Raw genomic sequence first — 57,671 nt, 5'->3', positions numbered from 1 at the left:
TATATGCTTCGGAAGCCACCACCGTTCCGGAGCCTTTGGTGCGGATAGAACAAGTTGTGCCGCCGGAGATACCAATAATACTACTACCTCCTGCCGTCCATGTGCTCCCGCTATCTAGGCTATATTCCATTGAAGCTGTAATCCCCGCTATGCTACCCGTGCCACCGATGGTACTTGGCTGGGTTAAGGTGAAAGTTGAAATTACCGGTGTTGCTGCCTGGGTCACAGTGATGGACTGGACATCAGAATTGAGGGTCGTTGTCCCGTTTCCAGGCATATATACCTTGATGTCATCCGCTGTTGTAACGTATGCGATAACAACGCTTGTTGTGGTAATGTCTAGCCAGTTCGTTCCGCCGTCAACGCTGTACTTCATACCATTTGCTACATTTGACAGTGTCATGGTGGAAGCCTCGAAAATCGCTACGGGCTTCGTTTCCTTTGTCGGAATAAAAGCATTTATTGTGATCGTATATGCTTCGGAAGCCAACACAGCTCCGGAAGCTTTGGTGCGGATAGAATAGGTTGTGCCGCCGGAGATACCAGTAATCGTACTACCTCCTGCCGTCCATGTACTGCCGTTATCCACGCTATATTCCATGGAAGATTGAACTCCTGCTATGCTACCCGTGCCATTGATTGTACTTGGCTGGGTTACGGTGAAAGTTGAAATTACCGGTGTTGCTGCCTTGGTCACAGTTATAGTCTGGACATCAGAATCTCTAGTCGTTGTACCGTTGCCAGGCATATATACTTTGATGCCATTGGCAGCTGTAGCGTCTGCGATAACAACGCTTGTTGTGGTAATGTCTATCCAGTTCGATCCGCCGTTAACGCTGTACTTCATCCCATTCTCTACATTTGTCAGTGTCATGGTGGAAGCCTCGAAAATTGCCGTAGGCATGGATGCCGGTGGCGGAGCTGAGCTAAGCTTTAAGCCTCCGCTGACATCTAAGCTAAGTTCCATCGAAGGATCATCTGAGAAGAACGGCGCAGGCAGAATATTGGTGCCCTTTTTGCTGTCGTATTCAGGGACAACCGTCATACTATTGCCGCCTGATACTGTGATGCCAATGGTGTCCTTTGCCTCGGTGAGTATCCCGTCTATACTCAGGATACTTGATCCAAGGACCTGATTATACGTCAAGAAAACATTGTTAGGTGTTGATGCACCCTTTATATTGCCGTTTATTGTTGGATTCCCTTTTAGCTTTAGTGTCACACCAGTGCCTACTTTGACTCCTGCACCGTAGCCGTCTTCGCTTGTCTTATTGCCGGTAATCGTTCCCCCGTTCATAGTAAGGCTGCCGTTTAGATTTACACCAGCACCAATCTTAGCTATATTACCCGAAATGGTCCCACCATTCATGGTGAATGTACCCGAACTATTCACTGCGCCACCAGCAGAATTGGAGCTACATCCGGTAATTCTAGCCGTATCCCACATGGTAAAAGTTGCCGAACCTCCAACATCAACGGCTCCTCTGTCATACACACTCGTATGCCTCATATTTTTTATTTCTCCACCATACATGTTGAAAGTAGTACGGGTACCTAGGTAAACAGCTGAGACTTTGCCGGAATCAGGACCATCATTGTTTTGCAGGGTAACCCCTTCATACATATTGAAGGTGCTGTTGTAGCCGTTAAGACTAACAATCTCCCATCCTCGAATACCACTGTTGGTTGTACCGCGGTTAAGGGTGCTGTCCACATCCCCCGTCCAAACCGCACCTCCGTCAATGGTAAGGGTATTGCCCTGACCCATTCCACCATCTCTGCCAAGTGTTAAAGTATAGGTATTATCTATACGGAACATGACACTGCTCGTGGCATCAGGTCCACGCTGAATTTTACGCGCACCATTACCACTGATGATAGTAATATTCTTTCTAATCTGCTCATCACCATAAGTTTTTGGATTCCAGGTTACGTCAGTAAGCAGCTTGATAGTACCGCCATTGGTACTGTTATTCAAAGCGGCAAAAGCGTCTTTGAAGGTACTATCCGTCCAATTAATACCTCCATCCGTGCTGTATTGTGCCTCCGAACTTGCCCACGCAGTGGACGGCATCATAAAAAATAGTGCTAACGTACAAACTACAAATAATACCTTCATACTTTCTTTTAGTTTACGCAATCGTCAACTCTCCTCTATTAAATTTCTCAAATTCAAGACTTCTTTTTTGCTGTTTCTCTTCCTTATTAAATTAATGCCTTGCTACCAAGGAAAAGAGAGCCAATTACTGCAAAAAGGATTGCTAAAACAAAATATACCGTTGCCATTGTAATAGAAAGGGTATAGTTATATGTTGTTATATGTTCTGGAACCGCGTTCCTAATGACCAACTTTTTAAAATATCCCATCCCATAAAATAAAAAGGTAAAAAAATAACAAATAGCAGTTACCTTTTGCATATTACCCCCCATATGCAAAGACTCCGTCCATTTTCATTCTCCTCCTGTGATGTTTGTCTTCATTTCATGATCTTACTGGGCCAATAGCAGATGCCTACCTCCAGCGCCCTAGGTTTATCCAAATGAAAGTCCGCATAGCGGCAGTACCAGCATTGGCACAGACCAGCTGCAGAGCCTTCCCTGGGTTCAAAAGCTGGGCAGCATTGCTTGGGCCAGACGTTTCCTTCCGCGTTGGGCGCATTCAGGGGCGCGTCTTTATCCCGTCTGTTTTTTAGCTCTACCATAACCGTTCACGACCTTTCTAGCTCTAAGCTTTCCAGTGAGAACGTACCATATAAAAACAAAAATCGAGCCTCTTTTCTCAAAAGACTCGTTTTTATGCTTAAAAAGCTATTAAGAAACTATCTTATTTTCCAAAAATGATTGACAAACAGAAAGACAGTTGTATGACTCGGCTGTGGCAACTCTTTTCTTGCTATATAAGATTGGCCTGGCTATATAAGGTGGGAGTCTAACGGCTGGTAGTCATCGGATAAAGGGTTAACCCTTTGAGTTATGCATCAGCGCATTAATTCCTCCTGTATTCGTCTTGGACTTTAAAAACATCTTCACTTATATATTGACTAAAACCACACATTAAACTATGCTTCATTTAAGAGTGTCGTATTTCTACGTTGTGAAAGGACGTAATAAAATGCATGATTTTGATCCTCTAGAGCATATTATGGGAGTTGACGAAGCTTCCGAAATGTGGGGCCTCAGTCCCACCTATATTAAAAAACTGTGTTATGAGCAAAAGCTTATGGCAAAAAAGATTAGCAACACTTGGATATTAAGCAAATTTCAGTCTAACCCCTCCGCATTGAGTGTTAAAGCCATCGAACCCTCAGCTTTATTATCGCCAATTATAAAAGCGCTTCCCTCTGGGACGACCTTCGAACTCAACGAATTAGTGATACCGGGGAATTGGAAATCACTTAGTCTTTCTGAAAAAAGATCTGTGGGAAAGATGTTTCACAAAGAAGTTCTAAGTGGCGACTGGGAGAACATCGAATATGTGGGAAGGAGACCGAATAACCATGCTGAATATCGTATTAAGAAAACGACCGAATAACTATGCTCAATATCTCAAAAATCTTGGTAATTGTCCTTGGGGGCTAGTAGCAGATGCCGTACCCTATGAAAACAAAAAACGAGCCTCTTTTCTCAAAAGGCTCTTCTTCATGCTTAAAAGCGCTTAATAAACCATATTATTTTTAATAATTGGACAAACCCAAAGACCGCTGTGTTATACCAGCATACGGACCCGGAAAATATCGTCGGCAATCTGATACAGGATCTCCCCATCATATTTCTCGATAAAGGCAAGCACGCTTTTGGTGCCTGCGCCGTGGCCGTTCTTTGTAGCGATCGGGTGTCCCTTTTCGTCAAGAACGGCAGAACCGTCGCAGGGGTTGCTGATCTCCAGGGCGAGCCTGCCTACCTGGCGGCAGATGAACCGGATCTTCCTCTCTCTGTCTTTTCCTACGCCTTCACAGGCTTGAATGGCATTTTCTATCAGATTGGAAATCACCATGGCCAACTCCAGCGAATCCACCGACAGGGCGTTGGGGATATCCAGACTCATCTCAGTGGTGATTCCTTTGTCCTCCGCTAGCCCCGCATAATAGCACACAGCAGCATTTACCGCCGTATTTTCGCAGTAACTTATCACTTTGGCTGATGCCTTACTGGACTGCTGCTTGAGAAAGGCAATAGCGTCCTCGGTTTTGTGCTGCTCCAACAGCTCCAGTAGGGTGTTGTTGAAATGGCGGCGGTCATGGTCGGCAATACAGCTTTGCTGACGGGACGCATCCAACAGCTTGATCCGATCTGCCATAGCGGAAGCCGACACGTGCAACAGCTCCTGACTGTTTTGCATCCTCAGGTTTTCCTCCCGCAGAGCATACTCGCGAGAAAGGGTTTTAAGGGAAAAGCCGATAGATACATAGACCGCCACTGTAACCAGAACAAGAAGATGGATCGGCACCGCCTGTTCGGTGAGAGTACGGACGACATCCTCTCCGCTGACAAAATAATAGGATAGGGCAGCTGTAAGAGCTACCGCCACGTAAAAAAACACGTTCCAAGACTCCACTATTTGCCGATACAAGGGGCGGACATACCAGTGTAGCAAGAGTAATATCCCGGCATACAGCACCAGCCGCAACAGTGTATTGGCATACATGGGATAGGGCATCAACCGAGAAAGAGAGAAACTAAGCACCATAACGGACATGCTTAGGTTCCACACGGTGAGGATGCTAAACAACCACTGCATAAAGCTGTCCCGGAACAAGGGACGTGCACCAAAGCAAATGGCCACCCATAAAATAAAGTCTAGCTTGGCCAGCAACGTGAGGTTCCCGGTAAGGTAACCGAATCCGTTCACTAGCAAATTGACGGTCAAAAAGCCTGCCATCCCAAGACCTGTTACTTTTTTACCATACTTTGGCTGAAGTAGCGTGAGCATCAACAGGATGTTCATGATGTCAGTTACCGTACCGCGTAAAAAATCGGGAAGCAAAGCGCTCATTTACACCCCTCCCTGGCGAGCAGGTAGTCCATATAGATGTCTCTCACCGCTGGGTATTGCTTGGCAGGAATAGGGATTACCGTTCCGTCTCGCATCACGAATCCATCCTTTGAAAACCCTTCTACCCGGCTCATGTTCAACACAAAGGAACTATGGGGCTGAAGAAAGCGCCCATCAGAAAGGAGAGGACGAACATGCTCGGAAAAGCTTTCCGAGATGGTGCGGGTGGCTAGCCTCTCTCCACCTATCAGCGAATAGAGAACGGTATGCTTGACATATTCGCAGAAAATAATGGACGATAACTTCACCACGCGAAGGCCGTCCTTGGTTTTGATAGTAATGATGTTCTCCTCAGCGGTATTCACCTTGGAAATGGCGAGATCCAGAGTTTGAAATAGCCGCTCTTTATCTATAGGCTTTAGAAGGTAATTAATAGGATTTGAAGAAAATGATTCAAACGCAAAGGATGGCTCTGTGGTAGCATAGATAATTTGCCCTTCCCGATCTAGTCGGCGAATCTCCTTGCCCAGCTCAATCCCATTAATCATCGGCATCACAATATCCAGGATATAAATATGGAACCGCTCCGTTTCGCAAGCCGTCAGCAATCCATCAGGATGATCAAACTGGCGAACCCCGGCATCAAGAGCGTTAATTTCTATGTAATCGTTGATATATTCGGCGATGATTGCGAGTTGATCGAGCAGGTCATCACAAACTGCTATGCGAAGCACAGCTACACCTCCTTCTCATAACAGCAGAAAATTCCTCTATTATGACCAACGGCCGGCTAGATTGAATTTTCTGGTTGCGGACAAAAACAACCCTAAATTTGTACCTTCTTTAATATAAGCTCTCGAGTTCACCCTATGTCAAGTCTTTGGGGCAAGAATTCCGACGATTTGTTTCTTCCAATGTATCGCGAGCTAAACGACTCTACTTTTCTTTTACTTTTATGTTCCATAATACTATATTTTAATAATAAATAGGGTACTGCCTCTTAACACTTAGAGATAGTACCCTATTATTATTCTACACTAAAACCATCAAACCCTTTATGCACAAGGCTTTACTGCTTCTGATCTGGCTCTATTAAGCTTACTTCGATTGGTCTTTGTTGTTAACCGCAGCCTGAGCGGTAGCTATCAAAATAGACCAATCTCAATTTTTCACCATTATGGAACACTTTTTGTAAACTATATTTTATAGTCTTTTTGACTAACTGCACAAAATTACAATAAACGAATAAACTTAATCACCTATTATGCTCATTTTACAAGGGTGCAGATATTATATAATTCCACTAAGCTTGTAACCGTGTATGTACTTTGAATTTCTGCAGAGCATTTTTGTAACTTTTTGTTAATCCAGCAGGTATCAATCCCTGATAGAAGGCCGCCTTTTATATCGGTATTTAATGAATCCCCGATAATAAGTGCTTCCTTTATATTAAAATCTTTAATATGACTCATCACGTAACCAAAAAACTCTTTTGATGGTTTTTGAAATCCAATGCTTTGGGAATCAAAAATGTCTTCAAAAAATTCGTATAAGCCCGACTGTTTTAATCGCTTTATCTGAGTTTGAGTTATACCATTAGTGATAACAAACAGCCTATGGGATACAGATAAGCTTTGGCACACTTCCAAAGCTCCTTCCATATGCTGACATCCATTGCCCAAAAGTTCTCTATATTGATTTTCCCATTCAACGCCATCCACAACTTTTCCTAGTCTTAACATAGTTTCTGAAAATCTTGAGTTCAGCACATCGTCCAATACAATATTTCCATTTTCATAATCAGCCCATAATTGTTTGTTGACGGAATTATATACTTGAAACAACTCATCCGAAAAGGTATATCCGTGTAGCTGAAACAATTTGTTTAATGAATCAATTTCATTAGCACTGAAATCTAACAATGTATCATCCAAATCAAATAGAAGTACTTTATAACTCATTTTTCCTCCCTAAAATATAATAAGCTTCTTTGCCTCATCCCTATTAATGTTCATTATAGCACATTTTTTACCACTGCCCATATTTCGGCATATTCCGTACAACCATATTCAATAATTTATGAACAATTGAAGCAAATACTTTTTATATTTTAAAAAGCAGGGTACTGCCTCTAAGAATCGCTAAGAGACAATACCCTTGCTTTATTATATACATCGCATTTCAAAGCTTTGGTATAAATGCTATTGGAATTTAACCTTAGTTTAAGCTTACTTCGATTGGTATTTGTTGTTAACCGCAGCCTGTGCTGCGGCTAACCGAGCAATGGGTACTCGGAACGGAGAACAGGACACATAATTCAATCCAATCATATGACAGAACTCAATCGACGAAGGATCTCCACCATGCTCGCCACAGATTCCGACCTTTAAGTCTGAGTTAGCAGTGCGTCCAAGCTGAACTCCCAGCTTCATAAGCTTGCCCACCCCATTGCGGTCGAGGACAGCAAAGGGATTATTCTCTAAGATATTTTGTTCAAGATATGCCGGGAGGAATTTACCTTCTGCGTCATCACGAGAGAAGCCTAAAGTGGTCTGAGTCAAATCATTTGTACCAAAGGAAAAGAAATCTGCTGCAGTGGCCACTTCGTCAGCAGTCAGAGCCGCTCTAGGAACTTCGATCATGGTTCCTACCTTATAGGCGAAGGTGACGCCTTGCTCTTCCATAACTGCTTGAGCATTTTCCTCGGTAAGCTTGCGAAGCTTCTCTAGTTCCTTCACGTGGATAACGAGAGGAATCATAACCTCTGGATGGATCTCATAGCCTTCCTTGACGAGACGAGCAGAGGCTTGGAAAATCGCCCGCGCTTGCATAGCATAGATTTCCGGGAAGGTGATTCCTAAGCGACAGCCTCGATGACCTAGCATCGGATTCAGTTCGGAAAGAGCTCGAACCTTTCTCAAAAGGACTTCCTTGTTACGGAGCTCTTCTTCATCCTCTCCGCTCAGTTTAAGTTTGGTGATCTCCACCACAAGCTCTTCAACATTCGGGAGGAACTCATGAAGCGGAGGATCTAGGAGACGGATGGTGACAGGGAATCCTTGCATCACTTTGAGAATGCCATAGAAATCCTCTTCCTGCACAGGTAGAAGCTTCGCCAAGGCCTCTTCTCTTTCCTGAAGACTCTGCGCAAGGATCATTTCTTGAACAATCGGAATCCGTGCCGGATCCATGAACATGTGCTCTGTCCGACATAGGCCTATGCCTTGTGCTCCAAAGTCCCGCGCTTTTTGGGCGTCCCGAGGGTTATCCGCATTGGCGAGTACCTTGAGAGCCCGGATCTCATCGGACCATCCCAGCAACTCCTTGAACTCTTCGCTGAGCTCAGGGTCAATCATGGGAACCTCTCCCTTGATGACGCGACCTGTTGCTCCATCAATAGAAAAGAGAGTACCCTCAGGATACGTTATACCATCGATGGTTAAGGTGTTATTGGTATAATCAATTTTCAAAGCGTCACAGCCGCATACCGCAGGTTTCCCCATATGACGAGCCACTACAGCAGCATGGCTGGTCATCCCGCCTCGACTGGTTAAAATCCCCTGGGAAGCGAGGATACCATGAATATCATCCGGTGTGGTCTCCGTACGAACCAAAAGAACCTTCTCGCCGGCATGACCCAAACGTTCAGCATCATCCGCATCAAAGACAATTTTACCGGAAGCTGCACCTGGCGAAGCAGGCAGACCTTTTGCTAAGATGTCCAGCTTGGCTTCACTATCCATGCGACGATGAAGTAGTTGCCCCAGTTGGCCGGGTTCGATACGTACTATAGCTTCTTCTTTGGAGATTACCCCTTCACGGCATAGTTCTACCGCAACGCGAATAGCAGCTGGGGCAGTCCGTTTACCGTTACGAGTCTGCAGGATATAGAGGCGACCGCGTTCGATGGTAAATTCGATATCCTGCATATCCCGGTAATGCTCTTCTAGGCGATTAGATATCTCGACAAATTGAGCGTAGATATCCTTATTTTCATTCTCAAGGCTCTTAATCGGTTGGGGAGTACGAATTCCCGCAACCACATCCTCTCCTTGGGCATTCATTAAGTATTCTCCATAAAGCGCTCGCTCTCCGGTCGAAGGATTACGGGTGAAGGCAACACCAGTTCCTGAATCATTGCCCATATTCCCAAAGACCATAGACTGAACATTCACTGCCGTTCCGATATTATCCGGTATTTCATTGATTTTACGATAGACAATCGCTCGATCATTATTCCAAGAACGAAATACCGCCAAGATCGCTTGTTCAAGCTGCTGCATGGGGTCTAAGGGGAAGGGGCTACCCGTACGCCGTTGAATAAGCTTTTTATAGCCTACGACGATTTCTTTTAAGCTCTCGGCAGAAAGCTCAGAGTCATAGGATACGCCTTGCTTTTCTTTAGCGTCCTCGAGAATTCTTTCAAACTCGTGATGCTCAACCTCGAGAACCACATCTCCAAACATTTGAATAAAACGACGATAGCTATCATAGGCAAAACGCTGGTTCTGGGTAGAAGCGGCAAGCCCTTCAACCGTATCATCATTGAGCCCTAAGTTAAGAATTGTATCCATCATCCCGGGCATTGAAAATTTTGCCCCCGAACGTACAGAAACCAATAAAGGATTTACCTTATCACCAAATTTCTTCCCGGTGGCCTCTTCTATATTAGCCAAAGCCGGTACGATCTGTTCCCAAATTCCCTCAGGAAGGTTGCGGCCATTGGCGTAATAATCATTACACGCTTCTGTCGTAATAGTAAACCCGGGAGGTACGGGCAAGTCGATATTCGTCATCTCGGCGAGATTGGCCCCTTTTCCCCCTAATAAATCCTTCATAGAAGCCTTGCCTTCACGGAATAAGTATACAAATTTTTTAGTCATTGCGATCCCCCTTATATAAGATTTCTAATATCCTAGAAGCTGTCTCCTCAATCGCTTTACCAGTAGCATCAATGACTGGGCAACCTACTTTTCGCATAATACCTCGAGCATATTCCAATTCTTCAACAATCCGCTGATAGTTAGCATAATCAGCACTTGCGCCTAAGCCTAAAGTTCTTAGACGTTCGGTTCTGATCTGGTTCAATAAGTCAGGCTTTAAGGTGAGCCCTATTACTTTTTGTCCCGGGATTTGAAAAAGCTCCTGAGGAGGAGATACTTCCGGAACCAGCGGAATATTAGCAGCCTTGATTCCTTTATGAGCCAGATACATGCTTAGTGGGGTCTTGGAAGTCCGCGATACACCAATGAGCACAACATCGGCTAACAGCACACCCCGTGGATCCTTACCGTCATCGTATTTAACCGCGAATTCCACAGCTTCCACCTTACGGAAATACTGTTCATCTAAGAGGTGAGTCACATTAGGGGTATAACTGGGCTCATGTCCGGTCTTATCCGCTAAAATATTAATCAGTGGTCCCAAGATATCGACGGTCCTTAGGCCAAGTTCTCGCGCTTTTTCCTCTAAATAAATACGCAGTCTTTTGACAACGAGGGTATAAACAATAATAGCTTGTTCCCTGAGCGCTTCTTCAAGGATTTCGTCAATGTGTACCTCATCCTGCACATAAGGGACTTTACGAATTTTAGTTCGAATACCAGAAAATTGAGCAGCCGCCGCTCGGCTTACGTATTCAGCAGTCTCTCCCAAAGCATCTGAAATAATATATATGACAGGCATTTCCGCTATGTCCTTTGTCACACTACACCTCCAAAATAAATGTGCTCGAGCCCGAAAGAATCCTATTGTTTCCCTAGAGTCCCGATCTGAACAAAAATCCTTGCGACATTCGTCTTAGTAAATCGACCGATAACCTCATAGCGCTCTTCACCCTTTTCGTCAATGAACGCTTCGACAACCGGCAGGGAATCGATCTGATGCAATGTCAACTTACGAGCAGCGTCAAGGATGGGTTCATCCGCTGTCGTCATGATTATATTCGGCATCCGAGTCATAATAATGCTTACTGGTACCTGTTGAAGATCTGTCTTTCCTAAAGCGGACTTGAGAAGATCCTTTCGAGAAACCATACCTTTCAGGTTCTGGTTTTCTCCTACGACCGTTAACGTCCCTACATTCTGGGTAAACATTGTGACGATGGCATCATAGATGCTTATGCTTTCTCTGACCGAAATAGGAAGGGACTTGAAATCTCCAACCCTCAGCAGACGCAGCTGCTCCATGATGGGCGAGCTTTCCTTCTGCTCTTTTAAAAAATAGCCAACTCGCGGCCGGGCATCTAAGACACCCGCCATTGTTAAAATCGTTAGGTCAGGTCGCAAGGTTGCGCGAGTTAAATCAAGCTTGGCTGCAATTTGTTCCCCAGTAATTGGGCTTGAATTCTTGACGATCTCGACAATTCTTGCTTGACGTTCCGAAAACTCCAACCCGTTTTCACCTCATTCATCGTTCACTTGTGTATACATTTATTCGTTTAACAACCCAAATGTGACATACTAATTAACATAATACCGATAATTATTCCACACAATTTCTCATTTTCCTTTAATTTATATTGCCCAATTGAAAAAAAATAATGGCAGTTGTAAAAAGGGAACCTGTCCTCAGTTTTTAGGCAGGTTCCCTTTTTAAATCCTTAGGCGAGGAGACTCAAATCCCCTATACAGCCTAAAATGGTCACACATTCGCCGAGGAGAGCTAAACGAGCTTGCTTGAGAGCTTCATCTTCGACCATAATCATGACAGCGTTAAATAAGTCTTCAATCAGAGGGATAAACTCAGCGGCCACATTGTAAGCTTGCGCATACTCACCTTGATCAAGCAATTTGGCCAAGGTTTCTTTTCTTGCGACAAGAGCAGCAGCAAGGGCAATTTCAGTAGAATCGACAAGAACTTCGGTGTCTAAGGGCTGAGCTTGAGCTTTTTTGCTAAGGTTTGCACAGCGAATATAAGCTTGGGAATAAGGTACAAATTCCGGAGTCTCCCGTTTGTCGGCCAGAACCAGAGCTTTCTTGGCTGCCCGGGTCATCTGATCACTGCCTTGAGCAAGGATTGCGTCAATGGTATCATAGCGCAGCCCTTGTTCTTGTAATACGAACCGTAGGCGCTGTTGGAAGAAATCCTGGAGCGCCACGGAAATATCTTCTAAGGGTAGTAGATTTATTCCTTGGTTAGTGAAGTTGACATAGGCAGCTTTAAGAAGTTGATCCAAGGAGAGATTCCAGCCTGCTTCCAAGAGGATTCCAACAATACCTTGAGCTTGGCGCCTTAAGGCGTATGGATCTTGCGAGCCGGTGGGTTGAATTCCAATCCCAAAGGCACCCACAATGGCATCCAGCTTATCGGCAATGCTGACTACTCGGCCTGCAAGAGATTCTGGCAAGGCATCACCGGCAAAACGAGGTTGGTAATGTTCAAGAATCCCTGTGCAGACTTCTGCTTTTTCACCATTAATTCTTGCATAATCGGCACCCATGATTCCTTGGAGTTCAGGAAAATCATAGACCATCAACGTGACCAAATCTGCTTTGGCTAATAGAGCCGCCCGTTCAACTAGGGCCTTCTGCCCTTCTACCACCCCTAATTGCTCAGCGATGGCTCCCGCTAGGGCACCCATCCGCTCGACACGTTGCCGGACACTGCCGAGTTTTTCATGATACGTGACTTTCTCCAGCTTTTCGACCAGATCAACAAGGGGTATTTTTTGGTCTTCGCGATAATAGAAGGCCGCATCTTCAAGACGTGCCTTGAGGACTTTTTCATTCCCTGCTTGCACTTTCTCTAAAGCATAATCATCTCCGTTGCGAACCGTCACAAAATAAGGCAGCAACTTCCCTTCTTTATTGCGCACCGGGAAATAGCGTTGGTGTTCTTTCATAGGCGTAGTTATTACCGGTTCAGGGAGGTGCATATAGTTTTTCGCTACTTCACCTAAGAGAGCCGTCGGATATTCAACGATATGGGTCACTTCTTCGAGGAGATCCTCATCCTTTTCCACTTCACCACCAACTCTGTCGGCAAGAACATGAATCTGCCCCAATATGGATTGACGGCGTTGTTGCGGATCCACCATGACAAAGGATTCTTGCATCTTTCCTACATATTCGGCAGGGCTGTCAAACGTAACCAAACCACCTAGGGTACGATGTCCTCGGGAGGTTCTTCCCGACTCTAAGCCAACGAATTCAAAGGAGACGACTTCTGTGCCAAACAAGGCCACAATCCAACGAATAGGGCGAGCAAAACGAAACTCTAGGTCCGCCCAACGCATGGGTTTGGGAAAATGAAGTCCCGTGATTAGATCCAAACAGAACTTGGCTAACAGCTCTGAGGTGGCTTGGCCGATTTCGGATTTCCGAGCATAGACATAAGGAACGCCATTCAATTCTTGAACGAAAAGCTCCTGAGGATCGACCCCTTGCCCCCGCGCAAAACCCTGAGCTGCTTTAGTGGGATTGCCTGCTGCATCATAGGCTGCTTTGACGGCAGGGCCCTTAACTTCCGCAGTAAAATCAGCTTGTTTTTCGGCTAAGCCTGTTATAAGTACCGCAAAGCGCCGGGGCGTGGTGTATATCTTAAGGTCAGAATAATCTAAGCGCAACTCTTCAAGCTGGGCCTTAGCTTGTTCCTGAAGCTGCCGGAACACACCTGGGGCGAATTTCGCCGGAATTTCTTCTGTACCAATCTCCAATAAAAAATCCTTAGCCATCTTATTCGACCTCCTTTCCAGACTGACTCTTGAGTAGAGGGAAGCCCAACTTTTCTCTCTGCTCAACATAAGCATGAGCACAAAGACGAGCTAAATTGCGCACCCGAGCAATATATCCGGTCCGTTCCGTGACGCTGATTGCCCCGCGAGCATCCAGAAGGTTAAAGGTATGAGAACACTTCAGAACATAATCATAAGCGGGAAGCACTAAACCCTTTTCAACAACACGGATGGCTTCCTTCTCGTACATATCAAACCAAACCTGCAGCGCTTCCACATCGGCTGCTTCGAAGTTGTAATGAGAATAATCGATTTCGTTTTGCAGATAGATATCGCCATAAGTGATATCACCTACATATTCAATATCGTAGACACTCTCTTTGTTTTGAATATACATAGCTAGGCGCTCTAAACCATAGGTGATCTCAGAGCAAACAGGTTTGCAGTCAATCCCTCCGCATTGTTGGAAGTAGGTGAACTGGGTGACTTCCATGCCATCCAACCAGACCTCCCACCCTAAACCCCAAGCACCTAAGGTTGGTGATTCCCAGTTATCTTCGACAAAGCGAATATCATGCTCTTTCGGGTTGATTCCAAGGCGCTCTAGGCTTTGCAGATAAAGCTCTTGGATATTGTCCGGGGATGGCTTAATGATGACTTGATATTGAAAATAATGCTGTAAACGGTTCGGATTCTCCCCGTAGCGTCCATCAGTGGGACGACGGGAGGGTTCGATATATGCTACTTTCCATGGCTCAGGCCCTAAGGCTTTCAAAAAGGTATTGGGGTTAAAGGTCCCCGCTCCTTTTTCCATATCATACGGCTGGGCAATGATGCAGCCTTGTTCTCCCCAAAATTGATTCAGGGAAAGGATCATGTCCTGAAATTTCATAATTAACCTCCTACTAATAATTTTTAGATTTAAAAAACAAAACTCCCGCCCCTGTAGCCTCCTGCTACAGGGACGAGAGTATTCTTCCCGCGGTTCCACCCTGCTTGATCCCGCTCTGGGATCCGCCTCAATTAAAATACACTCCAAGTGCCCCGATTCGCTTACCCGTTTGGCTTCCACCCTTCCAAACTCTCTTGAGGGATATTCGAATCTTCCTCTTATCATCGCACGATAGAATTCAATTTGGAAATAATTATAGTACGACCTGATCCTTTTGTCAATTAACAAGGTTCACAATCCGAACACTTTCTGTTAGAATTAAATGATGAATAAAATTAATGAATTCCTCGAAATCTCAACAAATATGTGAGAGCAGGTGAGTGTTTGGACACTTATCAGTTAAAGATTTTTATCGCCGTATCTAAATTCAAAAGTATTTCTAAAGCTGCTAGAATAATGCATTTAAGTCAACCTGCAGTCAGTACACACATCAAAAACCTCGAAGAGTATTACCGGGGTCAATTGTTTGAGCGCACTCAGCAAGGGGTTACTCTTACTAAAGCAGGTCAGATCTTCTATACCTATGCCCAACGGATCTTAGATCTACAGGAAGAAATGGAACAACAACTAGAAACGACCATCCAGCATGAGAGCAATCAAATCATCGTTGGGGCAAGTACCACGATTGGCAATGTTTCACTACCCTGCTCGATCTTTTTATTCAAGGAAGAGTTTCCGGAAGTCAACATCAGGCTTGCCATCGCTAATTCAGATGAAATCATCCGAAGGGTAAAATTAGAGGAAGTTGATTTCGGAGTGGTCGAAACATTTTTCGACGACATACCGGGATTCAGCTCTCATCACGTAACATCAGATGAATTAGTTCTTATTGTTCCCCCCTCCCACCCGATTGAGTCAGATAAGATTAGTTTAGAAGAGTTCCTAAAGCAGCCTTTGATTATGCGCGAGGCGGGATCTGGCACACGTAAAGTATTCACCGAATTTCTAGAAACACAAGGTTGCAAAATTGAAGATCTTAAGGTAATTACAGAAATGACGACGATTGATGCCATTAAATCTGCGGTTCAAGCCGGCATGGGCGTGGCCGTGGTACCTCGCTTATCAGTAAAAAAAGAAATCTATCAAGGAGCACTTAAAGCTCTGACGATTTCCGGTTTAGATATGCCCCTGCATTATAAGATCATAAAACTTGATCATCATTATTTACCTTCGAAGACACGACAGCTGATTAAATTTCTCACTGACCCAGAAGAGCGGTTTTTATGCTAGGATGATACCTCAAAATACCAACGAGGATGAGATACTCAGTAGAGTAAATCATCCTCGTTTTATATTAAACCAAAAAACGCAACAACAATTTTGCTCCCATCCAGGCTCCAATAAAAACGGCAATCATAAAAATCCACCCTGATAACGAACTGGAAGCAATACCATTTAAGACCAAGCCAATATTGCAACCATAGGCGATGCGGGCACCTATGCCCATGAGAATTCCACCGATTAATGCAGATACTGCAAATTTTCCTTCTTTAATGGGATGAAAACGCGCCTGTGAGGCAACGACAGTCGCCCAGAAAGCCCCTAGGATTATACCCAGATTTAAATATGTCCCATCGGCTACTAATAATTCCTGAAAGGTAAGATTCAAATCATTAACCAAGCCGATTTTTGAGGCGATCCATACAGACCAATCCTCCATATTTGTTGTAATCCCCCAGGGTCTTTGTCTGATCACCAAGACAGCGATATTCAATATCGCTAAAACCACTGCACCAACCCAATAGGCCCAAGGGCCCTTGTAAATTACCTCTAATTCTTTTCTCATTAGGCCCTCCTTCTCAGTCGCGTTTCTTGATCAGTTCCAGCCTCCATATCCCATTAGATACTTCTTCTTCCTTAATATCATGTCCATGTTCTCGAGCCCAGACGACAAGAGCTCTGCTGGTGCAGCTATGATCCGTCTCTAGTATTAAAACGTCACCACATGACATTTCTTTTAGTTTACGTTGTGTTTTTATGATAGGGATCGGACACATTTCACCCCATATATCTAATTGATAGGTTACCATTATTTACTCAAATCCTTTTTGTTTTTTCTGCCACCAACGCGTTACTTTCCATAAAACGAATAATATGAAGAGTTGCAGAGCCACAGCAGGCCCCCACCCCATGATATCGGGAAGGAAAATTCCCGGAAATTCATAAAAAGTAGAAAGCATGAAGGGGATGCTGTTTTTGCCGATAAAAACGCCAATAAGCAGTCCGCCTAAAGCAACCATTTGCATAGCAAAACCCTCGCCAATCCGCATTAGAACACCAGAAGCACAGCCGCCGGCTAAAACCATCCCCGTTCCAAATAAGATTCCCCCCATAAAGGTATGAATACCAAAGGGAGTTACATACAATTGTAGAGGATAGTTTAGAGTTTCAGCAAGATGATATACAATCGCAAAACCGGGTACACTAATCGCTAACAGTAGGATGACAGCCTCTGTCAGCTTGGTAGTGCCAGTCAACAACGGATCACGAAAGGCTGAAACGAAACAGAATCTTGATTTTTGCAAAACAAAACCAAGCCCTAAGCTTACTGCGAAAGTTAGAGCCAGCTTGACACTAACTTGAAGCAACAATAAGATCAGCAGCAGGATGAATATTGAAAAGCCTAAGTTCAGTTTTTGTTGTGATTTCTTTAACATAGCAACCTCTATTTAGTCTTCTTTTGAACTTTCCTTATATTATAAGATTAAGCCATTTTTGAAATTAGTCAAGGAGTAATATACTGTTCAATTTCCAAATCTTGTTACACAAAAGCTATATTCTCCTATACATTAAATTGAATGGAGGCAGCCTAACTGCCTCCATTCAATTTATTAACCTAATTAATTTAATAAACCCTACAAGACCCGAATTCTTTATATCTTTATATCTCTATACCTCTACTCAAAAAGAAATCTTTGTTGTTTAATTCATGCGATTTGTTATATAAAAAATTATCAAGGATGACCTTGCGATTTTTCATCGTGACATTGGAGGCAACTCATTTTCCCTTGCTCGTTATCCAGCATACTTTTCGCACCATTATGACAGGTTAGGCAGCTCGCAAATTCTGAGCCGGGAGTATACGCAGGGGTAAACTTTCCTTCCTTCCAGTTATTAAGGTACATAATTGCTTCAGCTGCTGTATCTCCCGAGACTTTAGCACAACGATTAGCTTTTTCATCTCCGTTGATTTTAGCATTTGCAGCACTCGCCCAAAGGCTGACTGATACGTGGCAAAGGGGGGAATTAGAGATTGTCGTAATTTGATTAGTGATCTTGGCATAGCTATCCATCTTTGTGGAGGGAAAAGGAAACATTGTATACCAGCCGATGAGTTCATTACCGATTAAATCGACGTCTTTTCCGGTGACCAAGTTAATAGCAAGCAAACTGCCGTTGAGAGCTCCGCACAGTGTGCCCCAACCTAGCGCTCCACCTTTACCATATTTGAACATGTCGGTAGGAATGTTACCCCAAGGTCCACCTACTTTTTCATTGATTGAGTCAACGATAGCCTTGCCGGCCGCGTAGCAACATCCACCCTCGAAGTAATTCTCATAAGCGCGCTTCCGTACTACTTCTGGATCGATTACTTCATAGGGCCATGGCAACGGTTGATCAGCTCCACTGACAGCAGCCGCTACGGGTTGGCCTTTGGCAGGCTCTGCAGTCGCTGGACTAGCTGCTCCATTGACACCACATCCGGCCAAGGCAGCACCGGCAGCAAACGTAAGACCTGTGGCGATAAACTTTCTCCGAGATACCTTTGAGTTTGACATAACAATCCTCTCCTTCTAATTTCTAATTAAATGAATGGATTAGCTGAAGCTTAGAAATCGCTTAAGGTGGATGTTAAACTCCACCTTAAGCTAGACCTATCTAAAATGGAGTATTAGCAACGAATCCTCGTATTAAGACTTATCCCCTGTCGAAGGTGCCGGTTGACCGGAAGGGGCTTGAGCTGCAGGAGCTTCAGTTCCAACCACAGGGAATCCTTTGTTTGCCCAGCCAGAACCAGGTGTCGAAGGCATACCCATACCGGAGTTCAAAGATACAGCATCATAGCCGAGTAATCTGAGAATAGCTACGGTCTGGCCTGCTGTCTGGCCTGTATAGCAGTACACAATTACTTTCTTATCCTTGGGAAGCTGAGCAAAGGAAGCTTGCATTCCTTTAGCGAAAGGAATATTGATAGCTCCATCGATATGTTTTTTAGCATAATCCTCAGCTTTTCTGACAGATAGGAACATGACGCTTGGATCTTTAGTATCTAAGGCTTTTTTGGCATCATCTTCACTGATTTTGTAGTTAGCATAGGTTGTTCCTTTAAGCTCTGCCATTTTGAAGAAGTAATCGTTCAGAGCTGTTTGGATCTCTGGTTTAATCTCAGTTTTACCTGCGGGTAAGGCATTTGCTGTAGTTTCAGTCACATCAGCTACGCCCTCGACTTTAGATATACCCAGATTCCAGCCCAGGTTCACTGATTTCGCATTAAATCCTGCAACATTTAGGAGAGCTACTGTTTGACCTGCGGTTTGACCGGTATAGCAATATACCATGATGGGTTTATCTTGAGGCAAATTAGTGAGATTCTTAGCAATTGCTTCTCCCCAAGGAAGATTCACTGCACCTTTAATGTGACCGGCATCATAATCCTTGGCTTGACGAATGTCTACGACAAGCATCGCTTCGTTAGCCTTGACTTTTGCGACAAAGTCTTTTTCAGGAATTTTGTAGACATCTGCCGGCATCTCAGCAAAGTACTTTTCTGCAGCATCTTTTACAACATTGACCTCAGGGGCCGGTGTTGCCGCTGGCGCCTTGTCAGCTGCTGCCGGAGCAGGTTGGGTCGTTGCCGGGGTGTTGGATGCCGAACATCCTGAAAGCACAACGGATAAAACTAGGAGAACCGAGAGAAATAACCTTACCTTTTTCATAAATAATCTACCTCCTTTTTTTCTGTGGCGTCTCATTCGACTTGTTAAAGTTTATACAAGCACATTATAGATGAATATTCAGAATCTGTGTTATAAGAGATTACGATATACCCTATCATATAATTTGATATCCTCTTGCTTAGGTATAGGGTACAATACACGAAAAAGAGCCCCTATGGGCCCTTTTTCGTGTTATCATCATAATAAGCATTCGAGTTGATCATTGTGCAATTCGACCCACGTCTCAGGATGCCATGAAAAAATCACATACAGGCGGTGCCGAAATGACTCAGCTTAAAACCTTCATCACCTCAAAATTTAGCTATATCCTTTTAAGCATCATTTATATAAGCACTCAACTCCCCATTCTTACCCGCTTTCCTTTTGTCCACTCCGACGAAACCTGGTTAAGCGGCTTATCAAGAAATATTATGGAGACCGGGAGTTACGCCGTAACCGAAGCATTCTTCGACCTTTACCCTCGTCATCCTCATGCCATCAAGAGTCTCTTCCACACCTTACAGATTATTTTTATCAAGGCCTTTGGTTATGAGATCTTTTCCATCCGGCTTTTGTCCTTCCTGTTTGGTCTACTTACTCTTTTCTTTTTTCACAGGCTCTGCACGAGAATTTTCGATTCAAAACCCTTGGCTTTGGTCGCGACCCTTTTGCTAGCCATGGATATTCAGTTTATTTATGCCTCCCATTTCGCCCGCCAAGAAATTATAGTATTATTCGTCCTAATATTTTCGCTTAACTTCTTTGCGCGGAGCCTCCCCAACATGAAACTTGTCCATCATCTTGCTCTCGGGATGATCATCGGAATGAGTATTGGTTTGCATCCGAATAGCTTTATCATCTGTCTGCCTATAGTTTTTCTTTATATCTTCCATATTGCTTTTACAAAAAAACTTAAGCTCGCTGATTTATTCGTTTACATCGCCCCGGTAACGGCTTTCGCCCTGGTTTTTATTGCTCTAAGCCTTTGTTTTGATGCCAACTTCATTGCCAATTACACTCAATTTGGCAGCCAATTTGGGGTAAACCATTCTCTCTCAGCCAAGCTTGCCGAAATTCCTAACTATTACTCGAAGCTTTTCTATGGAATTAGCGGTACATATTATACCCCTAATATTCAACTAGAATTTTATTTATTTGCCATAGTCTTGGTGGCATCCATCGTTTTCCTATTGATAACAGGGCAAAAAAAAATGAAGGAGATCTTCATTAGTATTATCCTCATCATTGTTGCCATCAACATAGGGATTATTCTGATCGGTCGCTACAGCCAGCCTAGTATTGTCTTTCTTATCCCTTTTCTCTATCTTCTAGTGACCTTCGTGTTGACCTTCATTCGTAAAAACATAAGGATCTGTTTAGCGATACTCCTCCTCTTCCTGATCACCACCAATAGTGTCCTGAATGCTCTTCCTTACCTCAATCACTCTTATGCCGGTTATCTCCAAGAGATCGGAAAAGTCGTTGAGAAGGATGACATCGTGCTGGCCAATCTCAATGCAGAAATGTATTTTGATAATGGTAAGCTTTTCGATTATCGAAATCTGGCTTACCTGCAGGAACACAACTTAACCTTTGAAGAATATATCGAGAGCAACCAAATTGCCTACATCATTTATCCCGAGGAAATGGATTTTCTCTACGAGAATCGACTCATCTGGAACGATTTCTATGGGGATATCTCCTTATATTACGAAGATATGCAATCGTTCCTGCAAACAAAAAGTCAACTGGTCTATCAGTTTTCTGAACCATCGTACGGCATGCGGATTGCCCGATACATTAACCAAAAAGATTGGCAAATCCGCATATATAAGGTTAATTAATAAGGGCGGAGCAAAGCCCCACCCTCCTAATGATTAAACATCCAACAGAGCATATACTTGCTCATAGAGTTCAGCGTAGCCCTTAGTCCCCACATCTCTTGGTCTTGCCAAGGAATTGGGGATTATTCTTTTTATCCCTCCGCTCCCCCTCTGACCCATCACAACAATCCGCTCCGAGAGGAGTATTGCTTCCTGAATATCATGCGTTACCACGACAATCGTGACTCCGGTTTCCCGCCAAACTTTGAGGAGCAGGTTCTGGAGTGATAAACGAGTTAAGGCATCTAAGCTACCGAAAGGTTCATCCATAAGCAAAACTTTGGGTTGAAGTGCTAAAGCCCGAGCCATAGCAGCTTTTTGCTTCATTCCCCCCGAGAGCTGGTGAGGATAACTATCCTCGAATCCGTCCAGTTCTACTAAATTCAGATACTTAGAGGCTATCTCGCGGTTCGCCCTCACACTATCGCCCACATGATGGACTTGCAGGGGATAGACAATATTTTGCATAACGGTCTGCCAAGGGAAGAGCTGGTTAAAATCCTGAAAAATCATCATCCGCTTGACTTCAGGCTTCACAATTTCTTGGCCATCCATAAGGATGTTCCCCGTATGGGGGTGGTCAAATCCGGCAATTTGTCTTAACAGTGTGGTTTTACCACATCCTGAAGGCCCTAAAATAGCTAAAATCTCTCCCTGCTGAATATCGAGATTGATATTCTCCAGTACTTTTAGAGTTTTGCCTGATCCTTGATAATATTTTTCGACCGACTTAAGTTGAATTAGCTCATTCCCCATTTTTTGATAGTCCTTTCTTCAATTACAGCAAAGAAAAAGTCCTCAACAATAATCCCAATCAGGACAATCACAAAGAGTCCGGCAAAGAGTCCGGGGGTATCCATAAAAACCCTTTGCTTGAAAATATACCACCCCAAACCACCTTTGGCGCCCACAGCACCAAAGATCATCTCCGCACTAATCAACGCTCGCCACGCCCTAGCCCAACCGATGCGCAACCCGGAGAGCACATAGGGTAAGGAAGCCGGAATTAAGATATCCTTAATGATGCGAAAGCGATTTAAACCTAGGTTCAAGCCAACCTCTTTGTAGATGGTCGGTATGGATCGGAAACCGGTCATCATATTCAAAATCAGCGGCCAAATGACCGAATGCACAATAATAACGAGAATGGAGAGCGTGTCGGTGCCAAACCAAATGATAATTAAAGGCAATAATGCTATTCCCGGCAAAGGATGGGCAATAGCTACCAGGGTATCTACAAGTCCGTCAACCATTTTATTGCTGATAGCCAGAGAGCTTATCATAATAGCCGCCAGCAGGCTGATGAGAAGCCCCTGGAGGATTAAGGCTAGGGAAAAACCCGTCTGAATGATGATTTCCCCACTGACAACCGAATCGCCTAAGGCCCTTGCAATAATTAACAAGGACGGGAAAATGGCTGTCGGAAAGACTCCACTTTGGGCGGTCAGTTCCCAAACTGCTAGGATGGCTATCATCCAAAATAATCTGGTCTTCAATTTGTGGTAAGACTCGTTATTCATTATTTACCATCCCAAATTACTTCCTTTAGATTAGCTGGTTGGCCCTTGATCAGTCCATATTTCTGCATGAAGTCAGCAAATTCCATAACACCTTGAACTTCAAGGCCATAGGTGGTATCCGAACGCTCCAGATAATTTGCTAGCTCTGCTTCATCCATCTGATAGGCCTTGGCTAGTATATTCACCGTTTCCGTTGGATTACCTTCCATAAATTTTATTGCTTCGGCCAATGCTTCAAGGAATGCCTCATAGACCGCAGGCTGTTTTTCATAGAACTTCTCGGTTGTAACACCTACGGCAAAAGTAAAGTCTTCTCCCATAACCTCTTTGCCGTCCAGAATTTGATGGATTCCCGGTTCCTCAAGCTCCATAAATAAATAGGGTGGCGTCGTAAAATGGGCACTGATTTCACTCCCTGCCAACAGTGCATTCATACCATCAGGATGGTCAAGTGTGACCAATTGATTGTCCAATCTCTTGGGATCCCCCCATAGTTTGTCAGCCGCCATGGCCAGTAAAATATGCTGGATGCTTCCGGGCTGAGGCAAGGCTATCCTATCTTCCGGCGTAAAATCCGCAATGGATTGAATCGATTCTTTATTGACCACCAGCCCAATGGGACTGGTGGAAAGTCCGCAAGCAATCTTCCATTCCATGCCTTTATCCCAACCGATCAAAAAAGGTGGAATGGCCATAAAGCCTACATCCAATTCCCCTGCCAACATCGCCTCCCGAATAGCCGTAGTATTACCGAGTTGCCGCCAGCTTACTTCGATTCCAGGTAATTTGCTTTCTAAAAGCTGCTTTTCTTTCATAATCTGTAACGGGGCATAGGCAAGACCGTATTGCTCGGCAATCTTTATTTGCAGCTTATTTTCTTGAACTTTACTTGATGTATTGCAGCCTACTAAAGTCAAGCTAAGAAGTGTTATGGCAAGGATAGGTAAAAGAATTTTGCTCTTCATAAAATTTACCTCCTCTAGTGTTCATCATGTCATCTATTTCAGATTTTAGCACTGGATTTCTTACTGTTTTATTTCCGACAAAGCAAATCCATAAGCATATTCTTCCCCTGTGTATCCCTAATCTCCAGACACTCAAAAGCCTTTTCTATCTTAAATCTCAAACGATCAGCAGAATCAGCCTGAAATAGCATATACCCGACTCGCTGAGTAGCATTTTGGATTTCTTGAATCATACTCCCCACCTGATAATTGAACCCGCCGGTAATCGCCCCCGATCTAGCCACTATTTCCTCCATGGGCACCATCCTACCGATTGTTCCCGGCTCAGTGAAAATCATTTGAACAGATGCATGGTTTGCATTATGTTTAAAGTCGTATTGTTCAAGGGCAGTATAGTCTATGTCTTGCCCTGCAGCATGGTGGATTAGCATTTCGAGAATATCTACCCCCGTAATCACCGGTAATAATTCATCCTCGTAAGCTCCCCCGATCCTGCAAGCGATCTCATTGACCTTGATACCTTCCGAGCCGATCAGCATTTGAAAATAAATGGGTCCGTTTTGAATGCCAAAGGCCTTGACTATTTTGTTGGTAAGCTCTTCTATCTCTTGAGGATAGTTAGCAAGATGCTTTGAAGGAAAATTATGAGCAATACAAACGCCGATGTGGTGGCCATTTGTAATTGTTTGCCTGTCTGTCACCGTCAAGATATGGGCTTTGCCGTTGCGAACCCAGCCGCTCAGGGTGATTTCTTCACTCGGATAAAATTCTTCGACTAGGATTTCATCTTCTCTGGAGTAGCTTAAGACATCAGGCAATAAGCTTCGTATTTGTTGTAGAGACTCGACTTTATAAACCCCACGTTGCCCCTGGCTGTCTAGGGGTTTCATGACCACTGGGAATCTTAAGCCCTTAAGTTCAGCCTCCTCGAAATCCTCCTGGATGAGTCGATATTCGGCGCTGGGAATTCCATTTTCCTTAAATATCTTCTTCATCACTTTTTTATGAGTTACAGCTTTTGCTTGCTCAACACCTAAAAAAGAGGGCAACCCTAATTCATTAGCTACTTTTGCGCAAGTCAACACGGGTTGATCCGTGCCAACAGTCAAAATGCCATCGATTCTATACTGGCGGGCAACAGCTAGGCACCCTTGCGCATCAAAGGTACTGGTCAACTCGCTGTACTCAGCGAACTTCTTCCCTGGGGCATCATCTAAATAGTCGGCAACGATCACCGTATGCCCTTTTCCTTTAGCCCGCAGTATAGCATTAATCTGAATGTTACTCCCGCCTAGAATTAGCAATCTAGCCAGAGCTATTCCCTCCTGACACTTTACGGAATACCATTGAGATACTCCCTAATCAATCTTGTAATGATAGCTTATCGTTTTATCTCCGCTATTTCATATTGTGGGGGAGTGGTCCTTGCGAATTTGGCAATCCCCGGGCCATAGTTAAGCAGAATCTTTAGATATAGCCTAACTAATTTTAAGATGCTGTAATTGGATTGCCCAGATTCCCTTTTATGATGCTCGACTTCAATATTTCCTACTACAACTCGCTGTTTAAAGATAATCGCCGAAATGTAGACAAAAGAAGTTCGGTCCTCAATAATTTTGGCAACTAAATCCTGACGAAGGATACGAAAACTACTCACTTTGATTCCGGCAGGCTTGTTGATCATGAGGTTGAAGAGCAGGTCTCTTAGCACTCCACCCCAATAGCGATACCCTTGAACCTTCTTAGTGGACAGTGGTGGCAAACCGTAAACTACATCATAACCCTCTTGAATTTTCTGCCAAAGCTTAACGATCTCCTCGGGAGGATTCTGCAAATCATCATCCATGATGACTGTATAGTTTCCGGTGGCATAACGCAAACCGCACATAATAGCATTTTGCTGACCATAATTCCTCTTGAGCTGAATGACCTTGATTCGTAACTCCACCCTATGCAGCTCAAGCATTTTGCCAAAGCTGTCATCTTTACTGCCATCATCAACTAAAATGATCTCGAAATCAAGGTTAAGTTTATTTAGGGCTTCCTTAAGGCTGTAACAAAGCTTTTCTAAGGTCTTCTGACTATTATAGACAGGAACAACAACACTCATCTTTTCCATCATAATCACAAGCCGCCGATAACGGCTTCAGCAGCCTTAAGGACAAAGTGATACTCGTCTTCCGTCATTCCGGCATATAGGGGCAAACGCAGCAAGCCTTGCGCTGATTTCTCTGTGATCGGCAAATCACTGGGCTTATATCCCATTTTTCTCCCCATCGGAGAGCTATGAAGAGGTAGGAAATGAAAAGAAGCAGCCACTCCCCTGCTTTTTAATTCTGCCAAGACGAAGTCTCTGATAGCTTGGCTATTGAACATAACCCAGAAGATATGATAATTGGCGTCACACTCTGAGGAAATCTCCATCATTCTAAGGATCCCCTGCTTTTCATAGGGTTCAAAAGCATGGCGATAGGCAGCGTACACAGCTTTCCTCTTCTCCGTAATTTCCTGCATCGCCTCAAGCTGAGCCAACAATACGGCCATGAGCATATCAGAAGGAGAATAGCTCGAACCCCAATCAAGCCAATTGTAGTTATGCACATCGCCACGCAAAAACTGACAACGATTCGTGCCTTTTTGCCGAATGATCTCAGCTTTCTCGATAAGCTGAGTATTTTTCTGATTGATCAGCAAGGCCCCACCCTCACCACAGGTATAGTTCTTAGTGCCATGAAAACTATAACAGCCAAAGTCACCGATGGTTCCAAGATTCCGCCCCCGATATTTTGCATTCACTCCTTGAGCGGCGTCTTCAATAACCTGTAAATGATGATTCGAGGCAATTGCCATAAGTCTGTCCATGTCGCACGCTACTCCGGCATAGTGAACAGGGATCATGGCTTTAGTCTTTGTGGTAATCTTTCTCTCTAGGTCTGCGGGATCAATGTTTAAAGTGTTAGCTTCTACTTCTGCGAAAACCGGCTTCGCTCCTCTTAACAATACCGCATTGGCAGTTGAAGAAAAGGTAAAGGAAGGCATGATCACCTCATCATCTGGTCCCAGATTGGCGAGGATCGCCGCCAGCTCCAAAGCATGAGTGCCTGATGTCATCATCAGCGCCTTATGTGCCTTAAAGCTATTCTCAATAAAAGCTGTAACCCTCTCAGTGTAATATCCATCTCCGCTTATTTGGCTTCTTTCCATGGCATCAATAACATACTTCTTTTCTTTTTCCGACAAATAAGGCTTAAAGCTTGGAATATTCATAAAAGATCCCTTCTGTTCTTGTCGTACTTTTCTCAATCTTATTCTATTATATAGTGTGCCTAGTTTGTTTCAAGAGATTTTAATTCAATACTCTATAAGAAGTATTGATGTAGCATTCTCGATATTTCTAACAAAGAGATATTAGAAGGCTTCGAGGAGAATTTCTCTTCGAAGCCTTCTAGCATACTTTTAGAAGTATTGCTGTCTTGAGGGAAGCCCAGTCATATTAAAAATCTAGGTAGTGAGGTCCCGGTATGCGAACATCTTCTTTTCTTAGGGTGATTTTCAGCTTATCAAAATACTCCAGATAAGCAACAACAGTTTTTCTGCCGATCTGAAGAGCATCGCGGACTTCCGCCACGCTAATGGTTCCTTGGGCATCCATTAAGGAGCGTATGGTTTGCAAGACCGTTTGCATAGCTTCTTTATGGACGAGGATGCCTTGGCCCAGATCCACTAGTTGACCCGATTTGAGAAAGAATCTGACAATCTCCTCGATGTCAACCGGTTTTAAGTTGGTATCCTTGGCAACCTGTTGGGTACTTCCGGTGTTCACCCCATAGGTCAAAAAGGCCTTCTCCATAAGGGCTATTTCCTTTGAGCCTAGGATTCTATCTAAGGCGATCTCGTTAGGTTCCGACAAGTAATTGCCCTCTGATTTAAGTCGTTGATTGGTGATAAAGTGATTGAGCAAAGCAGCAAAGTCTTTCGGATCTATAACCTGAAATACACCGCTTTTCATTTCTTCCTTATCGATTTGATAACGATAGGGATATTTACTGTACATTTTTCTAAACGCAGCAATTACTTTCGTATAATACTTTTCTAATTGAATGTGACTTAGATATTTAGACGTTTCCTTTAATAAAATGAGTTTTCCTGAGGCAACTTCTTGATCTAGGGTTTCCTGGACCTGACTCCTATCTGCATTCAGAGCTTGCCATAAGTCATCAATCCCAAGAGGTTTTTCTGAAGAATTTATTACCAAGGAGGTTAACTCTTCCAGAGTACCCTTTTCGCCGATGCCCATGGCCTCCAGGGTCTCCGGAGCAAATCGCAGCCTGTTTTTAGTCGTATGATACAGGATCCAGCCACCACCAATCGTCACCTCTGGTGAATAGCTACGGATAATAAAGCGGTCTTTACGCAGAATTACGACCGGTTCTTCAAAACGCAGCTGTACATAGCCTTTACTTCCCTCAGTAATCTCATCCGCTCCCAGAAGTCTGACCCGAGCCAGAACCTCCTTCGTTCCACTGTGCAAATGCACTCTTTGATTATGGATCAAGCTGCCTTTGCCTTTGACAGTGTAGACAAGAGCATCAGCAATACGAATTGGATTCAAGGTCCCTTCATGTGCCGCCGTATCCCCGCGTTTAATTTCTGATTTTTCAAGTCCGGTGAGATTTAAAGCACAACGATCACCTGCGGTTGCTTCCTCAACACCGGTATTATGCACTTGAATTCCCTTGACACGCGCAGTAAGCTCCGCAGGATATATTTCTACAGTATCTCCTTTGTTTACTTTGCCGCCGGTTATGGTTCCGGTGATGACGGTGCCATGACCGGTCATGGAAAACACTCTGTCAATGGGCAGCCGGAACATCTCTCGTCCCTCTCTAGCGTGTACTTTCAAAGCAAGTTCATCTAAAATTTCCAACAGCTGAGGAATTCCTTCACCCGTTACAGAGGATACCGGGACGATCGGGCTTCCTTCCAATGTTGTCCCCTGAACTGCATTTTTAATATCTTCAGTGACCATTTCCAGCCATTCATCATCGACAAGATCGGTCTTCGTTAAGGCAATGACACCGGACTTTACATTGAGAAGGTTTAGAATATCTAAGTGTTCCCGGGTTTGCGGCATGATTCCTTCATCAGCTGCAATGACTAACATGACCAGATCGATCCCCGTAGCACCGGCCACCATGGTCTTGACGAATTTCTCATGTCCGGGAACGTCGATGATGGACAGCATTTGACCGGAAGGTAGCGTCAAGGCGGCAAAGCCCAGTTCAATAGTCATCCCGCGACGTTTTTCTTCCACAAGACGATCGGTGTCAATATCGGTCAGTTTCTTTACAAGTGATGTTTTGCCGTGGTCAATATGACCAGCTGTTCCTAAGATAATCTTCTTCATCCATTCACCCCACGATGCCCTGCAAGGCCTGCGCAATAATTGGGAACTCGGTTGGCAATATCGTTCGAACATTCAACAGGACTTTATCCTTATGTATTCTGCCTATAATCGGGATGGCTGCTTTTCTGAGAAGGATCTGCAGCTCATTGGCAGACAATCCCACTATCGTTAGAGATATCGCTTTGCCCTTTAACAAAACATCGGGCAAAGAGCCACCCCCTGCTTCGTCTTCAACATCCGCGATTTCAGTCTGGCACCGATCACCTAGCACAGCAAGCAGTTGCCTTTCAAGTTCCTGAGCTCTCAGCAATAAATCTTCCACATTTAAATCCAACATGTTTAAAGCCGGAATTTGTTCTACAGCCTTTTCCGGGTTCAGATAGATAGCCAATACTGCAGTCAAGGCAGCGATAGAACTTTTATCACAACGGACAATACGGGCAAGAGGGTTCTTCTTAATCTTATCAATCAAAGCCTTCTTACCGACGATTACCCCAACCTGCGGGCCGCCTAACAATTTATCGCCACTAAATGTGATGAGATCCACGCCGCTAGCGATAACTTCCTGAACTGTAGGTTCATAGGGCAGTCCGATTTGGGTCAGATCATAAAGGCAGCCGCTACCCAAATCCTCCATGACCAGCACATTCTTTTCCCTACCCAGCTTCACTAAATCCTGACGTGAGACTTCCGTAGTAAAGCCGGAGATCCGGTAATTGCTGGTATGTACTTTCAGTAAAACAGCCGTAGTTTCGGAAAGGGCTTGGGCGTAATCCTGGTCTTTCGTTTTATTCGTGGTGCCGACTTCGATCATAGTACAGCCGCTAGCGGAAATTATATCCGGAATACGAAAGCTTCCCCCGATTTCAACCAACTGACCTCTGGAAACGATGACCTCCATTTGGTTAGCCAAAGTATTCAGACTTAAAAACACTGCTGCCGCGTTATTGTTGACGACCATCGCGCTTTCGGCACCGGTCAAGCGGGCAATGAGCGGCTCAATATGAGCATGACGAGAGCCTCGCTGTCCACTTTCCAGATCGAACTCTAGGTTACTGTACCCTTCATTAACCTTGTGTATTTGAACTATCGCCTCACGAGGCAGAGGTGCTCTTCCCAAATTAGTATGAAGCACAATGCCCGTTGCATTGATTACTTTCTTTAGGCCGATATTCTGTTGCTCACTAATTTTACTTCTAATCTTCTCCATCAAATAAACAGTAATCTCCTGACGATTGAGGGGGGACATTGATTCCGCAAATGATGAGTCAGCGTGGAGCTGTTCCCTGTATTCATCTATGATCTGCGTTAGTGTACTAGTAAGCATAGGCTTGCCAATCTTGTGCAGCAAAGCCACCACTTCAGGGTGCTCGAGGATTTCATTTATCGGAGTGATGGTTCGTAGAGCTTTGTGTAGTTGATCCTTCTCCAAAACAATGCCTCCCTATGTAAAGGGACATGAATTCCGCAGCTCTCAGCCGCTTGCTCATGCCCATCGCAATCATCATCATGTTTAATGGCGGGAATGTGTAGGAGTCGAACCTACCTCGGCCGGATCACCCACCCGACAACGGATTTGAAGTCCGCGGAACCCACCGGGATCCATCCATCCCCATTAATAGTTATACCATATCTAATATAATTTTCAAATAATTATCTTTATTATCTCCACTAATTGTACTTATTAGTTCCACCCTTTTTGTCCAGCAAGCCATTGTTCTGCAGCATAATTGAGGGGCATCGTGCGGATGTCCTCCCACACCAAATCCTGGACATTCATTTCTCGCAAATCCACCTGCTTAAAGTATGAACCGCAATCAGAGCAGACACACACTTCAATTCCTGGATAGTTTGCAGATTTAAGATAGGTCTGGTTTTTCGCATCCTCACTGCCACAGCTTGCGCATCCGGAAGCGTTGACAGGTCTTTGATAGCTGCAAACTAGGCATCTCTGATAGCGTTTACCTAACGGTCGAGCCAAAACAGTCATAAAATGCTTTTCTCCGCAGACTGGGCAGGCACCAAAAAGCTGATTCTCTTCACTAGGAGCCGGAACACGCGTCTGACAAGCCTGGGCAACACCCGCCAGAGCTAATTGCAACCGAGCGGCAATAGCGTCCTCCAAAGTCTCCCCTCTCTTGAAATCGTGTAGGAGGACACGCAATTCAACACCTTCCCGGGGATCACCTGCAACTTGATTTAGCCTTTCCCACAACTCTATAATGCTATCCTCGGGTAAACTATCGAGCGTAAAATAAGGTGAGGTCTGGGCAAGACGGACTGCTGCTACAGCCTCCGGAGCCTTACTGTCTTGCCAAAGCTGTATCTCAGCTTGTAATTTTAGATAATTTTCTCTAACTGCTGCCAAATGCTGTTCATTCAGCTCATTGTTTGGAATATTCCTCTGCACAATTCACCCTCCTTACAGAAAACCTGACTTCGCAACAATGCGAAGTCAACAGTCCTCAAGATTCGTTTTAAAATCATTCTATATGAGTTATACATCACTCAATATTCCGTTAAAGGAAGTCTGTTGCAAGCCCTGAGTACGGAATAATCCAAGGAGGCCTGCAACAGACTTATCATACCACAGAATAATTAGGATTTCTCTTCTTTCTGAAGCTCCTCATACCAAGCACCATGATGGGCCTTGGCGAAAGCTTCGGGAACATGACCCTTTACCATCCCCTGCAAGGCAACCCGTGACTCTGGGTGCAATAACGAAAGATAGATATGCCCAATTAAGGCTGCTGTCATAAAGATCATGGACAAATCATGAATCGGGTAGGCTAACCGCACTAATCCGATGGGGAAGTAGTGGGGGAACCACATAATAACCCCGCTTAGGGTAATAAAGACTGTACCAAAGATGGTGATTAGGGAGTTAATTTTTTCCCCTCCGTTATACTTTGCTTGAGGAGGGTAATTGCCATGGCCACCAAAAAACTCGACGGCAAAAGCCTTCACATGCATCACATCAGCTTTCGTCCAGACAAACACGTCACGTAACCAGGACCAGTGATGCTTTCGTTCACCGATGAAGAACAACAGTCCGACAATGACGACAAAGACTACTGCAAAAACACGGTGAATGATTCGTGCATTATCAATACCGCCTACTATCGCCATGACTGGTCGGAAAGTCACTGACATAACGGCTAGACCTGTAAAAAGGAGAATCAAGTAGGACGCGGCGTGAACCCAGTGGCTCAACCGCTCCCCCCCAGTGAATCTCAGAACTTTTCCTTCAGGGACTTGCTTCGCATTTTGTGCCATTATAGTGCCCCTCCTTTCCCCTGGTGGTCATCATCTACAAAATGCTCCCTGCTGTAATTGCCTTTAGCCACATTGACCAAAGTTCCAACAAGAACTGCTGCAGCTGCACCACCACAGGCAATCGCACCCAGCGGGCGAGCGATATCTTTCCAAAGGGTTAGGGTAAAGGGAACCGTGGGATTGGCCGGTAGACCATAAGATTCAGGAGTATCGAGCAGAATATACTTATAAAGTGTTCCCCCGACAACATCCTTGCCGTAGAGATTCGCCTTGGGATAGTTGGTTTTGAGCTCAGCCAGACGCTGTTCGGCTTTTGGCATCATGTCAGAGTCATCACCAAAGGTAAGGGTCCCTGGCTGACAAATAGCAACGCAAGCAGGTTCCAGACCATTTTCCACACGTTCCCAGCAACCGGTGCACTTAGACGCCTTTTTAGTCGTCTCATCAACCCGGGGAATGTTAAAGGGGCAGTTCGTGACACAATAGCCACAACCAATGCATTTGTCCTTATCAATGACCGTAAATCCAGTCTCGGTTTTGGATATAGCATCCGATGTGCAAGCCTTTTGACAGGCAGCATCGGCACAATGAAAGCATTGCGCTTTCCGCATCATCCAAAGCATTTTATTGTTCTCATACTTTTCATCAAAAGCAATATAGGTGTAAGTGTTGGGATCCAAGTCTTTAGTAGATTGATAGCTTTTCACCAGAGTCGTTTTGACCGCCGGTAAATCATTCCATTCTTTACAAGCTGCCGAACAGGCTTTACAGCCGGTACATTTGGAGGTGTCGACTAAAATCATCTTTTTACTCATCGCCTACGCCCTCCTTATGTTGACTAGACAGCACTTGTATTCTGGTGTGCCCGCTGTAGGATCAATAGCACTAATTGTCAGGTTATTAGTGCTTGGTCCAGGACTGAGTGACGCAAAGCCCCAGCTCCAGGGCATACCAATGGTCTCAGAATCCTGTCCGTTGATTTTCAGGGTCTGTATTCTGTCCGTAACCAAAGCGACAACCTTGACTTGACCCCGAGCAGAAGATACTTCCACCATGTCGCCCTCTTTAACACCGATCTTTTGAGCTAGGTTTTTGCTGATCTCGGCAAAGGGCTGAGGCATTAACTCATTGAGCATGGGGATATTTCTCGTGATTCCGCCGGCGCAGAAATGTTCAACCATACCATAAGTTGTTAATACGTAAGGGAAATTTTCCTTTGTTCCATGGTTCGTGACCCCGGGCAGGTAGTTCGGGATGGGAACCGTGGGGTTGGAGTTTACATTCTTGTGTAGTGCATTTTCGGTAGGGCTTTCGACGGGCTCATAAAATTCAGGCAGCGGTCCGTCATTGCATTGACCGGCAATCCTTACACCAATGGGCGGCAAACCATCAGCAGGGGGAGTTGCTGGGATTCCACTGAAATACTTGGCGGTGAATAGACGACCTACTCCTTCTGGATTCATCCGGAAAGAAAGTTTTCCTTGCGGTGTATCCGGTCCCTTGGTTTTATCAGGCACATCGGCGCCGTCGTTACCTTCCCAAGAATTCTTGGCTGCATCCCACCAAATCAGCTTGAGTTTGTCATCAAGAGGTTTACCGTTCATATCACAGGAGGCACGATTATAGAGAATGCGGATATTACCCGGCCAGGAGAAGCTCCAGTTCCGGTAAAGGCCGAGTCCTGAAGGATCCTCATTATTGCGGCGAGCAGTGAGATTGCCATTACCCGTAGCGCCGGCATAAATCCAACAGCCTGATGAGACCGTGCCGATAGGTGCTTTAAGATAATCCCCGATAGTCGGCAATAATTTACCGGTTGTTTCATCATAACCACTGATTTCCTGTAGAACTTTCAGCGGATCCGGATGTTGCCCATAATCCCAGCGGGCATTAAGAATCGGGGCATCCTTGGGATCCGTGCTTCCGGCATAGAGCTCTTTAAGCTTGCGATAGATAAGATCCAGCATATCCAAATCCGGCTTGGATTCGCCTAGAGGCTTCAACGCAGCATCTTTCCACTGAATCCAACGACCTGAGTTCGATAGTGTGCCCCCTTTCTCATAAACAAAAGCAGCCGGGAGCATTATAACTTCCGTATTGATCTTTGAGGGGTCGACGAGAAGCTCGCCGGTGGTCGGATCCTTTTCACGCCAAAATTGCGCGGTCTCGATCTCGTAAAGATCGGCCACGACCAACATATCCAGCTTAGCCAAGCCTTCACGAACGATTTGTCGGTTGGGGATGGATACCATGGAGTTCGATCCAAAATTAAGGAGAATCTTAAATTGATCCCCATTAATATATTCCCAGAGCTTTACCATGCTGTAGTTTTTGGTTGAGTTGTACTTAGGCAGGTAGTCAAAGCAATAATCATTTTCCTTAGTTGCCTTATCTCCAAACCAGGCTTTCAATTGAGCAACAATATGCTTCTCAAAGAAAGAACCGCTGCGAACCAAATAACTACGAAGATCTTTATCCGTATGAATCGGAGCTGGCAGATAGCCTGGCAAATTAGCAAAAAGATTGGCCATATCGGTAGAACCCTGAACATTAGGTTCACCACGAAGAGCCTGAATCCCGCTACCGGCCTTGCCCACGTTGCCCAGAAGCAGCTGGATAATAGCATAGCATCGTATGCCCTGAACGCCGGTAGTATGCTGGGTCATGCCCAGCGCATAGAGTATACTACCCGGTCTAGTGTTGCAGAACGTATCAGCTATTTCCTTAATCTTTTCAGCTGGAATACCACTGATATCCGCAGCAGTTTCTAGCGTATAGCGGGAGAAATGTTCCTTCAGCTTGCTAAAGACTGTGTCCGGATCCTCTAAGCTTTCAGCTATAGCGGGCTTGTTCTCCTCATCGAGTTGGTAGGCCCAGCTATCAAATTTATATTTTTTGGTTTCCGCATCGAAGCCAGAAAACAGACCATCCTCAAACTTGAAGTCCTTGCCGATTTTATATTGGGCATTCGTGAAGTTAAGGATATAGTCCTCATCGTAAAGCTTGTTATCGATGATGTACTTAATGATTGCGCCTAAATAAGCAATATCAGCACCAGGTCGAACCTGAGCGAAGATATCGGCTTGTGAAGCGGTCCTGGTGAATCGAGGGTCAACTACAATCACCTTAGCACCGTTTTCCTTTGCCTTGTTGATCCAACGCATAGCAATAGGATGGTTTTCAGCGCAATTGCTGCCCGCAATCAGGAAGCATTTTGTATTTTGCATATCTGGCCATGAGTTGGTCATGGCACCGCGACCAAATGAAGGTGACAAACTTGCCACCGTGGGAGCGTGTCATATCCGGGCCTGATGTTCGTTATAAGGTGTTCCGATAAGCTCGGATAGTTTTTTAATCAGGTAGGACTCTTCATTATCGACTTCAGCTGATCCAAGGACAGCAATGCCGTCAGCACGATTCACTTCATAAGTTTTACCACCGATTTCTTCGGTAGCTACCCAAGTCGTGTCGCGAACTTCCTTGATCTTTGAGGCAATCTTATTGATGGCTTCATCCCAGGAGATCTCTTGCCAATCGCTAGCTCCCGGTGCTCTGTACCTCGGCTTAAGGACCCGGTTGCTATCGTCAGCAATATGACTTAGGCTGGCACCTTTCGGACAGAGGGCACCGGAATTTACCGGATTATCCGGATCTCCATCTAAATAAACAATCTTCTCATCTTTGATGTGAAGCAGTAAGCCGCATCCGCCGGAACAGAAATGGCAGATGCTAGGAATTTTTGTGGTTCCTTCGATTCTGAGCGCAAAGCCTTGAGCTTGGGCGATCTGCGGATCAAACCCAAGACCGGAAGCCAAAGCTATTAAGGATGCCCCAGAAAGCTTAAGAAACCCACGACGAGTTACTTCCATCTAATCTCCCCCTCTATTTATTTTAGTAAGCGAAATAAAATATATATCATCAATTGTGTCATACGCAACATAAATTGTCAAACTATTTTGACAATAAAGAAAGTGAGAACTTTCCATAACTCTTCTAATTTCCCAACTGAAATAGGAGAGCATTAAAAGGTGGCGCAAATGTTTTAACTAAAGAATGACTTAGTATGCAAAAAGGCTTCGAAGAAATAATATCTCTCCGAAGCCTTCCTTTGTAATTTCTATTGGAGCCCGACCTCTCCCTCAGCATAGGTCGTAGGATAGGTTGCATGATAATAGGGTTCGAACTCCTCTTCGTCCATCATCGATTCCAGTTCCAATTCATAATTTTGCATGGCAGCAGCGGCTACTCCCACTAATCCCAGTACACGCAGAGCCGGACGCCTCCAGATCATATACCCGATAGCAACGCCCAGAGGTGCAGAGATACTGAATACTGTGCGAGCATTATGCTTGATTTTAACCTGACTTTGCCACATCCGATTGAATTGATGCTTGGTACCGTTCCAGAACTTACCGACCTTTCCGTGTTCGAGCTCTAATTCTCTTTCGCAATCGGCTAGAGCCTGAATCACATCGCCGTTAGCCCTTTTTAAGGCACGGTTTGCTTCTTCATAGGAAAGATTTAAGCGGTCACAAAGAACATCAATTTTCTCCAGTTCGGTCCACAACGTTTCGCTCATGATTTGGATCATCCTTTCCGCTTGGGTTTTGTCCCACGTTGACCAAGCGGCTCCCCATACTCCATGATTTTAATCGTTTATCTAGAGTTTGTTCACAAAAAAACTGTAAGGTATCGAGAATTTCTTTCTTCATCCACTCATTCCAACGCAGCCGATTAATTTTTTCCAAATCCCCTTGTAGAAGCTGCCTCATCAGCCCTAGACTTCCGCCACTTACCCATCGTCCTATGATAGGGGTACCAGCTTGAGCTTGACAAGTCCGGCAGACCACCCCTCCTGATTCAGGACTGAAGAGGTGACGTTCTCCTTGAATCTTTTGTCCACACTCTGCACATTCCATGAAGCGAGGACGATAACCAAGCTGGGTCATAAGCTTCAAGGTATACGCGCTCTGAACGAGAGCTGGGTCACAGGTTTCCACGAGGAATAGACTGGAAAAAATGAGGGTGAAAAGTTCCGGATGGGGCTGACCGGGAATTGTGGCTACATCCAGTAACTCTGCCATAGCCGTCGCCGCCATGCTCATGTCTAAGTCCGCCCACAAATGCGGAAAACTTTCTTTGGAGCTGACCTGATTGATTGTGTCTAGTGTTTTACCCTTATGTATCAAATATTCTGCATAGGTAAACAACTGGGCACCTGCTCTTTGGCGACTTTTAGGTTTACGAACCCCCTTGGCAATGGCTTGGATTTTCCCGTACTCTCTGGAAAATAAAGTGAGCAAACGGTCAGATTCCCCGTACTCTCGGCTTCGAATCACCAGAGCATCGGCGTGGTAAACACCCACATCCTCACCTCTTAGTCTTTGTAAAAATCACATTCTTATTCTTTGATCAATTGCACACCAGAGCTTGTTCCCAAGCGATCCGCTCCAGCCTCTACTAGCTGCAACGCAAACTCACGGGACCGTATCCCTCCGGAAGCTTTTACCTTTACAGATTCGCCTACCCAAGCCTTCAGATTGCGAACATCTTCTATCGTCGCACCGCCACCGGCAAAGCCCGTAGAAGTCTTGATGTATTCTGCACCTGATGCTTTGACGATCTCAGCAGCCTTTTGCTTCTCTTCTTCTGCAAGTAAAGAGGTTTCAATGATGATCTTAACAGTGACACCGCAGCAATGGGCTGCCTCAACGGCTCGGAAAATATCCTTTTCTACCGCTTCCCATTTACCTGACTTAGCCCAACCAATATTCATAACGATATCTACTTCCCGAGCTCCATGAGCTTTCGCGGCGAAGATCTCTTGGACTTTGATTTCTGTCATCGTTGCACCGAGTGGAAAGCCGATGACAGTCGCGACACCTACACCACTCCCATGCAAGAGCTTGGCAGCGGTACAGATATAGGCCGGATTGATACATACAGTAGCAAACTTATGTTGCTTCGCTTCGTGACATAAATTAACGATATCCTTTTCCGTAGCATCCGGTTTTAAAATGGTGTGATCAATCATTCCCGCAAGGTTCATTCTCCTCATCCTTTCTAGCTTCGATTAGAATATCCGAATTCCCGAAGGCTTCTTCCTCGGTTCCGCCAATCCTTCTCTACTTTGACAAAAAGCTCAAGGAACACTTTACTACCCAGCAGCTTTTCAATATCTTGCCTGGCTAAACTGCCAATCTCCTTCAGGACCTTTCCCTCATGGCCAATAATAATCCCTTTTTGGGAATCGCGTTCTACCACGATTACGGCACGAACCTTGACGAGGGTCTTCTTTTCCTCTACGCTTTCTACCACCACAGCAATAGAGTGGGGAACTTCATCCCGCGTGAGCTGAAGCACCTTCTCTCGCACTAGCTCGGCCATGATGAAACGTTCCGGTTGATCAGTAACTTCATCCTCCGGATAATACATGGGCCCTTTCGGCAGTTCTTTAAAAATAATCTTCATTAGCTCTTCTTTGTTTTCTCCTGTTTTCGCAGAGAGGGGAACGATGGCTAGAAAATCCTTCAAGTCGGAAAAATCCTTGATTTTCTTTAATAGCTTATCCTTCTCAATCAGATCGATTTTATTCAGCACCAGAATGCAAGGTGTTTTAACCTGCTTAAGATTTTCTAATATGTATTGCTCACCCGCCCCGAATTCTGCCGTAACGTCGACCATGTAAAGAATAATATCCACTTCCCGAAGTGATTCCAGAGCTGAATCGACCATGAATTCGCCAAGCTTATGCTTTGGTTTATGAATTCCCGGTGTGTCCAGAAAAATTACCTGACCCCGCTCTTCGGTCAATATACAATGGATTTTATTCCTTGTGGTCTGGGGTTTATCGGACATGATCAGTATTTTTTGCCCGAGCAACTGATTAAGCAAAGTGGACTTCCCAGCATTAGGACGCCCTATGACTGTGACAAATCCCGATCGAAATTCATCATTAGGTTTATTACCTAGCAAATTACTCACTTCCTTATCAAAACTGCCTTTAACAACGCATATTACAAACATTATAAAAGGTCAAGCTTCAAGCTTAACCTAAGAATTCCGGTCCAAAAGAGTCAGGGAGCAAGACACTTAGTCGAGTAGTTTTAGTTTGTCCCTTCCCATTGACTAAAATAACCAAACTATCCTGAGAAAATTCACGTAATACCTGACGACAAGCACCGCAGGGCGAAGGAAAGGCTTCGGTGGGTACGGCAATTGCCACCGCCTTCAGGCGTCGCTCCCCATGAAAGGCAGCATGAAAAACTGCATTGCGCTCAGCACAAAGAGTTAACCCATAACTGGCATTCTCCACATTGCAACCGGAAACGATCCTCCCGGATTCCCAGAGGGTGGCGGCCCCGACAGGGTAGTGCGAATAGGGTACATAGGCATTTTTATAGGCCTCTTGAGCCTCATGGATTAAGATTTCCATTTGTTCTCGGGAAATTTCCTGAACTGAATCCATAGGATCTCCTTTCGTCTTTATATACTGCTGACATTAACATCAGAGAACTAATTATTACTTGGGTCGTGTAGCTTTTGGGTTTTCTGAGGCCTGTTATAGTAGTAAACCAAGAAACTTAACTAAAGGCGGCCCAAATAATACAACCCCCACCCCAACAGCCATGATAACTGCAATCAGAACAGCACCAGCCGCGACATCCTTTGCTAACCCAGCTAAGGGGTGAACATTAGGCTCAGCAAGATCCACGGCAATTTCCAAAGCTGTATTAATAGCCTCTGCCGTCAGCACGCTGCTAATGGTCAGGAGTAAAATTGCCCATTCCCAACGCTCAAACCCCAGCCCAAAGGCCGTCAAGAGGACTACTATGGTGGCGAAGAGATGAATGCGAAAGTGCTTCTGAGTCTTTACGTTATAGAATATCCCTCGGAAAGCATTTTGAAAACTTCCCCACTCTGAATTCCCCCGATGATGCTGACCCATATCAACGCACCAAGCCGATTTCGCCCATGATAGCTTCCTCTTGTTTACGCATTTCTGCTTTTTCCTCTTCCTCCATATGGTCATAGCCCTGGAGATGAAGTGTTCCATGGACGGCTAAATAAATCAACTCTCGCTCAAAGGAGTGTCCATATTCTGTAGCCTGGGCTCGCGCACGCTCTACTGAAATAATAATATCCCCCAACAAATTGTCTTCATAATCAAGGATATCGGGTTCTTCATCCCCCTCTTCTTGCAAAGCGAAGGATAAGACATCCGTTGGCCGATCCACGCCCCGATAGTCGCGGTTAAGTTCATGTATTCTTTCATCATCCACTAAAGTAACACTTACTTCAGCTTCCTCTGACCCACCGGTCATGGTGATAGCCTTTTCAATCCCTTGCTTCAGGAGCCCTGAGAGTCTTTCACGATCTCCCAACAGAATGCTTTCTTCTTCCCAATTAATATCTAAAATCATTGGTGTGGAGCCGCATCTGCGACTCCTCACCCCCTTCCGTTAACTTGATACCCTCACTTTAAGTTAAAGATCAAGCGTCCTATGAAAGACTCTTTGCACCAGGCTTATTCTGATCCAAGGAATCTTGAGTTATCGTATTATCTGTGTCTGGTGATTCAGTCTGCTCTATGTCAGCTTTCTCTATATCGATCATCTCTGCTTCAGCTTTCTCTAAATCAGCTTCATCCGTATCTTCCCCTTCCCCAAGGAGCATAGGTGTTTCCAGCTCTTGTTTAGGCTGTAGTTCAGGATACTCTACTCGAGAATGGAAAATGCCACTAAGAATGCGAACAAAAGCCGAAGCAATCTTATCCAAGTCTTGGAAGGTCAGATTACACTGGCTGAGCTGATCATCATTAAGCTTGTCCTTAATAATCTTGCGGACTAAACCTTCGATTCGTCCTGGGGTAGGCTGCTTCATGGCACGGACCGCAGCTTCCACACTGTCTGCCAGCATCACCAGGGCTGCCTCTTTCGTCTGAGGCTTTGGGCCCTCATAATGAAAGGCTTCTTCGGGGACGCTGGCATTGTCTTCTAAGGCTTTATGGTAAAAAAAGCTCACCACGCTATCCCCATGATGTTGGGCAATAATATCCTGAATAACTTGGGGAAGCTTTTCTTCTTTGGCCATCTCCAGTCCATCCTTAAGATGGGAAGTGATAATCAAGGCACTGAGAGTTGGAGCAATCTTATCATGAGGGTTGTCTTGAGCAAATTGATTCTCAATAAAGAAATAGGGCCTTTTTAATTTTCCGATATCATGGTACAAGGCTCCCACCCGAACCAAGATAGCATCGGCTTGAACCTCTTCAGCCGCAGCCTCCGCAAGATTACCCACCAATATGCTGTGATGATAGGTCCCCGGGGCCTCCATTAACAGCCTCTTCAACAAAGGTCGATTCGGGTTGGAAAGCTCCAATAGCCGAATGGCTGAAGTGATACCGAAGCCCGACTCAAACCAATGGAGTGTTCCTACCGCAAGGACCGAGGAGAAAACTCCGTTCACAAGGCCAAGACCAACGCTGATCAGCCAAGTCGTAATGCGCATACCCGAAACCATGGCAATACCACTCACCGTTATGACGTTCACTGCGGCTATATAAATCCCCGCCCGAGCTAAATCTACTCTCTGGCTCAATAAGGATACACTGTGTACGCCCACCAAGCCACCAAATAGGGCAACGAGAGAAACCTGCCAACCTGTGGTAGACGAGATCGACGGATCCGCCAACAAACCTACAAATACAGACAGAATAGCAGCTGAAAAATAGGCGATTTCTACATCCACCAGAATGGCAATGGTCATAGTAGCCCAAGCCACAGGGATTAAGATACCAGCTAAAGCACTATATTCGGCCTCCCCCAAGTTCAAGGCGATAACACCCTTACCCATAGCCAGAACCAACAACATCATCAAACCGATCAGCACTAACTTCCTGGCTAAAAGATCAACCTTTCTCCGATACTGATAGGCATAAAAAAGCAGAGTTCCCATACTAGCAATCACAATTAGAGTGATTCCGGCAATCGTGCGCCAGGGCGAACGATTTTCTACTAGGCCATAAGCCGCGAGAACTTGCATGATCTCTTCATCCACAATTTCTCCCGGTCCCACAATCTTCTGGTTAGCTTTGTAGCTGTGCACATCCAGTCGGACCGATGCCCGAGCATCCTGTCTTAAACTCCCAGTAGCTTCACTGTCCTCCATCAAAGTGGGTTGAATGATTTTCGCATCGGCAAATTCACTGAGGAAAAGCTTGAAGACATCTGGAAAAGGAGCATTATCGATATCCTGCTTTATTTTCTGACGAAGGGCAGGAATTTCTTCCTTGCTATGAGCACCCGATTCATCATTGCGAGCATTACCCAGAATGATCTCTGTCGCCCTTTGTTCCTTTTCGTCCAAAAGTTCAACTGAAGTGCTCATAAGTCCCAAGAGTACCTCCTGAGACAAAGCATCAAAGGGTGCAATTTTGCGAAGTGTACTTAAGCGACTAGCCTGATCCTCATTGCCGGTGATCGCTTCCTCCAAAGCGATAAAAGCAGTACTCAAATCGCGAGCAATGCTTGTAAGGTAGTTTTCATCCGGTTTATAGACAGGCTTCACGGCATTAGCCGCCGCCTCTTGATCCTCATAATATTTATCTAAATCCTCGATATTTTTTCCATAGGGTGCTGTCACAAGCTGTGGACTAGGGTCTCCAAGCTCAAGGTTCAGTTTAGAGACAAAAAGTCCCGAAGAGAGCATGCCGATGAACAGCAGAAAACACACCACTAGTGCAGCAATTGGTCGCCAAGTGGTGTTGATATTTGTAAAAGGTTTTATGGAGCTTAAACCGCGGATTTTCAAACGCATCCCTCTTTCACTGACCCGGTCCCGATTTTTCTTCAGCCTTTTCGTATGCTTGAATTATTTTTTGAACGAGAGGATTGCGTACTACATCAGCAGCAGTAAAATAGTGGAAGGCTATATCCGGTATACCTTTAAGGATATTTTGAACTTCCTTTAATCCAGAGTAATGTCCACGGGGTAAATCTACTTGAGTTACATCTCCTGTGACCACCGCATGGGAGCCATACCCTAAGCGGGTCAGAAACATTTTCATTTGCTCAGGGGTCGTATTCTGCGCCTCATCGAGAATCATAAAGGAGTCATCGAGAGTCCGCCCGCGCATATAGGCCAACGGGGCAATCTCAATGGTTCCCTTTTCAACATAGCGTTGAGTCGTTTCCGGACCGAGCAGATCATAAAGCGCATCATAGAGGGGCCGCAAATAAGGATCAATTTTCTCCTGCAGATCTCCCGGAAGAAAGCCCAGCTTTTCACCTGCTTCAACCGCAGGACGAGTTAAGACGATACGGTTGACTTCTTTAGCTCTCAAGGCTAATACAGCCATCACAACCGCTAGATAGGTCTTACCGGTGCCCGCCGGCCCAATCCCAAAGACAATGGAATGCTTCTCTAAGTCTTCAAGATACTTCGCTTGGCCCAAGGTCTTTGCCTTTATCGGTCGTCCTCGATGAGTTGTCGCAATCACCTTAGCAAGCGCATTAGCCATTCCCAATCCACGACCTTCTTCCACTTGGGATATGACATAGGTTACACCTGCAGCCGTCAAATGATGACCCTGACGGACCATATCGAGCAATTCCTTCACTACGGTTTCCATACGTTCAACTTCTACCGGGCTTCCGGTGATGCTCATTTCTTCACCCCGGACCACTAAACGTGCCCCAAGATGTTTCTCCAATATTTTTAAGTGAGCATCTTCAGGCCCAAGTAAATTCATTGCTTCGGTCGCATTTTGCAAATATAGCTTTGATTCTGTTGTCAATTTTTCGCCCCCTGGTGCATGAAACTCTTGATTTATCCACGAAGTGAATATAGGAAACTTGCTTCATCTGAAGCCTAGGTGACTTACCCAATGATTGGATATACCGCTAAATCCTCGTATGATTCCACTTCAATACGTACGCGCTCACCTTCATTGCTTTCTAGAATACGAACCTTCTCCTCCAGAACATGGGCTCCGGGGGTAATGGCCTTATGCACCTCAGCTCGCGCTCGTTCCTCCGCTGCTTGACGAGCCTCAACTTCAGTTCGTTCAACCTGAAGCTTTTCTAACTCTTTATAGCGAACAGATACTATTTCGACAGGAAGACGCCAATTCCTCCATAAGTCAATCCCATGATATTGAACTTCCTCTTTAACCTGCGGATAAGGAGATTCCGGTGTTGTTACCATTATGACTCGTGCACCAAATTTTATACCCCATCCCTTAGCAACTTTTCCGCTCTCCTCAATCAATTCCTCTTGATAGGGAACAGTTACCTCAGCACTATACCAAACCCTTCCCCGCACAAAACCCTTAGCTGCGGGAACGGTTTCCGGAATAAAATCTTTGTGTTGAAGTTGGCGATCCGTCCGAGGTGTAGCACTGAGATTTTGGACAGTGGCCGGAGCCTGAATGAGCACTTGCCCCGGTTTGACAATTTCCCCTTCATGAATTAAGGGAGTCCCTTGAATCACCATGATTTGCTGAACAAGCCCAGCCTTACTAGCCACCAGATTCCCCGCCTCCCCTGGGACCTGGGGACGAATTTTCTGCACCACCTTAATCTCCACGCGAGTCCCATGACGCCTAATCCCAATCCAAGCTGCATCCGGAAATTCTTCAACAAGGGTTTTTGAAACCTTACTCAAGTCTACTGAATTCTGCCAAGTCCAAGTCTTTAGACCATGTCTCTCGGCACTCTCAAAAATATCCTGGCTGGAAATGGTCGTATTCCCAGAGACGGATATGGAAAGAATCATTTGCGATAGAATAGCTAAAGTTATGCCGATCACTAAAATTCCGGTTAAGAGAAACTTCCTTCGCCACCACCGCGCTGCGACGAAGGGCCATCCGTATTTTGCTATGATATGTACTTGAGTATGCGTCTTGCGTGCCGGCCCCTTTAGCCGGGCAAAATCCTGGATTCTAATCTGAGCTCTTAGGCCTTTTTCCGATCTTTGGGTTTTATAAAAAACGACGCCCTGGCGTATGCTTTCGTTCATGAAGCGAGCAAGCTCATTACCTCGGGCTACAAAGAACACTCTTCCTTGCAGAAACGCTCTTAGCTTTGCAATCATTTGGAGTCCCCTCCCCCATAGCACAAGGAAATGAATTGTCCTTCAATCCTCAACTCTGTGGCTAATACCGTCTTTAACACGAGTTCCTTTCCAGTGATGGTTAATACACCTTCTGTTGTATTTAAAAGAATCTCTTCTGAGGTAAACTCGACGATTTCTAAATAATTCTCTACAAAAACTTCTACGCGGCCAGTGACTGTAATGCGTGGCCCTTTTCCTACAACGTCCGGAGGGAAATCCAGCACATCCCCCACCGTTTTAGTAAGCTTATCCAACATAAAAAGCCTCCTCCCTTCTAAAGCATATTTATGAAGGAAAGAGGCTAAATAGTCCAAGCTTGAGGGACAAAGTGTTAAGAACTTATCCTGATGTGACCATGTCCTTACGGTTAAGCTGTAGCAAAGCGCGGAGGATGTCATCCGGAGAAGGCGGACATCCTGGTATTTCTATATCCACTGCTAGAGCATGACCTACACCGCCAGCAGCTGCATAGGCTTCTTTAAACACACCCCCGTTGATGGCGCAGTCACCCACAGCGATGACCCATTTCGGTTGGGGTGTGGCTTCATCAGTTGCTTTTGCTGCTTGATTCAACTGGGTGGACATGGGGCCCGTACACATAAGCAGATCAGCATGCCGGGGCGAGGCAACGAAGTCAAAGCCAAAACGCTGAAGATCGTAGATTGGATTGAGTAGAGCGGACATTTCCCAATCACAGCCATTGCAAGATCCGCAATCCAGATGCCGAATATGCCAGGATTGCTGGAAGGAATGGAGATGAGGTGCATTTTGATCTAACCGTTTTTCACTTAGTCGTCCTCGTTTCAAACTTCGCTTCAGTAGATTCCACATAATGCTCTCCTTCCTCCTTAACGGTCACAACAGCTATAACACAGCTCAAAACTCTTATTTATCAGCGGAAAATCCGGAACAATATTGCCAAGTACCGCCAAGGGTACAGCAGGCCAATTCGCGTAGGAGGCCGAGCGTATCCGACAACGATAAATTCTGCCTTCACGGTCCAACATCATCCAGATGACATCCGTCCCCCGTGGTGATTCAGCACATCCCCAAGCAAATTTATAGGGTCTGTCATCCTCTGAAGGTTCTACAGAAGTTGCCGTAGTGTCTTCACCACAACAGGTTGCAGCTTCATGTGAGCTTATAACTATTGTCTGGTCATTGAGCAGCTGGGCAAGCAGTGCATAACTTTGCCTCGTTTCGCGAACGCGAACCATAAGGCGGGCCCACACATCTCCCTCCTGCTCCACTTGGGGCTCAACGTTAAGCTCTGGATAGAGAAGAAAGTCATGACAGGAACGCCAGTCCCGGGCTACTCCGGAGGCACGAACTGCAGGGCCTGTGACTCCTAGGTCCAAGGCACTTTGCTTATGAAGAACCCCTGTGGTTATGGCCCGCTGCCGAAATCCATCATGCTCAAGGATTAGAGGAATCCATTCTTCAAAATCCTTCTTGAGCTCAGCTAACCTTGCTTGCAGATAAGCTACTCTCTCCTGGGCGGGGCGCTTGGCTTTGCCAATAGTCACCGTTCCACGTAAAAAACGGTGCCCGAAGAGTTCCTGATTAAGACGTTGGAGTTGCTCCTTTTGCTGCAAGCCATTGCTATTGCCGAGTGCAAAGCCCACACCGGCGCAAAGGTTGCCGATATCTCCCACATGGTTATAAAGTCTTTCCAGCTCTGCCAGCACCGTACGCCAGCCCAAGACTTCACGGGAAACCTGTAGACCACTTAACTTTTCCACAGCTTCACAATAAGCCAAAACATGACTGACTGTGCACACCCCGCAGACCCGCTCTACGATCTGTAACCCTTCTTCGATACTCCTTCCTTCCAAAAGCTTTTCCACCCCTTTATGAGTATAGAAAAGCTGAGCATCGAGGTGGAGAATCGTCTCGCCAACGGTTTGGAAGCGAAAATGACCCGGTTCAATAATTCCCGCGTGAATGGGACCTACCGGTATTTCAAACGTCCCTTCGCCTTTGGCAGCTGTGAAGGTAAGAGGCTGGGGAACAAATGATTCGGCTTCGCTTACCCCCGTAGTATGCGGCTCAGATTTCCGTAGCGGATGAAAATCCGCAGGCCAACCCGGATGCAAGACCAAGGAGCGCGTATCGGGATGCCCCTCAGGGATTAAGCCCATGAGATCTTTGAGCTCTCGCTCTGCCCAATTAAAGGCCGGGCAAAGAATCGTTAAAGAGGGATAACGGTCTTCGATGCCTCGGGCTGCCAAGGTGAGGGTAAAATCCCCCGGGAAATGGAAGAGCAGGTAGAGTACAAAGCCATTCCCTAACTTACGTTCATCATTTCCTACATGAGTCAGCAACACGGGACGGGTCGTGGTCTCTACCCATATATACTGAATGACCTCTGGTAGGCACTGAGAATCCAACCAAACCAGTCCTTCACTTTTTGTCCAGGTCGCCACATCATAACCCTCAGGATTCTCCAGCACCCGTTCCTCAAAATACCCTTGTAAGCTTAATGAGTTCTCCATACTCTCCACCTCCTCCCAGTATCAATTCTACAACCTGATTCAACGCCTGATTAAGGGGTTCCGGCACAACTACCCCTAAAATAAGAACAAGCGCTAAAGGTAGGGCTAGCCAAAGTATAGCTGATCCCTCTCCCTTCTCCTCAAGATGGCGTTCACCGGGCTTGCCGAAAAGCATCCCCAAAAAGTGATAGAGAAAGCCAGCAAAAATCACGGACAAGAACAAGGCCATCAAAAAACCCAAGAAAGGATGATCAGCCTGGAAAAGTCCAGCCATAATATTGATTTCCGAGCGAAAGGTTCCAAAAGGTGGAGTGCCCGTAATAGCAAGAAAGCCCATAAGTAGCATCCCCCCTGTATAAGGCCATAAGCTCAGGATACCTCTCATCTTGGGGATCTGCCGGGTACCCATCATCTGTACCACACGCCCCACTGCCACAAAAAGATTAGCTTTAGTCAAGGCATGTAGAATGAGGTGAAAGCAAGCCCCCCAAACCGCTAGGGGCGTCCCTATCCCAAAACCTAAAGCGATGATTCCCATATGCTCGACACTGGAATAAGCCAAGAGCCGCTTAATATCCTTCTGCAAAAGAATAAAGGCCACCATGGCACCCAAAGAAAGCAAGCCAAAGATGATCAGAAGGTTTCCTGAAAAATCCGGGCCGAGGCTGGTTTGACGAATGAGAATATGCCAACGCAGGATAGCATATAAGGCACAGTTTAAGAGTACCCCAGATAATAAGGCGCTGACAGGAGAGGGGGCTTGACTATGCGCGTCCGGTAACCAAGGATGCATCGGTACAAAACCCACTTTTGCCCCATAACCGATAAAAGCAAAGATAAAGCCCAGCTTAACCAAGGCGGGATCCAATTGGCTGGCTATGTTCACAAGTAACCGCCAGTCCAAGGCTGCTAAACTGTACCCATTAACCCGGCCTGAAGCCGCATAGAGAATCATGGTTCCCAACAAAGCAAAACTAATTCCCACCGTGCAGAGGACGATATATTTCCAGGCGGCTTCGATAGCCGGTTTCTCTCGATAAAACCCCACTAAAAGGGCAGTGGCTAAGGTAGTGCCTTCAATTCCGACCCAAAGCAAGCCCAGATTCGGCGTACTCACCACCCAAAGCATAGTACCTATAAACATCCAGATCCAAAAATAGTACCAAGGTAGCCGGCTTTGCGGGATTTTACCTTCTTCTACCTCGTGTTCCATATAGGAAAAGGAGTATAAAACCACATAAGCAGCAATTATGATAATGACAGCGAGAAGCAAGGCACTCAGAGCATCCCAAGTAAAGAAGCCTCCCAAGATGCTTTGCGGACCTTGAGTATACACTTGCCATACCGTGTCTCCTGCCATGCCCAATAAAGCCAAAACCGCCAGACTATTGAGCGTCCTTAAAACATGATTGCGAGAGGAGATGAGCATACATAGAGCTGCGAGAAAAGCCACGACAATAAACATCTTAGTTTCCTAACCTTTCAATGTATTGAGATGCTCTACATTCAATGAGTCGAACTTCTGAATCATTCGCTGAGCGAGAACCCCTAGGATCAATACCCCGATCAAAATGTCAAAGATGACCCCGACTTCCACAAGAAGAGGCATACCATTAGTTAGTAGGAAGCCCGCTAAGAAGATGCCATTGTCAATAATCAAAATACCCACCACTTGAATTAAAGCCACTTTCCGAATTACCATGAGCAATAATCCATAAAAGAGTAAGGCAAAAGCGATGGCTAAGCCATTACGTAGAGAAGGTTCTACTAAGGACAAGAGAGGTTGGGTGATGGCATAAGCAAGAATAGTGAGTGCCGCAGCCACGACTAAGGAGGAATTGCGGCGTAGAAACACTTCTCCGACCCATTGGGTATGAGATAGGCTAGCCGTCCGTCGAAGAACCCAAGGAATCACTCCACCTTTGACCACTAAGGTGAGGAGGGCGATGACCATCATCTCCAACTCGTTTTCTTTAATTCCCTCCAACAAAATGAGCAGGGAAAGAAATACCGCTTGCCAGGACCAGGCCAGCAAAGCCTTCTTCATTTTAGAGCAGCCGACAATGTACAAACCTGTAGCCAAGAGAATAAAAAGCAAGAGTTGCTGAAGATTTTCCAAGGTTCCTTCCATCCTAAATCCCTCCTTTCGTAATCCAAAGTGTCAATAAAGCCAAGATGGCCGCGGCCAAACCAACCGCTAAAAAATTAGGAATCCGGAAAAGTCGCACCTTCACATGGGCACTTTCAATGGTAGCAAAAAAAGCTCCCAGCAAAGCCACTAGCCCTATCTGCAGAATACTTTGAGTCACGAGAACCCCGAACTGAATTCCGCCACCTTGGGTATAAAGTAGATTCATATTCACAGGCATAATCAATAAGGCGATAAGTTGGAGGAGAAGCAGCTGCTTGAGTTGTTCTGCCCAATGCAAAAAAGCCAAAGACCGCCCCGAATAATCGAGGAGCATTCCCTCATGAATCATGGTCAACTCCAGATGAGTATCCGGGTTATCCACCGGAATCCTTCCCATCTCAGCAATCGCAATAAGCACAAGAGCAAGCAAGGCAAGAATCCGCGGTGTCTCAAATATAGACATGCCTTGGAGTTCAGCAATCATTACCGTAAGTGAGGTGGTCTCAGTCATTAAGGCTAGGACAACCAAACTTAAGATAAAGGCCGGCTCAACGAGAGCCGCTACAAAGACCTCCCTACTACTCCCCATACCTCCAAAAGTTCCTCCTGCGTCCAAACCCGCTAGGGCAAGAAAAAACCGAGCCAACCCAAAGCTGGCTACTAACCAGAACAAAGACCCCATCCCTTGGATCGGCGCGCCTCCCCAAGGACCGGGGATAACCAAACTTGATAGTAACGTGCTTCCTAAAACAATCGAAGGGGTGATCAATAAAATCCAAGAAGCATGCTCTGAAATAACCTCTTCTTTGTCCATATACTTACGCAGATCACGATAGGGTTGTAAAAGAGACGGTCCCCTACGCATCTGCCAAAATGCTTTTACTTTCTTAATCCACCCTTGCAGTAAAGGGGCGGCTAATAGAAAAAGTAATAAATGAAAGCAGGAAAAGACGATTATCTTCCAATCCAGCTGCCAAACCATAGACATCTCCTTCTCCTCCTTTACATTGTCCAAATCAAGACGATAACGAGAGTAACGAGGGTGTAAGCCAGATAGATATGAATACTCCCTGTTTGCAAAATGCGAATTCTATCTGCACACCACAAAACCAGCTTCATGGTTGGCCGATAAATAACGTCCTCCGCCATCTCACGAATACGACTATGGTACTGCAAAGAACGCAATATATAGCGATTCCCCCCATACTCCCTATCGATCTTGGGATGGAAGGCTAGAATCCTTTTAAATACAATCCGCAAAGGCATGGTCATTCCTAAGCTAGTGTATTGCATGCGAGAAGTCAGGGGAGTACCACAATTCCAGGTCCCAGAAGTCCTCCTCTGTTTTGCTCTCGATAAAAGAAAGAGAATTCCTGTAAACAGCAGTATCAGTAACCCGTAAGGGGTAATCAGCTGATATAAGTTTGTAAAGATGGGCAGGGCCACCGAGTTCGTGGTTGCTAGGACAGGCAAATTAAAGACCCCCATGGGTGCGTTAAAGATTGCCAAAAGACCTTGGGGCCAAAGGACAGGAAGAACGCTTAGGCACAGGGCGATTCCCATAGCAGTGGTCTGAGGCCAGGCTAGCTCTTGGGAAGCTTCTGCTTGAGGAGAACGAGCTTGCCCAAGAAAAGCTCCGGCAAACCACTTTACCATAGTTGCTAGAGCCAGGGCTGAGACAAAGGCTATTGTGGCAATGATTAAGGGAAGCACAAGCTTAAGCATTCCCTCACCTGCTTGCACAGATGTCTTCCATAAAGAGTGAAATAACAGCCATTCTCCCCAGAACCCACCCAAAGGTGGCAAAGCAGAAAGTCCGATGGCTCCTCCGAGAGCCCAGAAGCCTGTTCTGGGCATTTTCTTAAGTAGTCCACCCAGTTGATCTAAGCGACGTGTATGGGTTGCTTGAATGATATTCCCGGCCGCCATAAAGAGCGTCGATTTAAAGAGCAGGTGATGGAGTCCGTGCCAGAAGAAAGCAGCCAGGGCGAGGACCACGATTTCAGAATAACCCAAGGTTTGGGCAATCATGGCCGTCCCCAAAGCCGTGACGAGAATCCCTATATTCTCAACGGTCGAATAGGCAAGCAAGCGTTTGACATCCTGCTCGATCGAGGCATAGAGTATTCCTACAAAGGCCGAAAGCACCCCCAGAGCAAGCAGAACAACACCCCACCAGATTTCCACAGGGTTGAGGGTTAACCAAACCAGTCTCATTATCATATAAAGAGAGACTTTGACCATGACTCCTGACATCAGCGCCGAGACAGGAGAAGGCGCCACAGGATGAGCATAGGGAAGCCAAATATGAAAAGGCACCAGCCCTGCTTTGGTCCCAAAGCCAATCAGGAAGAAAACAAATAAGAAGCTCCTCTCTCCTTGGCTTAAACCAGGAGCGTAAGTAGCCCAATCCGTATAAGCAAAGCTGCCTGTCTTGCTATATAAATACAGGACCGCAGCTGTCAGAAAAACCGTACCCACATGGGTCATCACGAAATAAATAAAAGCGGCTGTGCGATTCGGTGCTTCCTCATGTTCAAAGATCACAAGAAAAAAGGAGAAAAGGGACATGAGCTCCCAAAGAAAAAGAAAATAAAAGCCCTGGTCAACTATCAAGACACCCATCATGCTACCGAGAAATCCCAGCCAAGCTAAAGAAAAAGAGACTAAAGATTTCTTCCCCTCATACTCTTTCATATAGCTCATCCCATAGAGGGAAGCCATCCCCTGCCCGAGAAATAGCAGAAAAAGAAAAAAGGCTGTTAACCCATCAAAAGCAAGTCCAGCTATCTGCCACCGGCCTGATTCATATCCACTTGGAAAATTCCAGCCAAGAAAAACTATACCGAGGATTGCCGCTACCAGCGTTAACCCCATCGTTCCAACCCGAGCCCCTCGCTCCATTCCCATGACCATTTTTTCTCCTCCATCATTTAACACTTGTACTATAACACGCGCAACTTGTTCCGTACTTTAAGTTGGCTGTTGTCTATTGTACTATAACACGCACCTTCTAATCTTACTCCTCATCTTCATCCATACACAAGGTGCATGTTTATGCATTTTCTCATTTAAACTGGCAAATTTGCTCGCCTATCGCAATTGTTTATCAAATACTTGGGAATGCCTCATATCCTGACTTCTTTCACCAGCGTTTGAGTTAAATAACATTCCCTTGATAACATCGACCTATAATACAAAAAATGTATCGAACTTATCGTCGATACATTTTTGTGGTCAGCATTTCTCAATACCGCAGAAAAAGTTCTGCTATGACTTGATGTCCCAGGATGCTGGGATGGAGCTGGTCAGGTCCCAGCATTAACTGCTCTTTTCCTTCAAATGCTTTAGCTATCGGAACTACAACTCCCCTATATTCTCTCGCCATCTGCTTCACACCATGATTAGCTTCCTTAAGCAAGCTTCTTGCTAAAGTATTCGTTTGTCGATCTCCAGCAGGTAGGGGATTGTAGATGCTAGCTAGTTTGAGAATGGCCGTTGGGTTAGCATTACGAATCCTCTCCCCCAATGCCATAAGATTATGGTGGAATTCTCCTATCATTAGACTCGGATTTGTCCCCTGACCTGCTACTAACCCCTTGCCAATAGTTAACAGGTCATTGGAGCCAATGGTTACAGTGATCACCTGAGCTTGAGAAACCATGCGGCACATGGTGTTTTGCCTAATCATGTTCACCAATTGGTCACTTGTCAGACCATTCACCCCGTAATTTTCGTACCCCAGCTTCGGATAGCTGGACAACAAGCTTGTATAATAGAGAGTCGCAAAAGATCGGTTGAAGCCAACTCCATACCCTGTTGTCAGCGAATCACCTAAAGCCAAATATATTCCATTCATAATGCTAATCACCACCTTACTAGGCTGCTCTATCATACATTATGCGAACTATGTATAGTTTGGTATACCCCTATGTCCCTGAGATAAAAACTCACCCTTGAGTTACATCCACCCAATCCGTTGCTACAAGCTCTTCCAATTCCTCAACGGCCAGCTTGACAGCAGCATCAGGAGCACCTGCTGCGGGAAACACTTCCGAATATTGCTTTAAGGACTCATCTAAATACACGGGAATTGCTTGCTTTAAACCAAAGGGGCAGACGCCTCCGACCGGATGTCCCGTCACTTCCAAAACCTGCTCCAAAGCAGGCATTTTAGCCTTACCTTTAAAGGTATCTTTAAACTTTCGATTATCGAGCTTTTTATCTCCTGCCATCAACACCATGACAAAACCATCATTGACTTTTAAAAGGAGTGATTTTGCAATCTCACCGGGAGTAACCCCCAAAGATTCTGCCGCCTTGGCTACTGTACTAATATCCTCAAACTTCAGGATTGGAAACTCCTTTTCCTTCCTAATAAAAAATTCCTTTACTGCTTCAACCGACATCGAACAACCTCCATTTACAGAAAAACTTTCAGATAGTGCAAAGACCTGACTGCATTATGCAATCAGGTCTTTTTGAGCTAAGATCCTAGAAGTTCACGCACGATCTGGTTAACCAGTTTGCCGTCAGCGCGTCCTTTTGTCTTCGGAGTGATTTTGCCCATCACTTTGCCGAGATCCTTCGGTCCTTGAGCACCGACTTCGGCAATCGTTTCTTGGGCTAACTGGCGTATCTCCCCTTCAGAAAGCTGCTGAGGAAGGTAATCCATGAGTACGGAGATTTCCTTTTCCAGGGCTTTCACAGTATCGGGGCGATTCGCCTTAGAAAACTCTTCGATCGAATCACGACGCATTTTCACTTCTCTAGCTAAGACTTCGATGACTTGGTCATCGGAAAATTCTATTCTCTTATCTATTTCAGCATTTTTAATGGCAGCCCGAGCCATACGAATGACGGAAAGTCTAACCTTCCCCTCCTCTTTGGCCTTCATGGCAACCTTCATATCCTCAACGAGGCGATCTTTAAGGGACAATTCAGTGCAACTCCTTACTTGAACTTACGTTTACGGGCGGCTTCAGACTTTTTCTTACGCTTTACACTAGGCTTTTCATAAGCCTCATGCTTACGAGCTTCTGATAATACGCCTGAACGCTGACAAGTGCGCTTGAACCGGCGGAGTGCGCTATCTAGGGATTCGTTTTTACCGACTTTAATTTCGCTCATTATCTTATCCCTCCCTCCACTGGATCATGTACAGATATACTAGATTATTATAATGGATGTGGCGGAGTGAGTCAAGTTCTTGACAAACATCCTTTGGAACTTATTGGTCATCTATAAGGATTTTATTTGGTTCTTCGGCGTTATCTTCAACAAATATGAATACCCAACCGTTTTCCGCCAATTAAATGGAAATGCAAATGCTTCACGACTTGACCACCATCATCACCACAATTGTTAACTAAACGATAACCTGAATCAGCTATCCCTAATTCTTCGGCTAGTTGTGTGGCGACGATGACAAGGTGCCCAACTAGAGCTTCATCCTCTGGGTTAAGATCATTTAAGCTTTCACTATGTTTCTTTGGAATGATCAGCACATGTACCGGGGCTACAGGATTAATATCCTTAAAGGCCAACACGCGTTCATCCTCATAGACCACTTCACTGGGGATCTCCCTATTTATGATTTTGCAAAAGATGCAGTCTGACATAAAAACCCTCCTGTATGTTTATATGCAATAAGCGTTTCCCATGTGCTAATGCAATCTTAGGTAGCTTTCTTCGAGCACACATTCAACTAGTTCGCCACTTTCCCAAGGTTTCCCTTCTCGGGGCGGCAGATGTACTTGGAGATAATTTCTCGTATGACCTGTGGCTACTCCCTCAGGATCAACCCATTCAACAAGAACTTCAACGGTCTGCCCTAAAAATTTGCGGACATATTCTTCCTGACTTTCCTTAGCGACCTTCATAAGAGCCTTGACTCGTTGTTCCTTGACCTTATTAGGGAGCTGATCGGGATACTTTGCAGCAGGGGTTCCTTTACGCATGGAATAGGGAAAGATATGGGCTCCGGAAAAACCACAAGAACGAACGGTTTCTATAGATTCTTGGAAGTTCTCTTCCGTCTCCCCAGGAAAACCGACAATCACGTCGGTCGTCACCGCAATACCCGGCAAGAGACCATTTAAACGGTCAATTAGCTCTTTGAATTGACTTACGGTGTATGGCCTTTTCATGCGCGTTAAAACGTCATCACTACCGCATTGAAGAGGAATATGAAGATGCGGACAAACCACTGGCGTACTCATGATGATTTCTATTAACTCCGGTGTAAATTCCATCGGTTCAATAGAGCTCAAGCGCAAACGATGCAAGCCTTCGACCTTTGCAATCTCTTTTACTAACCGAGCAAGATTCCAATCATCACCGAGATCTTCGCCATAGGATCCAGTATGAATACCGGTTAAAACAATTTCTTTATAACCTGCAGCAACGAGCTTCTCCGCTTCAGCGACGGCATTTTCAGGAATACGGCTTCTTACGGGGCCGCGAGCATAGGGAATGATGCAATAGGTACAAAACTTATTACACCCTTCTTGGATTTTTAAGGTTGCCCGTGTTCTGCTTTCTTCTTCAATTAAGGGCAGTTCCTCGAATTCCTTAGCATCCCAGATAGTGTGCACGCTACTTTTGGGCTGCTGCTCCCGCCGCACTATGTCGATCCACTCTAGGATCTTTCCTCGATCTTGAGTGCCTAAGACCAGATCCACACCCTCGATATCGAGAATCTCTCCCGGTGCTGTCTGAGCATAACAACCCATAACGACCACAAAGGCATCCGGATGAGCCTTGACCATACGCCGGATGGTCTGCCGCGACTTAGCATCGCCTGTATTGGTTACCGTGCAAGTATTGACGACCACTACATCAGCCTTCTCAGTGGTCGGCACTACATTGTAGCCATTATTTCTAAAGAGCTGCCCTAGGGCCTCGCTCTCGGTCTGATTGACTTTACACCCCAGGGTAACGAAGCAAACCCCGGGAGTCCGAGGATTTAAGTTGTCGCCGCTGGGTTCGGATATGGACGACGGATTCGATGGCTGTTGGGTATCTGACATTGGGGCACCCCCGTTATTGGAATTAATGATTGATTGAAAGTTTTGTAGAAGTCTCTCCAGGTTTTTGCTTTACGCGTTCACTCTGTAAGCCGCGCGCACCCGTTCTAACGCTCAAGCACTCCGCTCCGTCGGGGAGCCTGCGCCGCTAGATCGTTCTATGTGGCAGGCGGCTTGGGCGAAAGCCTCATCCGGCTTTCGTCCCGTCTAAATCGCCATCCCGAAAAGCGGGCGAGCTTTTCGCACTTGTTTGGCTCTCTAGCGGGTTGGAAACGTCCTGTTTCCAACCCGACT

General features: G+C 45.4%; 53 protein-coding genes and 1 tRNA gene (1 of these 54 running past the window's edge). 3 read left to right on the top strand and 51 right to left on the bottom strand.

From position 1 onward, the window contains the following. Together AAC978_RS13665 and AAC978_RS13660 are read right to left on the bottom strand one after the other, a co-directional pair. A protein-coding gene (locus AAC978_RS13665) for a leucine-rich repeat protein (RefSeq protein WP_341548623.1) crosses the window boundary here: on the bottom strand, positions 1-2,140 show its start. It extends 3,374 nt beyond the left edge of the window; only the first 2,140 of its 5,514 coding nucleotides appear in the window; its start codon is at positions 2,138-2,140; its stop codon lies beyond the left edge, outside the window. A 65-nt stretch (positions 2,141-2,205) separates the two neighbouring features. Next, positions 2,206-2,418 carry a hypothetical protein gene (locus AAC978_RS13660; RefSeq protein WP_341548622.1) on the bottom strand — a complete coding sequence of 71 codons (213 nt, stop codon included), beginning with the start codon at positions 2,416-2,418 and terminating at the stop codon, positions 2,206-2,208. 694 nt (positions 2,419-3,112) lie between these two features. On the opposite strand from AAC978_RS13660, the gene AAC978_RS13655 reads away from it, so the two are divergent. Beyond that, on the top strand, positions 3,113-3,532 hold the full coding sequence (locus AAC978_RS13655; protein WP_341548621.1) for a DUF1413 domain-containing protein: 420 nt from the start codon (positions 3,113-3,115) through the stop codon (positions 3,530-3,532). A gap of 174 nt (positions 3,533-3,706) precedes the next feature. On the opposite strand, the gene AAC978_RS13650 is transcribed toward AAC978_RS13655, so the two are convergent. The 8 genes from AAC978_RS13650 to glyQ all read right to left on the bottom strand — a co-directional run bounded on the left by AAC978_RS13650 (position 3,707) and on the right by glyQ (position 14,559). After that, complete coding sequence (locus tag AAC978_RS13650) at positions 3,707-4,993, bottom strand: ATP-binding protein (RefSeq protein WP_341548620.1); 1,287 nt, start codon at positions 4,991-4,993, stop codon at positions 3,707-3,709. After that, the gene (locus AAC978_RS13645) at positions 4,990-5,727 is read right to left on the bottom strand and encodes a LytR/AlgR family response regulator transcription factor (RefSeq protein ID WP_341548619.1); all 738 of its coding nucleotides are present in this window, start codon (positions 5,725-5,727) and stop codon (positions 4,990-4,992) included. The genes AAC978_RS13650 and AAC978_RS13645 overlap by 4 nt, the downstream gene beginning before the upstream one ends. Positions 5,728-6,261: 534 nt before the next feature. After that, the gene (locus AAC978_RS13640; protein ID WP_341548617.1) at positions 6,262-6,954 is read right to left on the bottom strand and encodes a YjjG family noncanonical pyrimidine nucleotidase; all 693 of its coding nucleotides are present in this window, start codon (positions 6,952-6,954) and stop codon (positions 6,262-6,264) included. A 267-nt stretch (positions 6,955-7,221) separates the two neighbouring features. Next, entirely contained in the window at positions 7,222-9,876 is a 2,655-nt protein-coding gene (gene ppdK / locus AAC978_RS13635; protein WP_341548615.1) for a pyruvate, phosphate dikinase, read from the bottom strand. Next, positions 9,869-10,678, bottom strand: coding sequence for a pyruvate, water dikinase regulatory protein (locus tag AAC978_RS13630; protein ID WP_341548624.1), 810 nt, complete (start codon positions 10,676-10,678; stop codon positions 9,869-9,871). Before AAC978_RS13630 ends, ppdK begins: the two co-directional genes overlap by 8 nt. 62 nt (positions 10,679-10,740) lie before the next feature. Continuing rightward, complete coding sequence (locus tag AAC978_RS13625) at positions 10,741-11,385, bottom strand: helix-turn-helix transcriptional regulator (protein WP_341548613.1); 645 nt, start codon at positions 11,383-11,385, stop codon at positions 10,741-10,743. Positions 11,386-11,594: 209 nt separating this feature from the next. After that, complete coding sequence (gene glyS / locus AAC978_RS13620; protein WP_341548612.1) at positions 11,595-13,667, bottom strand: glycine--tRNA ligase subunit beta; 2,073 nt, start codon at positions 13,665-13,667, stop codon at positions 11,595-11,597. Between the two features lies 1 nt (position 13,668). Beyond that, entirely contained in the window at positions 13,669-14,559 is an 891-nt protein-coding gene (gene glyQ / locus AAC978_RS13615) for a glycine--tRNA ligase subunit alpha (protein ID WP_341548611.1), read from the bottom strand. A gap of 366 nt (positions 14,560-14,925) precedes the next feature. Between glyQ and AAC978_RS13610 the strand changes: the two genes are divergently transcribed. Continuing rightward, positions 14,926-15,849 carry a LysR family transcriptional regulator gene (locus AAC978_RS13610; protein WP_341548610.1) on the top strand — a complete coding sequence of 308 codons (924 nt, stop codon included), beginning with the start codon at positions 14,926-14,928 and terminating at the stop codon, positions 15,847-15,849. Positions 15,850-15,913: 64 nt separating this feature from the next. Here the strand turns inward: AAC978_RS13610 and AAC978_RS13605 are convergent, their stop codons facing one another. The 5 genes from AAC978_RS13605 to AAC978_RS13585 form a co-directional block, all read right to left on the bottom strand. Beyond that, complete coding sequence (locus tag AAC978_RS13605) at positions 15,914-16,405, bottom strand: YeeE/YedE thiosulfate transporter family protein (protein WP_341548609.1); 492 nt, start codon at positions 16,403-16,405, stop codon at positions 15,914-15,916. Between the two features lie 13 nt (positions 16,406-16,418). Continuing rightward, positions 16,419-16,649, bottom strand: coding sequence for a sulfurtransferase TusA family protein (locus tag AAC978_RS13600; protein ID WP_341548608.1), 231 nt, complete (start codon positions 16,647-16,649; stop codon positions 16,419-16,421). Positions 16,650-16,652: 3 nt separating this feature from the next. Then, positions 16,653-17,276 carry a YeeE/YedE thiosulfate transporter family protein gene (locus AAC978_RS13595; RefSeq protein WP_341548607.1) on the bottom strand — a complete coding sequence of 208 codons (624 nt, stop codon included), beginning with the start codon at positions 17,274-17,276 and terminating at the stop codon, positions 16,653-16,655. Between the two features lie 297 nt (positions 17,277-17,573). After that, positions 17,574-18,398, bottom strand: coding sequence for a C-GCAxxG-C-C family (seleno)protein (locus AAC978_RS13590; RefSeq protein ID WP_341548606.1), 825 nt, complete (start codon positions 18,396-18,398; stop codon positions 17,574-17,576). Positions 18,399-18,530: 132 nt separating this feature from the next. Continuing rightward, entirely contained in the window at positions 18,531-19,556 is a 1,026-nt protein-coding gene (locus AAC978_RS13585; protein ID WP_341548605.1) for a rhodanese-like domain-containing protein, read from the bottom strand. A gap of 254 nt (positions 19,557-19,810) precedes the next feature. Here AAC978_RS13585 and AAC978_RS13580 point away from each other — a divergent pair, with 254 nt between their 5' ends. Continuing rightward, positions 19,811-21,400: a glycosyltransferase family 39 protein gene (locus tag AAC978_RS13580; RefSeq protein ID WP_341548604.1), complete on the top strand. Its 1,590-nt coding sequence runs from the start codon at positions 19,811-19,813 to the stop codon at positions 21,398-21,400. Between the two features lie 33 nt (positions 21,401-21,433). Here the strand turns inward: AAC978_RS13580 and AAC978_RS13575 are convergent, their stop codons facing one another. The 36 genes from AAC978_RS13575 to mtaB all read right to left on the bottom strand — a co-directional run bounded on the left by AAC978_RS13575 (position 21,434) and on the right by mtaB (position 57,380). Continuing rightward, complete coding sequence (locus AAC978_RS13575; protein WP_341548603.1) at positions 21,434-22,195, bottom strand: ABC transporter ATP-binding protein; 762 nt, start codon at positions 22,193-22,195, stop codon at positions 21,434-21,436. After that, positions 22,180-22,959, bottom strand: coding sequence for an ABC transporter permease (locus AAC978_RS13570; protein ID WP_341548602.1), 780 nt, complete (start codon positions 22,957-22,959; stop codon positions 22,180-22,182). The genes AAC978_RS13575 and AAC978_RS13570 overlap by 16 nt, the downstream gene beginning before the upstream one ends. Next, positions 22,959-23,924 carry an ABC transporter substrate-binding protein gene (locus tag AAC978_RS13565; protein ID WP_341548601.1) on the bottom strand — a complete coding sequence of 322 codons (966 nt, stop codon included), beginning with the start codon at positions 23,922-23,924 and terminating at the stop codon, positions 22,959-22,961. Before AAC978_RS13565 ends, AAC978_RS13570 begins: the two co-directional genes overlap by 1 nt. A gap of 68 nt (positions 23,925-23,992) precedes the next feature. After that, entirely contained in the window at positions 23,993-25,228 is a 1,236-nt protein-coding gene (locus tag AAC978_RS13560; RefSeq protein ID WP_341548600.1) for an ATP-grasp domain-containing protein, read from the bottom strand. Between the two features lie 77 nt (positions 25,229-25,305). Then, positions 25,306-26,046: a glycosyltransferase family 2 protein gene (locus AAC978_RS13555; RefSeq protein WP_341548599.1), complete on the bottom strand. Its 741-nt coding sequence runs from the start codon at positions 26,044-26,046 to the stop codon at positions 25,306-25,308. 2 nt (positions 26,047-26,048) lie between these two features. Beyond that, on the bottom strand, positions 26,049-27,191 hold the full coding sequence (rffA, locus tag AAC978_RS13550) for a dTDP-4-amino-4,6-dideoxygalactose transaminase (RefSeq protein WP_341548598.1): 1,143 nt from the start codon (positions 27,189-27,191) through the stop codon (positions 26,049-26,051). Positions 27,192-27,417: 226 nt separating this feature from the next. Further along, a complete protein-coding gene (gene selB / locus AAC978_RS13545) occupies positions 27,418-29,331 on the bottom strand; it encodes a selenocysteine-specific translation elongation factor (protein ID WP_341548597.1) in 1,914 nt (637 codons plus the stop codon). Between the two features lie 4 nt (positions 29,332-29,335). Then, positions 29,336-30,763 carry an L-seryl-tRNA(Sec) selenium transferase gene (gene selA / locus AAC978_RS13540; protein ID WP_341548596.1) on the bottom strand — a complete coding sequence of 476 codons (1,428 nt, stop codon included), beginning with the start codon at positions 30,761-30,763 and terminating at the stop codon, positions 29,336-29,338. Positions 30,764-30,848: 85 nt separating this feature from the next. Further along, positions 30,849-30,945 (bottom strand) — tRNA-Sec (locus AAC978_RS13535). 70 nt (positions 30,946-31,015) lie between these two features. After that, entirely contained in the window at positions 31,016-31,741 is a 726-nt protein-coding gene (locus tag AAC978_RS13530; RefSeq protein ID WP_341548595.1) for a formate dehydrogenase accessory protein FdhE domain-containing protein, read from the bottom strand. Positions 31,742-31,929: 188 nt separating this feature from the next. Beyond that, positions 31,930-32,607, bottom strand: a complete 678-nt coding sequence (locus tag AAC978_RS13525; protein WP_341548594.1) for a formate dehydrogenase subunit gamma — start codon at positions 32,605-32,607, stop codon at positions 31,930-31,932. Further along, on the bottom strand, positions 32,607-33,422 hold the full coding sequence (locus AAC978_RS13520; RefSeq protein ID WP_341548593.1) for a 4Fe-4S dicluster domain-containing protein: 816 nt from the start codon (positions 33,420-33,422) through the stop codon (positions 32,607-32,609). Before AAC978_RS13520 ends, AAC978_RS13525 begins: the two co-directional genes overlap by 1 nt. A gap of 3 nt (positions 33,423-33,425) precedes the next feature. Continuing rightward, positions 33,426-36,476 (bottom strand): formate dehydrogenase-N subunit alpha, encoded by a 3,051-nt coding sequence (fdnG, locus tag AAC978_RS13515; RefSeq protein WP_341548592.1) that lies wholly within the window; start codon positions 36,474-36,476, stop codon positions 33,426-33,428. 248 nt (positions 36,477-36,724) lie between these two features. Further along, entirely contained in the window at positions 36,725-37,186 is a 462-nt protein-coding gene (locus AAC978_RS13510; RefSeq protein ID WP_341548591.1) for a DUF4342 domain-containing protein, read from the bottom strand. Next, positions 37,149-37,973 (bottom strand): DNA repair protein RecO, encoded by an 825-nt coding sequence (gene recO / locus AAC978_RS13505; protein WP_341548590.1) that lies wholly within the window; start codon positions 37,971-37,973, stop codon positions 37,149-37,151. The genes AAC978_RS13510 and recO overlap by 38 nt, the downstream gene beginning before the upstream one ends. A 35-nt stretch (positions 37,974-38,008) precedes the next feature. Beyond that, the gene (deoC, locus tag AAC978_RS13500; RefSeq protein ID WP_341548589.1) at positions 38,009-38,665 is read right to left on the bottom strand and encodes a deoxyribose-phosphate aldolase; all 657 of its coding nucleotides are present in this window, start codon (positions 38,663-38,665) and stop codon (positions 38,009-38,011) included. 5 nt (positions 38,666-38,670) lie between these two features. Continuing rightward, a complete protein-coding gene (gene era / locus AAC978_RS13495) occupies positions 38,671-39,582 on the bottom strand; it encodes a GTPase Era (RefSeq protein WP_341548588.1) in 912 nt (303 codons plus the stop codon). Between the two features lie 73 nt (positions 39,583-39,655). Next, positions 39,656-40,075, bottom strand: a complete 420-nt coding sequence (locus tag AAC978_RS13490) for a cytidine deaminase (protein ID WP_341548587.1) — start codon at positions 40,073-40,075, stop codon at positions 39,656-39,658. A 93-nt stretch (positions 40,076-40,168) separates the two neighbouring features. After that, the gene (locus tag AAC978_RS13485; protein ID WP_341548586.1) at positions 40,169-40,555 is read right to left on the bottom strand and encodes a diacylglycerol kinase family protein; all 387 of its coding nucleotides are present in this window, start codon (positions 40,553-40,555) and stop codon (positions 40,169-40,171) included. A 1-nt stretch (position 40,556) separates the two neighbouring features. Then, entirely contained in the window at positions 40,557-41,030 is a 474-nt protein-coding gene (gene ybeY / locus AAC978_RS13480) for an rRNA maturation RNase YbeY (RefSeq protein WP_341548585.1), read from the bottom strand. 79 nt (positions 41,031-41,109) lie between these two features. Further along, complete coding sequence (locus AAC978_RS13475) at positions 41,110-43,419, bottom strand: HD family phosphohydrolase (RefSeq protein WP_341548584.1); 2,310 nt, start codon at positions 43,417-43,419, stop codon at positions 41,110-41,112. A gap of 13 nt (positions 43,420-43,432) precedes the next feature. Beyond that, on the bottom strand, positions 43,433-44,404 hold the full coding sequence (locus AAC978_RS13470) for a PhoH family protein (RefSeq protein ID WP_341548583.1): 972 nt from the start codon (positions 44,402-44,404) through the stop codon (positions 43,433-43,435). A gap of 83 nt (positions 44,405-44,487) precedes the next feature. Further along, a complete protein-coding gene (gene yqfD / locus AAC978_RS13465; RefSeq protein ID WP_341548582.1) occupies positions 44,488-45,702 on the bottom strand; it encodes a sporulation protein YqfD in 1,215 nt (404 codons plus the stop codon). Then, on the bottom strand, positions 45,699-45,980 hold the full coding sequence (locus tag AAC978_RS13460) for a YabP/YqfC family sporulation protein (RefSeq protein ID WP_341548581.1): 282 nt from the start codon (positions 45,978-45,980) through the stop codon (positions 45,699-45,701). The genes yqfD and AAC978_RS13460 overlap by 4 nt, the downstream gene beginning before the upstream one ends. A gap of 82 nt (positions 45,981-46,062) precedes the next feature. Continuing rightward, positions 46,063-46,554: an NADH-quinone oxidoreductase subunit B family protein gene (locus AAC978_RS13455; protein ID WP_341548580.1), complete on the bottom strand. Its 492-nt coding sequence runs from the start codon at positions 46,552-46,554 to the stop codon at positions 46,063-46,065. A gap of 17 nt (positions 46,555-46,571) precedes the next feature. Next, positions 46,572-48,218 carry a hydrogenase large subunit gene (locus tag AAC978_RS13450; protein WP_341548579.1) on the bottom strand — a complete coding sequence of 549 codons (1,647 nt, stop codon included), beginning with the start codon at positions 48,216-48,218 and terminating at the stop codon, positions 46,572-46,574. Further along, on the bottom strand, positions 48,184-49,683 hold the full coding sequence (locus AAC978_RS13445) for a hydrogenase 4 subunit F (RefSeq protein WP_341548578.1): 1,500 nt from the start codon (positions 49,681-49,683) through the stop codon (positions 48,184-48,186). Before AAC978_RS13445 ends, AAC978_RS13450 begins: the two co-directional genes overlap by 35 nt. 9 nt (positions 49,684-49,692) lie before the next feature. Continuing rightward, positions 49,693-50,349: a hydrogenase gene (locus AAC978_RS13440; RefSeq protein WP_341548577.1), complete on the bottom strand. Its 657-nt coding sequence runs from the start codon at positions 50,347-50,349 to the stop codon at positions 49,693-49,695. A gap of 1 nt (position 50,350) precedes the next feature. Continuing rightward, the gene (locus tag AAC978_RS13435) at positions 50,351-51,337 is read right to left on the bottom strand and encodes a respiratory chain complex I subunit 1 family protein (RefSeq protein WP_341548576.1); all 987 of its coding nucleotides are present in this window, start codon (positions 51,335-51,337) and stop codon (positions 50,351-50,353) included. Between the two features lie 14 nt (positions 51,338-51,351). Then, a complete protein-coding gene (locus AAC978_RS13430; protein WP_341548575.1) occupies positions 51,352-53,265 on the bottom strand; it encodes a proton-conducting transporter transmembrane domain-containing protein in 1,914 nt (637 codons plus the stop codon). A gap of 331 nt (positions 53,266-53,596) precedes the next feature. Beyond that, entirely contained in the window at positions 53,597-54,208 is a 612-nt protein-coding gene (locus AAC978_RS13425) for an SGNH/GDSL hydrolase family protein (protein ID WP_341548574.1), read from the bottom strand. 91 nt (positions 54,209-54,299) lie between these two features. Then, the gene (locus tag AAC978_RS13420; protein WP_341548573.1) at positions 54,300-54,758 is read right to left on the bottom strand and encodes a YbaK/EbsC family protein; all 459 of its coding nucleotides are present in this window, start codon (positions 54,756-54,758) and stop codon (positions 54,300-54,302) included. A gap of 77 nt (positions 54,759-54,835) precedes the next feature. Continuing rightward, positions 54,836-55,288: a GatB/YqeY domain-containing protein gene (locus tag AAC978_RS13415; RefSeq protein ID WP_341548572.1), complete on the bottom strand. Its 453-nt coding sequence runs from the start codon at positions 55,286-55,288 to the stop codon at positions 54,836-54,838. Positions 55,289-55,302: 14 nt separating this feature from the next. Further along, on the bottom strand, positions 55,303-55,479 hold the full coding sequence (gene rpsU, locus AAC978_RS13410) for a 30S ribosomal protein S21 (RefSeq protein WP_015263372.1): 177 nt from the start codon (positions 55,477-55,479) through the stop codon (positions 55,303-55,305). Positions 55,480-55,625: 146 nt separating this feature from the next. Further along, positions 55,626-55,970 (bottom strand): histidine triad nucleotide-binding protein, encoded by a 345-nt coding sequence (locus AAC978_RS13405; protein WP_341548571.1) that lies wholly within the window; start codon positions 55,968-55,970, stop codon positions 55,626-55,628. A gap of 45 nt (positions 55,971-56,015) precedes the next feature. Further along, positions 56,016-57,380, bottom strand: coding sequence for a tRNA (N(6)-L-threonylcarbamoyladenosine(37)-C(2))-methylthiotransferase MtaB (gene mtaB, locus AAC978_RS13400; RefSeq protein WP_341548570.1), 1,365 nt, complete (start codon positions 57,378-57,380; stop codon positions 56,016-56,018). Positions 57,381-57,671: the final 291 nt, after the last annotated feature.

The sequence above is a fragment of the Desulfitobacterium sp. THU1 genome, from assembly GCF_038181555.1.
Classification (GTDB): Bacteria; Bacillota; Desulfitobacteriia; order Desulfitobacteriales; family Desulfitobacteriaceae; genus Desulfitobacterium.
This window is presented reverse-complemented; position numbering and strand designations above follow the sequence as displayed.

Bases quoted from the DNA above. Each gene is read 5' to 3' on its own strand.
- AAC978_RS13640 (WP_341548617.1), bottom strand. From the start codon at position 6,954: ATGAGTTATAAAGTACTTCTATTTGATTTGGATGATACATTGTTAGAT.
- AAC978_RS13585 (WP_341548605.1), bottom strand. From the start codon at position 19,556: ATGAAAAAGGTAAGGTTATTTCTCTCGGTTCTCCTAGTTTTATCCGTT.
- AAC978_RS13600 (WP_341548608.1), bottom strand. From the start codon at position 16,649: ATGGTAACCTATCAATTAGATATATGGGGTGAAATGTGTCCGATCCCT.
- AAC978_RS13490 (WP_341548587.1), bottom strand. From the start codon at position 40,075: ATGGATTCAGTTCAGGAAATTTCCCGAGAACAAATGGAAATCTTAATC.
- rpsU (WP_015263372.1), bottom strand. From the start codon at position 55,479: ATGAGCGAAATTAAAGTCGGTAAAAACGAATCCCTAGATAGCGCACTC.
- AAC978_RS13655 (WP_341548621.1), top strand. From the start codon at position 3,113: ATGCATGATTTTGATCCTCTAGAGCATATTATGGGAGTTGACGAAGCT.
- mtaB (WP_341548570.1), bottom strand. From the start codon at position 57,380: ATGTCAGATACCCAACAGCCATCGAATCCGTCGTCCATATCCGAACCC.
- glyS (WP_341548612.1), bottom strand. From the start codon at position 13,667: ATGGCTAAGGATTTTTTATTGGAGATTGGTACAGAAGAAATTCCGGCG.
- AAC978_RS13555 (WP_341548599.1), bottom strand. From the start codon at position 26,046: ATGATGGAAAAGATGAGTGTTGTTGTTCCTGTCTATAATAGTCAGAAG.
- AAC978_RS13420 (WP_341548573.1), bottom strand. From the start codon at position 54,758: ATGTCGGTTGAAGCAGTAAAGGAATTTTTTATTAGGAAGGAAAAGGAG.
- yqfD (WP_341548582.1), bottom strand. From the start codon at position 45,702: ATGATTGCAAAGCTAAGAGCGTTTCTGCAAGGAAGAGTGTTCTTTGTA.
- AAC978_RS13425 (WP_341548574.1), bottom strand. From the start codon at position 54,208: ATGAATGGAATATATTTGGCTTTAGGTGATTCGCTGACAACAGGGTAT.
- AAC978_RS13405 (WP_341548571.1), bottom strand. From the start codon at position 55,970: ATGTCAGACTGCATCTTTTGCAAAATCATAAATAGGGAGATCCCCAGT.
- AAC978_RS13630 (WP_341548624.1), bottom strand. From the start codon at position 10,678: ATGCCTGTCATATATATTATTTCAGATGCTTTGGGAGAGACTGCTGAA.
- AAC978_RS13455 (WP_341548580.1), bottom strand. From the start codon at position 46,554: ATGTGGAATCTACTGAAGCGAAGTTTGAAACGAGGACGACTAAGTGAA.
- AAC978_RS13590 (WP_341548606.1), bottom strand. From the start codon at position 18,398: ATGTCAAACTCAAAGGTATCTCGGAGAAAGTTTATCGCCACAGGTCTT.
- AAC978_RS13450 (WP_341548579.1), bottom strand. From the start codon at position 48,218: ATGGAGAACTCATTAAGCTTACAAGGGTATTTTGAGGAACGGGTGCTG.
- AAC978_RS13430 (WP_341548575.1), bottom strand. From the start codon at position 53,265: ATGGTCATGGGAATGGAGCGAGGGGCTCGGGTTGGAACGATGGGGTTA.
- glyQ (WP_341548611.1), bottom strand. From the start codon at position 14,559: ATGAAATTTCAGGACATGATCCTTTCCCTGAATCAATTTTGGGGAGAA.
- AAC978_RS13440 (WP_341548577.1), bottom strand. From the start codon at position 50,349: ATGGAAGGAACCTTGGAAAATCTTCAGCAACTCTTGCTTTTTATTCTC.
- AAC978_RS13460 (WP_341548581.1), bottom strand. From the start codon at position 45,980: ATGTTGGATAAGCTTACTAAAACGGTGGGGGATGTGCTGGATTTCCCT.
- AAC978_RS13525 (WP_341548594.1), bottom strand. From the start codon at position 32,607: ATGGCACAAAATGCGAAGCAAGTCCCTGAAGGAAAAGTTCTGAGATTC.
- rffA (WP_341548598.1), bottom strand. From the start codon at position 27,191: ATGAATATTCCAAGCTTTAAGCCTTATTTGTCGGAAAAAGAAAAGAAG.
- ybeY (WP_341548585.1), bottom strand. From the start codon at position 41,030: ATGATTTTAGATATTAATTGGGAAGAAGAAAGCATTCTGTTGGGAGAT.
- AAC978_RS13435 (WP_341548576.1), bottom strand. From the start codon at position 51,337: ATGTCTATGGTTTGGCAGCTGGATTGGAAGATAATCGTCTTTTCCTGC.
- AAC978_RS13565 (WP_341548601.1), bottom strand. From the start codon at position 23,924: ATGAAGAGCAAAATTCTTTTACCTATCCTTGCCATAACACTTCTTAGC.
- AAC978_RS13605 (WP_341548609.1), bottom strand. From the start codon at position 16,405: ATGAGAAAAGAATTAGAGGTAATTTACAAGGGCCCTTGGGCCTATTGG.
- deoC (WP_341548589.1), bottom strand. From the start codon at position 38,665: ATGAGGAGAATGAACCTTGCGGGAATGATTGATCACACCATTTTAAAA.
- AAC978_RS13485 (WP_341548586.1), bottom strand. From the start codon at position 40,555: ATGGGTCAGCATCATCGGGGGAATTCAGAGTGGGGAAGTTTTCAAAAT.
- AAC978_RS13650 (WP_341548620.1), bottom strand. From the start codon at position 4,993: ATGAGCGCTTTGCTTCCCGATTTTTTACGCGGTACGGTAACTGACATC.
- AAC978_RS13510 (WP_341548591.1), bottom strand. From the start codon at position 37,186: ATGAGCGAAACGTTGTGGACCGAACTGGAGAAAATTGATGTTCTTTGT.
- selB (WP_341548597.1), bottom strand. From the start codon at position 29,331: ATGAAGAAGATTATCTTAGGAACAGCTGGTCATATTGACCACGGCAAA.
- AAC978_RS13570 (WP_341548602.1), bottom strand. From the start codon at position 22,959: ATGAATAACGAGTCTTACCACAAATTGAAGACCAGATTATTTTGGATG.
- AAC978_RS13580 (WP_341548604.1), top strand. From the start codon at position 19,811: ATGAAAAAATCACATACAGGCGGTGCCGAAATGACTCAGCTTAAAACC.
- AAC978_RS13595 (WP_341548607.1), bottom strand. From the start codon at position 17,276: ATGTTAAAGAAATCACAACAAAAACTGAACTTAGGCTTTTCAATATTC.
- AAC978_RS13575 (WP_341548603.1), bottom strand. From the start codon at position 22,195: ATGGGGAATGAGCTAATTCAACTTAAGTCGGTCGAAAAATATTATCAA.
- ppdK (WP_341548615.1), bottom strand. From the start codon at position 9,876: ATGACTAAAAAATTTGTATACTTATTCCGTGAAGGCAAGGCTTCTATG.
- AAC978_RS13660 (WP_341548622.1), bottom strand. From the start codon at position 2,418: ATGCAAAAGGTAACTGCTATTTGTTATTTTTTTACCTTTTTATTTTAT.
- AAC978_RS13445 (WP_341548578.1), bottom strand. From the start codon at position 49,683: ATGTTTATTGTCGTGGCTTTTCTCGCAGCTCTATGTATGCTCATCTCC.
- AAC978_RS13520 (WP_341548593.1), bottom strand. From the start codon at position 33,422: ATGAGTAAAAAGATGATTTTAGTCGACACCTCCAAATGTACCGGCTGT.